The organism is Micromonospora sp. NPDC049051, from assembly GCF_043197575.1.
Taxonomy (GTDB): Bacteria; Actinomycetota; Actinomycetes; order Mycobacteriales; family Micromonosporaceae; genus Micromonospora.
In genome coordinates, this window is sequence record NZ_JBICTL010000008.1 from 115344 (window position 1) to 172154 (window position 56811).

Genomic DNA, 56811 nt, shown 5'->3' on the forward strand with positions numbered 1-56811 from the left:
GTTCGCCTCCTGGAAGTTCACCGTGCCGGGGAGAGCACCGTGCCGGAGGGCGAGGACGCCCTTGATCAGCGAGGCGATGCCCGCCGCATGGCCAAGGTGTCCGATGCTCGACTTGACCGAGCCGAGCGCCACCGTGGTCCCGGTGTCGTCGCCCACCGCCTGCAGCGCGCGATGCAGCGCCGCCACCTCGATCGGGTCCCCGAGCGGGGTGCCGGTGGCGTGGCACTCGACGAACGCCAGTTCACTCGCGGTCACCTCGGCCATGGCGAACGCCTCGGCCAGCATCGTCGCCTGGCCGATCACGGAGGGGGCGGTGAAACCGGCCTTCGCCGATCCGTCGTTGTTGAGTGCGGTGCCCCGTAGGACGGCGTGCACGGTGTCGCCGTCGGCGAGCGCGTCGCTGAGCCGCTTGAGCACCACGGCGCCGGCGCCGGTGGAGAAGAGCGTGCCGTCGGCCTTGCCGTCGAAGGGCCGCACGTGGCCGTCGCGGGAGAAGGGGCTGCCCTGCGTCCACAGGTAGCCGTGCCCGAACGGCATCTCCACCTCGGCGCCACCGGCGACAGCCAGGTCGCACTCCCCGTTGCGCAGCGCCTGGCTGGCCAGGTGCACGGCGACCAGGGAACTCGAACAGGCCGTGGAGACGGAGATCGCCGCCCCCCGCAGGTTCATCTTGTACGCGGCGGTGATCGCGACGTAGTCGGTGTTGTTCAGGGAGGTCAGCGCGAAGCTCGTGCTCGCCGCGGCGTCGCCGGTCAGGCCCAGGTTGTCGACGTACCGGTTGGTGCCGGCGGAGCCGTAGACCGCGATGGTCGCCTCTTCGCGGTACGGGTCGTAGCCGGAGTGCTCGAGCGCCGCGTGCGCGCTCTCCAGGAACATCCGGATCTGCGGGTCGGTGAAGTCGGCCTCCTTCGGCGTGTAGCCGAAGAGCGCCGAGTCGAAGTCCTGGACCCCCGGGGCCGTGGCCACGGCCTTGACGTAGTCCGGATGCCGCAGCATCTCCTCCGAGACCCCGTACGCGCGCAGTTCGTCGTCCGTGGGGAACTGGACGCTCTCCACCCCGTCCCGCAGGTTGGCCCAGTACTGGTCGAGATCCGCCGCTCCCGGGAATCGGGCAGCCATCCCGACGATCGCGATGTGGTGCCGGTCGCTCATGACATGTCCCTTCGCAATGTCTCGCGTATCCGCAGCCGGCGCGCGGAGTCCAGGGAGACTGGTCGCCTGACGGAGCGGACCTCGACCGCTGCCTCCTGCTCGCCCGCGACATAGGCGGCGAGCGATCGAACCGTCGGAAGTTCGAAGAGTTTGAGCACCGGCACGGGGCGTCCGAGGCGCTCCTCCAGTGCCTGCTGTACGCCGATCGCCAGCAGCGAGGTGCCACCGAGGTCGAAGAAGTTGACCTCGCGGCCGACCTGCGCGACGCCCAGCGCCTCCTGCCAGGTGCGGGCGATCGTCTCCTCGACGGCCGTGGCGTAGACCGGAGCGGGGGTGTCCTCCGAGGCTCCGTCGACGTCGGGCCGCCAGGCCGGCAGGCGGGTCCGGTCCGGCTTGCCGTTGGCGGTCAACGGCAGCTGGTCCAACCGGACCACCCCCGCCGGCAGCATGTGCGCCGGCAGCAGGGTGCGCAGGTCCGCTCGCAGCCGGGCGGTGGACACGGCCTGGCCGTCGACGGAGGTGAGATAGCTGACCAGGCGTGCCTCGTCACCCGAGCCGACCAGCACGGTGACGCAGTCGGTCACGTACGACAGGCTCCGAGCCGCCACGTCCACGTCCTGGAGTTCGACCCGGTATCCGGCGATCTTGACCTGGCCGTCGTCCCGGCCGAGCACCTCGATCATGCCGTCCGGCAGCGCCCGGCCCAGGTCGCCGGTGTGGTATTCCGGACCGCACCCCTCGGCGAGCGACTCGCCGCGTACCACGATGCGACCGCGCTCCCCCACCGCGGCCGGACGGCCGTGCCCGCCCAGCACGACGACGCCGCCGCCGTAGATGCCGGAATCGACCGGGATCCGGCGATCCGGTCGGCCCACCGGCTGCCCCGGCCGGATCACCGACCAGGCCGCGACCTGCGGAGTTTCGGTGGCCCCGTAGGCGTTGACCACCGTCACTCCCGGGGCCGACCGCCGGATTCCGGTGACGTCACCGGCGAAGAGCTGGTCGCCGGCGACGACGGCGAGCCGCAGGTGCGGCAGCGGCAGGTTCGCGACCAGGAGCAGCCGCAACAGCTGTGGCGTCAGGTGGACGACGGTGACGCGCTCCCGGACGAGCCAGGCGTGCAGCTCGTGCGGGGAACGGATCACCTCCTCGGGCGGTACGCAGAGCGTGGCACCGACGGTCAGCGGCGCGAAGACGTCCCGCAGCAACGGGTCGTGGCCGAGACCGGAGAGCAGGGCGAACCGGTCGGCCGGTCCGAGGCCGAACTCCGCGGTGTAGCGGGCCAGGAAGTGGGCCAGCGGTGCGTCGCCGGCCCGCACGACGCGCGGTCTGCCCGTCGTACCCGAGGTGAAGCCCACGTGACCGGCCGGGCCGGCCACCGGGGAGAACCGGTCACCGCCGCGGACCGGGCCGACCTGGATCACGGTCGGGGCGATCGCGGCGAGAGCGGACGGCAGATCACCCTCGACGAGGATGGCTCGGGCCTGCGCGATCTCGCGGAGTTGCGCCACCAGCCGGGCGGACGGATATCCAGGGTCCAGGACGCAGAACCGCGCGCCGACCGACGAGACGGCCAGCAACGCCGCGACCAGTGCGACGCCGCGCGGCGCGAACACCGCTACGAGGTCCCGACGGTGCACCTCGCCGAGCGACAGGTCCTGGGCGATGGCGCCGACCCAGTCGCCGAGCTCGCGATAGGTGAGCGTGCCGCCGGACGCGCTCAGGGCCGTCGCCTCCGGCACGCGCTGCGACTGCTCCGCGAAGCGCGTGCTGACCACGACCTTTCCGGCGTGGTCCGGCCCCGGGGTCAGGAGCGCGGCAGGTGCCGGCGCACCGCGACCGGCGCCCGGGACCTGCCCGTCGAGCGGCAGCTCGGGGTCGATCGACATCGCTGACAGAAGCTCGATGAACTGGTCGAGCAGTTCCGCGCCGAGGCGGGGCTCGATCGTCGCCCGGTCGTGCACGACGGTCACCGCGATCCGGTCACCGAGATCGGTGAGGTAGACGTTCAGGTCGAAGATCGCCCCCGCCGGGTCCTGGTCGATCACGCGGGTGGTGAGGCCGGGCAGCTCCGGGGCGATGTCCGGGCCGCCGAGGAAGTTGAACCAGGAGGTGAAGGACAGGTCCGTCCCGCGCCTGCGCAGATGGTGGTGCAGCACCTCGAAGGGCACGTCCGGGTTGGCGGCCGCGTGCGCCACCGCCGCTCGCGCCGCGCGGATCAGGTCCGCGTACGAGGGCGCCTCGGGCAGGGTCACCCGCAGCGCGGCGGTGCTGACGAAGAACCCCACGAGCGATTCGGTGCCCGGCACGGTACGGGCACCGAACGGCGCCCCGACCAGGATCTCGTCCTGCCCGCTCCACCGGCGCAGCAGGCCGGCGTAGGCGGCCAGCAGCGTCACGAACATGGTGCTCCGGTACTCGGTCGCCAGCTCCCTGAGCTCGGCCGTCCGGTCCACGTCGAGGTCACGGCGGTGGGTGACCGTCCCGGGCAGGTCGTCAGCCGGGGCCGGGAAGCGCTCCGCCGGGGCGCAGCCGTCCAGCCGATCGACGAGTTCGGCGAGCTGCCCGTCGTGGGCCCCGGCCGCGAGCCGGCGAGCCTGCCAGGCGCTGTAGTCGAGATAGGTCAACGAGCCCGGTGGATCGGCCGGCGGAGGGTCCCCGGCGACGGCGGCCCGGTAGTGCCGGCCCAGGTCGTCGAGAATGATCCGGACGCTCTGCCCGTCGGCGACGAGATGATGCAGGGTGAGCACCAGCCGGGATTCCGCGTCGGGCAGCCGGACCAGGGCGGCCCGCAGCATCGGCGGCCGGGCCAGGTCGAACGGACGCCGGATCTCGGCGGTGATCCACTCCTCGGCCTCCTGCGGGCCGGCCACCTCGACCTGACGCAACGGCGGTGCGACCGGGTCCTGCACCCGCTGCCGGGGCCGGCCGTCATGGACCTCGAACGCCGTGCGCAGCGCGCGGTGACGGCGAACCAGACCAGCGACGGCGGCAGTCAACGCGGGCACGTCCACCTGTCCGCGCAGGGCGAGGACGACCGGGATGTTGTACGCCGAGGAGGCCTTGTCCGTCTTGTCCAGCAGCCACAGTCGCTGCTGCTCGGGAGCGAGCGGACCGACCAGGGCGGCCGTGTCGACCGGAACCGGTTCGGCGGCGACGGCCCGGCTGACCAGTCCGGCAAGCTCGCCGAAGGTGGGCTGGGTGAAGAGCACACCGGGCGGCAGGTCCACGCCCAGCTCGGCGCGGACCCGGATCACCAGTTCCGCCGCGCGGAGCGAGTCCCCACCGCAGTCGAAGAAGTCGTCGGTGCCGCGTACCCGGTCGGCGGCGAGCAGTTGCGACCAGATCCGCCGCAGCGCCTCGCGAGGACCGTGCGCGGTCTCCTCGGCCGGCACCGCCTCGAACCCTACGGCGGCCACCTCGGACCGCAACGCGGTCAGGTCGACCTTGCCGCCGGAGGTCGTCGGCAGGACCGGCACGACCGCCATCACGGTCGGCACCATCGCCCGGGGCAGGCGAGCGGCGATCCACCGACGCACCTCGGCGACGTCCAGCTCGGCGGTCGGATCGGCCGCGACCAGGTAGGCCGCGAGCACCGTCCGCGCGTCGTGTTCGAGCAGGTCCACCCGGGCCGCGCCCACACCCGGGCAGTCGGCCAGGGCGGTCTGCACCTCCGCGAGACTGACCCGGACGCCGTTGACCTTGACGACGTCGTCGAGGCGCCCCTGGTGCACCAGAACGTCGTCGGCGTCGTAGCTGACGACGTCTCCGGTGCGGTAGAGGCGGGCTCCCGGCGGCCCGTCCGGAGCGGGCACGAAGCGGGCCGCGGTCGCGGCCGGATCGCCCAGGTACCCGCGCGCGACCTGATCGCCGCCGAGGTACAACTCGCCGTACCGCGCCGGCTGCAGGTCCTCGTCCAGCACCAGCACCTCGGTCGAGGCGAAGGGTGTGCCGATCGGCACGCTGCCCTGGGCGTAGCCGGCGTCGACGTCCGTCTCGTACCAGGTGTTGTCGACCGTGACCTCGGTCAGACCGCAGGTGTTGAAGATCCGGACACCCGGGCCGGTGACCGCACGGGCCGCACGGTACTCGGCCCCGGACCAGAGCTCGCCACCGACGACGAGGTGGGTCAGGCTGTCCAGCCGCTCCCCGGCGGCCGCCAGGTGCGCCACGAGCGGGCGGAGCACCGAGGGAGTGATCTCGACGTACTCGACGTCGGCGGCGCGGATGAGCCGGACCAGGTCCGGCGGGCTGAGCACCGTCTGCTCCGGGCACATCACCAGGCATCCGCCGGTGAGCAGGGTACGCGCGAAGTCGGCGGTGGCGACGTCGAAGCCGAAGCCGGCGAGCTGGAGGACCCTGGTCACCTTCTCCCCCACGCCGTACAGCCGGCGGTAGGAGTCGACCAGGGACAGCAGCGACCGGTGGCTGACGGCGACGGCCTTCGGCTGGCCGGTCGACCCGGAGGTGTGGATGACGTAGGCCAGGTTGTCGGGGTGCACCGGTGCCGCCGGCGACGCCGCCGCACGGTCGCGGACGCCGTCTGCGCCACCGTCGTCGTCCTGCGCGCACAGATCGTCGACGACCAGCGCGGGAGCGCCCAGCGCGTCCGCTCGTCGGCGCAGTCCCGAGTCGGTGAGGACGGCGGCCGGCCGCAGCCTGCCGCCGATCGACCGCAGCCTCCTACGCGGCGTGTGCGGGTCCAGGGCGATGTAGGCGGCACCTGACTGCCAGACACCGAGTACGCACGCCGGCAGCGCGGCCGAACGATCCACCATGATCGCGACGAGCGACTCCGGGCCGACCCCGTGACCGCGCAGCAGTCCCGCCACCGCCTCCGCGCGGCGGTCGAGTTCCGCGTAGGTCAGGATCCGCGGACCGTCGACCACCGCGGGTGCGTCCGGCCGGTCCGCGACGACCGTGCGGAACTGGCTGTGGCAACTCACCGGCTGTCGGTCCCGCCGACGCACCACTCCAGGACCGCCTTCGCGCTGTGGAACTTCTGCTCCGCCTGGCGGAAGGCGATGCTGCCCGGCCCGTCGAGGACCGCGCTGGTCACTTCCTCCCCACGGTGTGCCGGGAGGTCGTGCATGAACACCGCCTCCGGGTACCGGGCCATCAGTGCACCGTCGACCTGGAACGGCGCGAACGTGTCCCGCCAGTTCGGATCCGGCTTGGACGTCCCCGTCGTCTGCCAGCGCGTGGTGTAGACGACGTCGGCCTCGGACGGCCCGGCCGCCAGCTCGTGCGTCTCGGTGATGCTGCTGGCGTTGGCCTGCGCCGCGCGCTGGGCGCGGGCGAGCAGCGCCGGGTCCAGCCCGTATCCCCGGGGGGTGGCCAGGCAGAGACTGACGTCGCGGAACCGGGCCAGCGCCAGCGCGAGCGCGGCAGCGGTGTTGTTGCCCTCGCCCACGTACAGGATGCGGATGCCGTCGACCCGCCCGAACTGCAACTCGATCATGGACAGGTCCGCGATGGCCTGGGTCGGGTGTTCGTCGGCCGTCATCGCGTTCACCACGGCCATGCCGTCCTGCGCGGTGAGGGCGGCCAGTTCCGCCGGGTCTCCGGCGGTACGGACCACCAGCGCGTCCAGCATCGTGCCGAGCACCCGGGCCGTGTCCGCCATGGTCTCGCCGGTGTTGAGCTGGAGATCGTGCGGACCGTAGGCGATGTGGGCCGCACCGAGCCTCAGCGCCGCCGAAGCGAAGGCCGTCCGGGTCCGGGTCGAGGTCGCCCGGAAGTAGCTGCCGACGACCCGGCCGCGCAGCGGCTGCCCGACGGCCTCACCTTGCTCCGCGTACCAGGCGGATCGCCGGACGAGCCGGTACAACTCGTCATCGCTCAGATTGTCAACCGAGGTGAGGTGTCGCACGCCGTACAGCCTGGCCGAGCGATGACCGGGCATCAACGCTGCCGAAGAACGTTGGCGAGAACTCGTCACCACCTTGACCAGCGCAGACGGATCGCATCATCTCGACGCATGCCTGACGTGAAACCCGGTGTCGCTGGCCTGGCGGTCCAGTGGCGAAGGATGTGCCCCGTGCTCATGCCTCCACCGGCAGCGACCTCGGGCGACACCTGGCACACCCGGCAGGCGCCAGCGCTGGTGGCCGCCGGCTACCAGGCCGTCACCGCGAACCTCCGCGGATCACCGGCCGCACCGGTCTTAGGCTGTCGCGGCGCGCAGGCAGGCGGCTCCGCCCGACCACGGGTGCGGCCACACGAATCAAGGGAAGAACCATGGCGTTGAGCCGAGCAACCTACGATCACCGGGATGGCCGTATCGCCATCGCGGTCGACTCTTCACCCGGGTACGGCAGCCGCCCGGACATCTGGCCCTCGGTCGGCGAATATCCCATCTACGATCCGTACCTCTACTATGCGATGAGCAACGACACCGTCCGGAACGACGCCTTCCGGGCGGCCTTGCTGCCGGCCTGCCCGGATCGCCGGGTGCTCGACATCGGCACCGGGGAGAACGTCCACTGGGCGCTGGAGGCCGCCCGTCAGGGGGCCGAAAGTGTCGTCGCCCTGGAAGCCATGCCCCGCAGCCATGCCGTCGCGACGCAGCGGCTGGCCCGGGCACCGGAGCGGGAGAAGATCGAACTTCGCTACGGGGTGTCCTTCGACCACGACCTCGATCCCCGGGCGGACGTCTGCGTCGCCGAGCTCATCGGCTCGTTCGCCAGCTCGGAGGGGATGCTGGCGGCGATGGCGGACGCGCACGCACGGCTGCTGAACCCCGGCGCGGTGGTGGTCCCGGCCGCCTGCACCACGCTCGTCGCCCCGGTCTCCCTGCGCGATCTGTTCCCTGAGGGCCTCGCCTTCTCCAGCGACGCGCTGCCGTACGTCCGTCAGATCTTCGATTTCAACGGCGGCCCCTTCGACCTGCGTCTGACGGTCGTCAACCCTGATCCGAACTGCGTCCTGTCGAGCGGCGGGGTCGTGGAGCAGCTGCGGTTCGACCGTCCGGAACAACTCGACGCCACGATCGAGGTGGAGCTGCGGATCGAGCGGGCCGGAAGGGTCGACGGGCTGCTGTGCTGGATCCGGCTGGACGCCGGTCTCGGGGCCGACACGACGATCGACTCGCTCCTGGGCAAGACCAACTGGACGCCCGCCTATCTTCCGCTGTTCGACGAGAACCTCGACGTACGCGAGGGCGACGTCCTGACGGTGCGCTTCGAACGCCGGACGAGCTCCGACGGCGTCCATCCCGACTACCTGGTGGACGCCACGCTGACCGGATCCCTCGGCGTCGTCACGGGCAGCTTCGTGTCGCACTACCGGGGGCAGTCGTTCGGCACCGCTGCCGTCTACCGGGAGCTCTTCCCGTCCTGACCGCCTACCCGTCGTCAGGGGTGAGCGGGAAAGCCGTCGGCGCACAGGCCGACGGAGCCGGGCTGCTGGGGCGGTTTTCCGGACGGCCTCGCAACACCTGACGGCTCAGTTGGTCGTCGACAGATCACGCAGACGCTCGGCCGGGTTGTCCCCGCCGAGCGTCTGTCGTGGGCGGCCGAGCACCTGTCGCGCCGCCACCAGCCCGGCCCAAGCCCCGCCACCTGGCCTCTCGTCGCTGTCGGCCGCTGCTGCCGGTGACCGGACGTTGGTCGGGCGCGGCGCCGTCACGCCATCGCGGGAAGGATGACCCGTTCCAGCACCGTGAGCGGGGTCCGCCACTGGTCGGGGTCGTCGTAGTTGCCGGCGGTGATGGCCACGGTGAGGTCCAGGTCGGGCATGACGAACAGCCGTTGGCCGCCGTTGCCCATGCCGGCCACCAGCCGATGGCCCTCGATGGATTCGATGTACCACTGGTAGCCGTACCGCGCGCCCCAGCTGGTCTGCAGGCGTGGCTGGAGCATCGTGTGGATCCAGTCGGCGGGGACGATCCGCTGGCCGTCCCAGGTTCCCTCGGCCAGCACCAGCTCGCCGAGGCGGGCCAGGTCGCGGGGCGCGAGTCGCAGCCCTGACGCGGCGGAGGCCACCGCGTCCGCGCCGGTCATCCACTCGAAGCTGCCGATGCCCAGCGGCGCGAACAGCACGGCCTGCGCGTACTGCGGCAGCGACTGCCCGGTGCCGTCGGCGATCAGTCGGCCGAGCAGAGCCGTGGCACCGCCGCAGTAGGTCCATCGGGTGCCGGGCGGTTCGAGGATCGGCCGCTCCAGGATGTACCGGTACCGGTCCGGTGCCAGCTCCATCGCGATCTCGGCGTTGGTCGGGCTGTTGTACGGGAGATCTTCGCACCATTCCACGCCCAGCGACATTGTCAGTGCGTGCTCGACGGTGAGCCGGGCCCGCCAGGGGTCGGCCGCCAGGTCGGGGTACTGCGGGAACCGCTGCAGGAGCGGCTCCGCCGGCGACGGGACCAGCCCTTCGCCGAGCGCTATGCCGTACAACAGGACGGTCACGCTCTTGGTGACGGACCGGATGTCGTGCAGGACCCCGGGCCCGAACTCGACGACGCCCAGCGAGTCGCCCCAGGCGAAGTCCTCACCGGCCCCGTAGTACTCCAGCACGGTGTGACCATCGCGAACCGCCGCGACGGCGTGCAGACCGCCGACCTGGCCAGCCCGCAGTAGTTCGTCGAGACGGTCACGCACCTGCGTTGTCATGGGCACTCCGAGGGGGGCGATGCCGGCCAGCGGAACAACATGCTCGTTATACCGGAGTTTCCGTTTTTGTGGCGACCCGGTTGGGAGGCCCAGGCCCGGCCCGCCGCAGATGTCCGCCGCAGCCATGACGCAGTCTCGCCGCCGAGGATCGCCGCACCGGCCCCGTCACGGATCTGCCACGCGGTACCGGTCAGCAGGTAGTGCAGGCCGTGCCAGGACTTGTTCAGATCCAGCTCGGGATCGGGCATCCCGGCGTCATCGTCGTCGAGGTCGCCGAAGAGCAGCGGGTCAACCATCGTCGGATCGTCCAGCACCGTCCGCAGCTCATCAGCTGACAGACGGCGTCCGATCAACTCCATGCCCATGGGTAGCTCCTCTCGACTCCTACTCCAACGTCACTTGATCTTTCGGCTGGCGTAGTGACGAGCCGGCGCTGGTAGTGGGATGCCACCGCGCCGTTTGTTGGTCACCCAACGGCCGACGGGTCCGCAGGCACATATTGGCGTACGTACTCCCAGACCGGTTCGGAGAGATCCTCATCGGATCGCTTCTGTCCCACCACCTCGTACCAGGCAAGGTTCTCGATCCAGAACCGGGCAATGAACCGGTCGAAGTCGTCGGCCACCCGGACCAGGTCCTCATGCGCTTCCTCCCGGGGAACCACCCGTAGGTCGTACGCCTCACCACCGCACAGCACCTCGTGGCGCCCGTCTGGCAGCAGGTGCAGATACCAGAACAGACAACCCTGCTGGTCGTTGAGGAACCGCACCAGCTGTGCCCCATGGCGGACAGGGCTCGGCGCCCGCGAAAGATCGGAAGCCCAGTAACACGACGTACAGGTCGGTACCGAATCGCGCAGTACCGGATCAGCCATGAACGCGACGAACTGCTCCGGCAGGGCCGCCTGATTCTCGGACACGGGCGCGCCGTGGGTCAGTGTGTCCAGGCCGTACTGACCGGCAGCACGTTCACCGAGTGGCACCAACTCCCGCATCCAGCTGTGCAGACCACCTGGATGCCCGAGGGGAAGCGCCGGCAGCGCCGTGTGGGAGCTGCCGCTGTACGTGGCGAAATCGGCCTCGTGGCTGCGGAATCTCCCGAGATCGAACGAGATCCAACCGTCTCTGATCGTCATGGCCGCACCATAGAGCCGGCCACCGACAGTGCCCGCCGCGTGGGTACTCACGCCCCGCCGGGTCACCGATCCGGAAGCCGGTATGACGAGAAGGGCCAGCCGGCGCACCCGTGCGGGGTTGCGTCCTGCGAAGGGCCGGATCTCCACCCCGAGTGCCGCCTCGGTCAGATGCTCGGCGAGCTCGCGCGCCGCCAGCTGACGTGCACGGATCCGCCGAGATGTGCGCACCCGATCAGGCGGCAGCGCTGCCGACGACAGCGCGTGCGGGCCGTGGGCACCGGGTCGCCGGGCCCGCCCTCGTGGCACCATGTCGCCCTATGGATCATCAGGGGCAGCTTCGTCGTGCAGCGCTCGCCGTGGGCATCCCGGACGACGAGGTCAGCCGGTTCAGCCAGCACCTCCGTTTGTCGATCCGGTTGAGCGGAGGATCCAGCGGTGTTCCGGTCGGGCAGTTCGGTGGGTTGCCCCGGCTGCCGGTGGGCATGGACTGGCCGTCCGACGGGGTCAGTCCGTTGCCGTTCATCTTCTCGGTCGATTGTGCGGCGCTGCCAAGGGTCGACGGCTTCGCCCTGCCGGCAGACGGCTCGCTGCTGTTCTTCCTCGACCACGATCAGGCCGCTGCCAGCGGAGAGCGGAGGTACGGGCGAGTCGTGTATGTGCCGGCCGGCACCGATACCGAGGTGGCGGCAGGATCCACCGACTACGCGTTCGCCGGCGAGCAGTACGACGTCGGCGCCACGCTGCGCGCGGAGTTCCCCGATTGGTTCGGGTCGGACGAGGACGACGAGGACGAGGACGACCTGTCGCCCTTCCAGCAGCAGTTGGCCCGTGACCTCGAGCGTGACCTGCCGCACCTTGACGAACTCTGTGCTCTGGCCAACGATCTCTGGCCGCCTGACAGCGGGTACGCCAGCGCCTACATCGGCGGGTACGCCGACGAGGAGGTGATCAAGAGTATTGCGGAGCAGACCCTCGCGTGGCGCGAGAAGACCGGCGAGATCGTCATCCCGGCCGCGAAATGGTATTCCCATGTGGAGAAGGAGACGCACCGGCTGACGATCGAGTGGGTGTCGCTCGCCCGCTTTCCGGTCGATAACGAGTTCTATTACCGGAGCGACGGGAGTTTCGTGATCCGTCACGACGATCTGGCCGCTGGTCGGCTGGACGAGGCGCTTTCCGTGGCTGAGTTGATCCCGTAGAGCACCGGCGGTGCCGGATACGACCACGATCTACGTCGCCGGCAATGCCCACGCCAGGTGCTGGGCATCCGCTATTGTCGATGATCGTATGTCGTGCAGTCGGTGGCGGTGTTCGGACTGTGGGGCCACGACTGCCGTAGCGTTAGCGGTGTTATGGCTGTAGGGGCTCTCCTCGACCGGGTACGACAAGGTAACGAGTCCTGCCGAGGAGGTTAGCGCGACGATCCTCGGACTCTTGGGTGCGAAGGTCGTGGTTAGGTCGACGGCGGGCGCGTCCTGACGAATGCAGGGATGCTGAGCACCAGGACGACGATCCTGCAGCCGATGTGGGAGTCAGGCGCACGCTCATGCCGCAGACGGCGTCGTGAAGCGCAGCCGGCTGACGGGCGGCGACGCGCGAACGTGCCGAGAGAAGCAGGCCGTGCGGGATCAGACAATAGAGTGGGCCGCTGGCTACTCAGACTCACCGGACTTTTCCCACTTCCGGTTCACGGGATCAGGGGTGCGGTGCTCTACCTGCGGCCCTCGGGCCGCACAGCTCCGAGGAAGCGTTGCCGAGCGGATATGTCGTCGTCGGTATCAACGTCTTGATGTCAGCAGGCTCATGCGCCCAGAGCTTGAGCAGGGTGCTGACCGCCGCCTCGGCCACCCGGCCAGAGTCTTGGAGGACGGTCGACCGAAACCAGGTGCCGCCTGCGTCGATCGTCGCGATCGCCTCACGAGTGCCATCCACCCCGACGATCACCAGGTCCCCGACGTCTTCGCCGGCAGCCGCCCGTTTCTGGACCGCGTCCACAGCGCCCAGCGCCATCTCGTCGTTAGTGCAGAACACGACGTGGACGGTGCCACCCTTTCGGTGAGTCTCCTGCAGCGTCTGGCCGACTATCCCAGCGGCCCGGCCCCGATCGAACCGGCCCTGGTCGTTGATGGTTATTTCGACGGATGCGACCTCCGCTCGGAGCCGGGCTGCGAAGGAGTTCTGCCGGTCGGAATGCTCACTGCTGGCGACCACGAGAACGTTCGGGCAAAGGAATTCTCGATCCTTCAGGATCTTGGCCACGCATTCGGCTGACCGGGTGCCGATCTCGGCGTCGTCGCACCCCACGAATGCAACGTTCGCCGGGTATTCGCGCACGTGCTCGAAAGGTGACGAGTCGACGAACACGATCGGGATGCGTAAGCTACGGCAGAATCGTTCGAACTCGACATGGTTGACCGCGCAGTCGGCCGCCATGACGAAGCCACCGAGGAAGGACCGGGAGTTCTTCCTGAGCTCAGCGAGCTGTTGAAGCTGACCGTGCCCACCGTATTCGTGCGGCGGGATCTTGAGGACAAGGTCGACACCGTGCCGATCCAGTGCCCGGATCAGGTTCTCCAGCAGTTCGGCGACCCAGTGTTTCTGCACAAACGCCGAGACAAGGAGGAAGACCTGACGCCGGCCGGAATGCTGGCGGTACCGGGTGACGGCGAACGCCGTCCCGCCGGCCGCGACAATCGCCGAGAACACGAGCCAGACCGACGTAGCCCATGTGGTCGCCGCCCACGAGGCGTAGACCTTGCCGCCGATGGCGAGGATCAGTCCGCTGACCAGCGAAATCGACAACTCCCGGAGGAGCCTTTCCTGCCGCCCACCATCAACCACGCTGCCACCTCATCGAGACACCACCCAGGTCGGACGATCAGTTGCAACGCAACGCGCTGTCCACGATAGGCGGTCGGGCAAGTAGGTCGATACGATCACAGCCGTGGGGTCCGGGCGCAGGCGCCTCTGCCGCTACCAGGTCGAAGTACCGCCCCGGCCCGACGGATGCCGCACCCAGCCTCGCGACGGCGGGCCGCCTCTCGCGGCGGACCAACTCTGCACCGCTGACCAACCGGCCAACCTCGCCTGCTGGGCCATCTCCTACGCCGAAGCGTTGCTGCAGGGTACGCACGTGCAGCGTTCCGCAGTTCGAGTCGGTCACGGGCGACCGCTGCACTGGTTCAGGCTGCCAACGAGATGTCAGCCCTGGCGGACCAGCCGCCGTTGTCGATAGCTGTCGGCCAAGCCATGTGCATGCTTCTGCCGCCGACCGGGCGTTACGGTACGTGTGACATGTGGGCGGCTGCTTCCGGTGCGCGGTCGTGCCGATGAGAGGGCGTCGCGGTTGCCGTTGTACCGATGCGGATCGCCGAGAAGTGGCCGTGAGCCGGCCTGGCCGCACAGGTCTTGCATGGCGACCGTACTTCTCGGCGATGTGCGGGTCCGCTGGCAGACGCTGATTGTCGGCGGGCTACAGGTTGTTGATTCGGGCCAGTAGCTCTGCCTCGGTCAGGTTTTCCAGGACCGCGTCCTGCTTGCGGGCCAGGACCTCCAGCAGCTTCTCCTTCTCCAACTTCCTGGCCGCCGCCGCCTTCGCCGCCTGGTCCTCCGCGAGGCGGACGGCGATGACGTGCTTGACGACCTCCAGCTTGGTCTCCAAGGTTGCCTTGGCTGGATTGGCCTCGGTGGCCACGAACGACTCAGTGTCGACGGCCTTGAGCTCGGCGTTGACCGCCTTGGCCACATCGTCGAGGCTGAAGCCGGACTTGGCGGTCAGCGGAAGCTCCCACAGCTGTTCAGTGGTCAGCAGTCCCTTGACCGACGGATAGCGGAACTTCTCCCGCGTGGCCTTCTCGAAAATGGTCACGGCAGCCTCTCTGGAATATCTGGCTAGGGAATCAGAACTGGATGCTGATGAGGCGGCGCCGGCCGCCGGTCATGGTCACCTTGGCGACCACAGAGCTGCGGACCGTGGAGCTGAAGCCGAGGCCGGACAGCTGATCCGGAGACGGCTCGCACTTGGTGCGGTCGCCGAGAACCTCGAACACCTTGCGGTGCGGTTGCAGGTCGCCGCGGAGGAACTCGTTGTAGATCCCCCGCGTCGGCTGGTCGTTCACGCACCCCTTCAGGATGAAGAAGTAGTGCCGGTTGCCGACCTCGTTGTCGTCGAAGTAGTTCGGCGAGTACATGATGGTGGACACCGGTACGAACTGTTCGGTGGTGATGCCCCACAACTCCCTGCCCGCACTGCCCGGCTGCACGTCCTTACCCGGCCGGAAAGCGGTGATCACCCCGCCGGCAACCGTCATCCGGCCCACCTCGACGGTCTCCTTGTGGCCGACCGCGCGCTCGTGGCTGTAATGCTCGATCTTCCCGTTGCTCTCGGTCTCGATCACGAAGCCGACCTGGGTGCTGTCCCGCTTGCGGTACTGGTTTACCTCGATCCGGTACTCACCGTCGGGGACACGGTCGGTCCAGGTGACGTTCTCCACCGGCTCGCGGGAGAGCGGCCCGCTGGCGTTCATGTCGACGTCCAGCTTGTTGCGCTTCTCCTGGTACCAGATGTGATCGCCGTTGGGTTCGTACACGTGCAGGTCCAGGTCGTCGTGGTTGAACCAGGACAGGCTCACCCGCAGCTTGCCGGTGACGTTGCCGCCGGCCCGCTTGACCTTCTCCCTGATCGAGTCGGTGACGTTGCCGCCGTACGACCAGCCGAAATCGTTGTCCCACTTGAACAACCGCGGTGCGGCCGGGTGCCGGCCGGTCGTGAGACTGACGAGGTGCGGCTCGTAGGTGTTGGCGACCCACAGGTCGATGGTGGTGGCGCCGGGCAGGATGTCCTTGATGAAGGAGACCACGGGAATCTCCTCCGGCTTCGCGTCGCGAAGGCGCGCACCTGCCGACTTCATGGTGGCCGCCTGCATGAGCAGCCCTTCGATGCCGTCCTTCATCCGTGCCTGTGTGTCGTTGTCGACCCACAGCACGTTGGTGACCGACACGTCGGACAGTCGGGCGAACCGTCGCTGCAACGACTCCTCGATGCCCAGCTCGTCAATGGTCTTCATGGCGGCCTTGACCATGGCCGGGGTGATCAACGCCGTGGGGCGCTGGTAATTCTGCGGCGCCACCTTCGCCTCGAACGACCGGACCGCCTGCTCCAGGTCGACGCCCGCGGAGAGATCCTGGACGAGGGTGCCGATCACCGTGTTGCGGAACCGGGCCGCCGGGTTCATGGCGTTGGCGAAGACGAAGGCACGTCGGTCGGTCGCCTGGGTCCACCGGTTCTGCAGCGAGCGGAACTCGGTCACCGCCCGGCGATGCTCCGCACCGCGGTAGAGGCCGTTGTCGTCGACGAGGTCGACGACGGTGTCCAGAGCGTGCCGGGTCAGCTCGGCCAGGCCACGCTGGAAGACCTGCACCGCGGCGTCAAAGCTGCTCTGTGCCGCGCCGACGTCCTCGGTGCGATGCCGCTTCTCCACTCGGCCGTGCAGGTGGTGCCACACCTCGACCTGGCCGTCGCGCAGCGTTCGGGTGGTCTTCGTCCCGTACTGCGCCTGAGTGGACCGGAAGATGGTGGACAACGGCAGCGAAAGAACGAACTCGTCCAGAGCGGCCGCGACGACGGAGAAGACCGGGTCGGATGCCGACACCCCGGACCAGACGGTACGGACCCGCCCGTCATGGATCTCGACGACGTTGCCGAAGTGCTTGATGAAACCGCGGCAGGTCGAGCAGTCGTACTCGGATCGCTCACGAAACCGCAGATTGGTGCCGGCGGGGAAGGAATCGAGAAAGGTGAGCCACAGTGAGTCCCGGTCGAGACCGTCGCCGACGGCGTACAACTCACCCCTGGACATCGTGGACAGACGCGAAGTCACATCCGTCACGAACTGCTGGAAATCGCCCACCGTTCCACCCCCCTTGATCGCCGGAGATCCTACGCAGCGAACGCCAATCGGAGGAGCGCGTTTCCGGCTGTCCGCACGGTCACAGACGGGCGCCGGCGGCCGGCGGTCAGCCGACCGGAGCCCGTACGGCGGTGGGGTGCCGGGCCGGCGGTCAGCAGTTTCCGCAAGTTGGCCGGTGGCGCCGTTGAGTACATCCCGGCTCACGCTGTAGTTGCCTTCCCGGGCATCGACAGGCCCGGGTGGTCGAACAACTTCTCAGGCACGCCAGGCTCGCGCCGAGGGACCGTGCGGGCGCGCGCTCGATCAGGTATTCGCTCGAGCCGCGATACGCACGGTCGGCTGGCCTGTGTCGCTCTGGCGCTGGACCAACCGGTCAGCTCGCGATGGCGGTCCCGTCGAGATAGCCGACCTCCGTCGAGCCCGACGCGACGTGGACCTGGTAACCCCAATGTCGCAAAACCTGGACGATCTTCATGGCACCGGCTGGATTGGCGGAGTGGACGTAGACGATACCGATATCGAACCGGTGCTCCTCGAAGGCGGCCCGTTCCAGCACCTCCACGACCGGCCAGACCGTGTCGTCTCCGCCCAGGTCATGGTCCAGCCACAACTCGTCCAACCGTTGACCCCGATACCGGTCGAGGAGCTGAACCCCGGCCGCACTGCTACGGGCTACTTCCGCACTGCGGCCGTTCACGAAGGAACGCAGATCATCAACCAGGACGACCCTGGCCTCGCTTGCATCCACCTCGAGATGATGCCTGAATTCGCCGAGATCCGGCATCCGGATCTGCCGCGCACTGCGCGTCATGGAGCGCAGCCGGATGACGGGTGGCGCCGCGCGGACGTGCCGGTGACAGTGAACCCACCGGAGGAGGGGCTCTATCGCGACGACCAGTCGGTCAGAAGCTGTAGGAGGTGTAGCTAATGGGACGGCCTCGGTCGTAGACGGCACGCGACCGTGGTTGCCTGACCTCGGGCAGTCGGGGCAGCGCCTTGAGGAAGATCTGGCCGTCCGGCTCGAACCGGTGACCCGGGAGCAGCCAGCAGGCAGGCACCGAAGGCGCTACGCCCATGGTGGAATGTACCGACTCACGTACTTGCGAGCACGAGGAAGCGGGTCGAGCCAATACTGGTTCGGCATACGGGAGAGGTGCTCCTCGCAGAACTCAGCGAGACTATCCGTGATCTTGACCTGCTCCAGCGGGCGACCTTCGAACTCTGTGTTGACTGCCAGCAACTGCGACTCGGGATGCCAGCCGGAGTGGTCGAACGCCCAGCCATCCCAGAGCGCGTAGACGTGGAAGACCTGCCGCTCGCCAGCGAAGCGCACCGCCGCTATCTCGATCGGCCGGTCCGCGTACGACTCTCGGCAGACCCAGGCGAGGATATGACACGCCCCCGCAGCGAAGAAGGCCTGGTCCGTCCGCTCCCAGGCGATGCGCTGGTCCGATCGCTCGATCTGCGTCCGACGGAACGTTCCCGCTGCTTCTGCCGCCATGACACGGACGTTAGTCGCTGGCCCGACGCAGTCGCTCATGCTCCTACGCGTGCACGGCAAGGTTGGCAAGCTCGTTCTTGTTCAGCTGCCACCCGCAGTCGCCCGAGCCATTGACCGGGCTCTCGATGAGTGCCCCAGCGGGCCGCCCCTGCGCAACACCCACGGTCGGCGGACGGACCGGCACGCCGTCACTCACCGGCTCAAGCATCTCGCCCTCTCGGCGTGAATCCGGATGCCGAGGATGCTCCCCACACATGCTGCGGCACACGTTCGCGACGAGATGCTCGACGCCGGTGTCAGCCTCCGCGACGTACAGATCGCCGCCCGCCACGCCGACCCGAGAACCACCATGCGCTACGACCGAGTCCGCAAGAACCTCGACCGCCACCCCAACTACATCCTCGCCGTGTATATGGCCTCCGGGATACAGCCAGATGCTCACGGCTTTACCGATGGCAGAGTGGTGCTTGTGGGCAGTGCGACAGCGGTTGAGATTCGCTGGGTTGAGTCGGTTTGGCAGCGTCGGATCACCAGGGTGTGGCGCCTCACGGGTGGTTGGACGTCCACCATGCTGGGCCTGACACACACGGGCACGACGGTGAACAGGCTGTACTCCGGCTGATGACGAAGGAGCCATGGCGCCGACACGCTGCCGGACTGCTTTCCAGAGAGGCGGCTGTCCAGCAGCAACTGCAACGGTCATCGATCCCAGTGCCCAGAAGTATCGCCCTCGATCTGTCCGGGGAGGCCGTCGGGGCACCGGCACACCTCATGTCCTGGCTGCCCGGGCGCCTGTGCTTGACTTCTGCCACGGACAGCATCCTGGAGGCGATGGCGCAGGTTCTCGTAGACATTCATCAGTTCACACCAGGACTGGACAGGCCACGGCAGTATCAGTCCTGGGCGACGCCGGGCAAACGAGTCATGCCGCCGTGGGCGCAGCGACGACAGCTGTGGCATCGAGCGTTCGAGCTGCTGGAACAACCCGTGCCGGCCTATGCCGGTACGTTCCTGCACCGAGACTTCCATCTAGGTAATCTATTGTGGTCGCAAGGCCGTGTCAGCGGCGTAGTGGACTGGGTCGAGACATCGTGGGGACCGGCGGCCTTGGACGTCGCACACGCCGCGACCTATTTGGCCATGTTGCATGGCGTTGAGGCTGGGGCCAGATTCACGATCGCCTACCGTCGCCGGGCCGGTGCCCGCCACGACGAAGACGAGTTCCGGTACTGGAACGTCATGGACATCGTTGGCTACCTGCCGGACCCAGCGAAAGTCGCCCAGCCATGGCGCGACTCCGGGCTGGACATCAATGACGACCTCGCTCGTAGCCGACTCGAACAGCGGCTTGAGCACGTTCTACGAACTCACTGACGACCCGACCGAATCCTGCTCGGTGTTGAACTCGCCCGCCCCAGCAAGGCTGCCACGCTGACGCGACACCGACCGTACGGGTCCGAGGTGAGAGCGCGAGGGCTCCAGCGCCAGCCGGGACCACCAGTAGGTCAGTCTGGGCTCCATCGGCTCGCGGTGATCGACGTGAGAACCCGCGATGAATGCCGCTCAGGCATCGTCACCGGTTTTCGCCATCGCCGGTTCCGCTGTAGCCTCCGGTTCCGCTGCCGCCGGTCCGGGTCGGGTGGGTAGCAGCGCGGCGGCGAGCACCGCGCTGCCCGCCAACACGCCGATCACGAGCCAGACCGTGGTGGTGAGGGGCAGGTGTTGTCCGGCGACGCTGCCCGCCGACGCGCCGACGACGGTCGCGGCCATCTCGGCGGCCGAGAAGGCGGATCCGACCCGGCCGAGTTGGCGGTCCGGGGTCTGGCGTTGGACTTGGACTTGGACCAGCATCAGCAGCGCGCCACCGGGCAGACCGGCCAGGGCGATGAAGACCAGCGCGGCGACGAAGTGGTGGATGAGGAAGAGCCCGGCGAAGCAGAGGGTGATCGCTGCCAAACAACCGGTGAACGACAGTCGGAGAAGCCCGCTGCGGGACAGTATGTTGCCGACGTATGCGCTGGCCAGGAAGCCGCCGCCGAGTGCCGCCATCAGAACGCCTACGTCGCTGGCGTCGCCGCCGAGGACGTCGAGGACGTACGGCACCAGAAGCACGTTCAAAGCGGCGTTGGCCAACAGGAAGAGGCTGGAGACGAGGAGCGTCGCGCGGAGTACGGAGTGCCTGAAGAGGAAGGCCAGGCCCTCCCGGGCCTGCTCCCAGAAGGCGGCCAGCCAGGAGGACGTGTCCGGCTGGCGCCCATTGTCGGCCACCCGCAGCGGGCCCATTCCGAAGATCAGCGCGGCTGAGAGCAGGTACGTCGCGGAGTCGATCAGCACCAGGCCGTCGAAACCCACGAGAGCGTAGAGCGCGCCGCCCAGGGGCGCGCCAGCGAGGCGGACGATGCCGCTCGCAACCGTGTTCCAGGCGTTCGCCGCTTCCAGGTCACCGCCCCGACCGACGATGGCGGGCACCGCCGCTCGGGCCGCGGGCTGAAAGAAGTGCCCGATCGCGCTCTCGAAGAACATCGCCGTGTAGAGCAGCCACAGCATGCCCGGATCGTCGACCACGAGCAGCGCCAGCACGATGACCATGCGCAGCAGGTCCGCCCCGACCATGACCGCGCGCCGGTCCCAACGGTCGGCCACCACCCCGGCCAGGGGCGCAAAGACGATCGCGGGCAGGGTCTGCGCGACGAAGGCGAAACCACTGCTGAGCGTCGACCCGGTCATCGTGTAGACGTAGACCGGCACCGCGACGATCATCAGCCAGTTGCCCAGGTTGGACAGTAACGTGCTGGTCCAGAGCAGGCCGAAACGCCGGTTCCCCATGAAGATCACCGCCCACCTTACGTCTCCGTGACCCGCCGCTGCTGCCCCACGTCGTTCGCGACGTCGGATGACACGCCGTCTGGCATGCCAGGACGGTAGTGGGGTGGCGGTCAGGCTGTGGCGGTGGCGGAACTCGTTCGCGTTCGGCGGCTCCGTGACCAGGAGGGGCTGCTGCTGAGGATCACTCGTAGAGGTACCGGCTCTCCGATCCGACCGGCGGGCGATGGTCGCGCTCGCCTCGGCCGGCGGGAATACGGTGCCGGCAATCGCTCGTCTCGTTCAGGCCGACTAGGACACGATCGGGCAGGTCACCCACCGGTTCAACGAGATGGGGTTGGCCAGCCTGGACCCTCAGTGGGCGGGTGGCCGTCCCCGCCAGATCAATCCTGATGAGGAACAATTCATCGTCGAGACGGCCAACGCCCGCCCCGAAGCGCTGGGCAGCCGTTCACCCGGTGGAGCGTCCGCAAGCTCGCCGACCGCCTGAGCTCGCATGTCACCCGCAGGCTCGGGATCGGGCGGGAACGGCTGCGGCAGATCCTGCACCGACACCGGATCACCTTGCAGAGAACCAAGACGTGGAAAGGGTCCACCGACCCGCACCGGGACGCCAAACTCGCCCGGATCCAGGACGTCAGCAGCACTTTGCGCAGCGGGTTTCGCCTCCGACGAGTTCGGGCTCCTGGTGATCCGCCCCCAGGCCGGCACCGGCTGGGCGCCGGCTGGGCACCCACACCGGCGACCTGCGAACTACCACAAGCTGCACGGCGTCCGGCAGTTCCACGGCTGCTACTCCGGCGGCGACGACCGGCTCTGGGGCGTCATCAGGCGCCGTAAGAGCGCGGCGAACGTCCTCGCCGCGCTCAAGTCGATCCGCGCCGCGGTCCAGCGTCGGCATCCCGATCTGCTGAGAGCGGACGTCCGGCAGGATCTCGGTCACTTGACCATCTGGAAGAGCGGGTGCTGCAGCCAGGAGGCGAGGAGATCCGCATCGACGACATGGCGGACAGCGACCTCGTCCCACGCCGTCCGGTAGGGAATCTCGTGCCACCTTCCGGAAAGCGTGCCGATAGTTGCCCGGGAATGGTCCTTCCATCGTCGGCGACCAGGGCCGGACTGCGGAGTCGACAGAGCGGAGACCTCCGGCGGTGGAGGCACCGGAAGCAGGCCATCGAGATCGATGAGGCCGCCGTATCGGCGGGCTATCGCCACAGCGAGCTGGGCGAGAAACCGGTGGTCATTCTTGCTGTTGACTGCTGCGGCCAGGACGATCTCGGTGATCGGGAGGAAGCCGGCCGCGCGCGTCAAGCAGACCGCCTCATCAGCGTCGTCGCATCCGTAGGCATCAGGCTGGATGAGCATCGGCCCGGTCTTCGGCAACGGCTTCGCCATGTCGGGGTTCCGCGGTTCCCGAAGTGCCCACCAGTTGTCTCCGTCCGGGCTGAGCGACTCCGACAGCCACACGCGGAATGCCCTGACGTCGTCAGCGGTCCACTCAACGGGCAGCAGAACTGCGGCGGAGGGCCCCGACACGATGACAATCATGCACCACGGCCGAGGGCACCTGTTGTCCGCTCATGCCGCGTACGGCGCTGCGCGGAGCATGATGACCTGGGTGCCGCAGGGCAGCATCCGACGATCGGCAGGGTTCTCGGGAGGCGGGATGAAGCAGGGCCGTGGAGATGCACGGGGATGTCTCGCTCATCCACCGCGTCGTACGAAGCCTGCCACCGAGGCCGGCAGTTCGTCCTGCGGCACGTCCTCATAGCCAGGACGGGCGAAGTCAAACAACAGCACCACGCGGTCGCTGGAACCGTAGTTCCACGCCTCATGCGTGACGGTGTCGTCGAAGACGAAGGTCTCACCTTCGCGCCACTGGCGGGTCTCGTCGCCCACTCGCAGTGCGCAGTCCTCCGGCACGACCAGCGCGAGATGCGCGCGGTAAACGGTCGTGACCCACCCCTGATGTGGCTTGATGTGGGTGCCGGGCGCCATCCGGGAAAATCCAGCGGTCGTCAGGTGAGGAACCCTCGTCAACGCGGAGGCCGTGTTCGGGCATGCTTCGAGCGCCTCATCGATCCGTTCCCCGAAGGCGACAAGCCCGTACACGCTCCAGCCCTGGCCGTACATCTCGCGTTGCACCCACGGCTGATATGTCTCCCGCGACAGGGCGAGGCACTCATCCCGGATGGCCTCCCACCGTGCCCGCAGATCGGCCAGGAAGGGGAACTTTCGCTGATCCACGAACATGAGAAGCCATGATGCACCAACGACCGGTGACGCGGACCACGGCGCGGCCCCGTGACGGTTGAGGGTGCCGTCCGACGCGCACGCGGCGCAGCGCGGCGGGCGCCGGTCCAGAGCAGCGGCTGAAGAGGGTAAATGGCTTGCGCGGGCGACGCGGTGGGACTTTGACTGTTCGACATGCCCTCCCCCTCACCGATCTTCGTCGCGGGTACGGGTCGTTCGGGGACGTCACGGATCGCCGACATCATCGGCGAGCATCCGCTGATCCACCGGATTCCCATGGAGACCAGGTTTCTCGTCGACCCGGGCGGCCTGCGGGACCTGGCCGACGCACTCACCCATCGGTACGACCCCACCGTCGGTGAGGACGCCCTGCACCGGATGAGCGACTTCCTCACCGTACGAGTGCCCGGCCGGCGCGACGATCGCGGCAAGACCGTTCCCGAGCTGGTCGGCGAGCAGCGCTACCGGGACGCGGTGCAACAACTCTGGCCGCAGTTGATCGCGGACACGTATGACGAACCCGCACCCCCGGAAGGCTTCGGAAACGCCGACCGGCCCGCCGGACCGTTCGCGCCCATCAGCCGCCGGCGCATACTACCCAGGTACTTCAGCGACCGGGGCGAACTGCTCGGAATCCTGCGAGGCCTGATCGACACCATGTTCGGCGGAGCAGCCGCCGACGCGGGCAAGCCGACCTGGTGCGAGAAGACGCCGTTCAACCTGCTGTGCATGGACTTCCTCTGGGAACTGGTCCCCGAAGCGACCATCGTGCACATCAAGCGTCACCCGGTCTCAGTGCTCGCATCCCACCTGGCCCAGCCATGGGCACCGCCCACCGTCGAGGGCGCGCTCGCCTACCTCAAGCCGATCTACCACCGATGGCTGACCTGGAAGAACACGGCCGACCTGACCGGCAGACGATACATCGAGGTGAGAGCCGAAGATCTCGCGGCCGACTGGCCCGGGCAGCGCCGCGCCCTGTTCGCACGGCTCGACGTCGATGACTTCGCCACCTCTTCAACGTTTCAGTCACACAAGCTGACGAACCGCAACGGCCAGTTCGACGAGGAAACGCGCGCGTTCATCGAAGAAGCGCTCGGCGAGGTCATCCCGGCCATGGGATACGAGTGGTGACTGCGCCGGCCAGCACCGCGTGCACCGCCCCGGCAAGGGGTAACCTGGGCGCGGGACCCGTCCGAAGGCGATCAGGTCGACCCCCGTCAGGTTTCGCTGCCAGGTCCGGTCTGTCTTCCAGTGCCCGGCACCGGTCGGGCTCGACACCGCGGCTGAGGAGACCGGCATGGCGGTAGGAGTGTTTGCGGGCATCCCGGTGCGCGACTACGACAGCGCCCTGGAGTGGTACAAGCGGCTGCTCGGTGCCGAACCGGCCTTCTATCCGAACGAGATCGAGGCGGTCTGGCAGTTGGCCGAGGATCGGTACGTGTACATCGTCCAGGATCCCGATCGGGCCGGCGGAGCTGTCAGCATGATCTGGGTCGACGACCCAGCTGCCGAGGTCGCGAGGATCTCCGAACGGGGCCTGGAGCCGGTCGACGTCGAGAAGCACGACTCGGTCTGGAAGTACGTCTTCCACGACAGCGACGGCAACGAAACCGGCATCGGCGGAGAGGTCTCGCCGACGACCGGATGACCAGAGGCCCCACCCCCGGCACGCCCGACCGCCCGCGCCCGCGACGTCGCCGCCCATCCACCCGATGCCGCCGCTTGATTGCCGTTCACGCGGTGTCGACGATCCGGTTCTCCCAGGCCCAGACGGCGATCTCGGTACGGTTGCGGAGGCCGAGCTTCGTCTGGATGGTCGAGACGTGACTCTTGACCGTACTCAGGGAGATGAACAGTTCGGCCCCGATCTCCAGGTTGGTGCGGCCGCGCGCGATCTCCCGTACCACCTCGATCTCGCGGTCCGACAACGACGGCAACGACTTGCCGGAGGCTGGCGCCGGCGCGGTCAGGTGGCGTAGCAGCCGTACGGTGATCGACGGGGAGACGAGCGCGTCGCCGTTGTGGGCTGCGCGTACGGCCTCGACGAGCAGGGCCGGGCCGGCGTCCTTCAGGATGAATCCGGCCGCGCCGCCGCGCAGTGCCCCGTACACGTACTCGTCGAGGTCGAACGTGGTGACGACGATGACCCGCAGCGGGTTGGGCACACCCGGCCCGGCCAGCGCCCGGGTCACCTCGAGACCGTCGAGCCGGGGCATCCGGATGTCCACCAGGCAGACGTCCGGGCGTAGCTGGCGGGCCCGGGCGATCGCGTCGACGCCGTCCGACGCTTCTGCGATGACGCTGATGTCCGGCTGGTCTTCGAGGATGAGCCGCAGGCCGCCACGGATCATGGCCTGGTCGTCGGCGATCAGGACGCGGATCGTCATCTGGATCGTCCATCCCGGAGGGGCAGGGTGGCCAGGACCGACCAGCCGGCATCGGGGCGGGGGCCAGCGTGCAGCGTACCGCCGAGGGTTTCGACGCGTTCACGCATTCCGATGAGTCCGTAGCCGCTGCGGTGCGCGGCGCGCGCGGGGCCCCGTGGCGCGTCGTCGGTCACCTCGACCGTGACGCCGGAGGGGTTCTGGTCGACGGTGACGGTGACGCCGTGGGCTCGCGGCGCGTGGCGGGCGACGTTCGTCAGCGCCTCCCGGACGATCCGGTACACGGTGCTGGTCACCTCCGACGGCCAGGCCGCGCTCTCGTCGGGTGCCGACAGTCGCACGGGCGGGCCCTGCCGGCTGAAGCGCTCGACCATTACGTCGAGCTGTTCCGGCCCGGCCGACGCCGGCGGCGCGTCCTCGGCGTCGCGGAGCAGCCCGACCACGCGGCGCATCGCGCGTAGCGCCTCGGTGCCGGCGGCTTCGATCCCGGTCAGCGGCTCGACCACCTGCGCCGGGTTCTTGCGCGCGACGATGCGGGCGGCCTGCGCCTGGATCAGCATGCCGGTGATGTGGTGGGTCACCACGTCGTGCAGTTCCCGGGCCAGCTCCAGCCGCTCGTCCCGGCGTACCTTCTCGGCGGTGGCCGCCGCCCGGTCGTCCAGCAGGCGCAGCGCCAGCCCGACCGTGACCGCGCCGAGCCAGGCCGCGGCGTTCTGCGCCACGACCCCGGAGGAGCCCCCGGACTCCGGCCGGGCGGCCAGATAGGCGCCGCAGACCACGGCAAGCCCGCCGGCGGCGAGCGCACCGGCCGGAACGGGTGGCAGCGCGCGCACCGCCGACCCGACGAGCACGGCGAGCGCCAACGCCATCGCCGGTCCTGGTTCGGCCGGCAGGTGGAACACCCGGGCCGCCACGACGGCCAGTCCAGCGATCCCGAGGCCGGCGACAGCCGCCCACGCCCGGTGCCGCCGCCGCACCAGCGCCAGCGCACACACCGCGACGGCGGCCGTACCGCCGGCGAGCCAGTACCGAACGCCCCAGGTCTGGGCGATCGCCACGGCTTCGATGCCGATCCCGGCGAGAAAGACCACGGCGAGCCCCACGGTGGCCGCGACCGCGAGCCGGTCCCAGATACGCACCCGCATCACGTTACGAGGAGCGCCGCGCGCAGGGTGATCCCGAGCGCCACCGCGAGCAGCCAGCGGCCAGGTTCAGGGTGGTCACCGCCGTGAGCCCGAGCCCGGTGACGAAGACCAGCCCGAGGATGGCGTTGATCGTCGTTCGGTGTGTCGTGTCCATGCCGAGGACGCTAGGCAGTCGCCGGCCCCCGCGAACCGGCCGAAAGTAGGGTCGTCCGCGTGCCCGCCCCTGCTTCGGACCGATGCCCGGGCCCGCCCGCCGTTCGCAGGATGAGCCCATGCGAACACCACTCGTCCTGCACGCCGAGCGGCTGACCAAACGGTACGGCCGCCGCCCGGCATTGACCGACTGTGACCTGAGGATCCCGCGCGGGCATGTCGTCGGGTTGGTCGGCCCGAACGGTGCCGGCAAGTCGACGCTGCTGCAACTGGCCTGCGGCCTGATCGGACCGACCTCGGGTACGTTGTCCGTCCTCGGGTCCAGGCCGGCGGCCAACGCGGCGCACCTGGCCCGGGTCGGCTTCGTCGCCCAGGACACCCCGGTGTACGCCTCGTTCAGCATCGCCGACCACCTGAAGATGGGTGCGTGGCTGAACCCGTCCTGGGACCCGGCGCTGGCCAAGCGGCGGATCGCGGAGGTCGGCCTGGACCCTGCGCAGAAGGCGGGCCGGCTGTCCGGCGGCCAACGCGCGCAGCTCGCGCTGGCCATCGCCGCTGCGAAACGACCCGAGCTGCTCATCTTCGACGAGCCCGCCGCCGCGCTGGATCCGCTGGCACGGATGGGCTTCATGCGCAGCCTCGTGGAGTTCGTAGGCGAACTCGGCGCCAGTGCCGTGCTCTCCTCACACCTGTTGAGCGACGTCGCGCAGGTCTGTGACTACCTCGTCGTGCTCTGCGCCTCGCGCATCCAGATCGCCGGTCCGGTCCGGGATCTGCTCGCCACGCACCGCCGGATCGCCGTCGATCCGGCGAAGGTGCCGGCCATGTCGCCCACCGGGGACGAGATCATCTGGGCCGAGCACGGCCGCGCCCTGGTTCGGGGCGACGCGGCGGTACGGGCCGGGGACGCTGAGACGGTCACGCTGGAGGAACTGGTCCTCGCCTACATGTCGCGGGCCGCCGGATCGGCTGCGGCGGCCAACGCGGGTACGGCGGTGTCGCGATGATCAGGATGAGCTTGCGGCAGTTCCGCGTCCAGGCGCTCGTCGGAGCGATCCTGCTGGTCCTGGCCGCCGGCTACCTGTTGCGCCTGGGCGGGGACATCCGTGCCGTCCGCGACACGTCCCAGCTCCCGAGCCAGTACACGCAGACGATGCTGTTCCTCGCCGCAGGCCTCGGCCTGGTGCCCGCGCTCATCGGCGCGTTCTGGGGAGCGCCGCTCATCGCCCGGGAGCTGGAGACCGGCACCCATCGGCTGGTGTGGAACCAGAGTGTGCCCCGCCGCCGCTGGCTGGCGGTCAAGCTGACTGTGCTCGGCCTTGCCAGCATGGCAGTCGCCGGCGCGCTCAGCGCGCTGATGACGTGGGCGGCGGGCCCGGTCGACCAGGTGACCGGCGATCGGTTCAGCGGCCTCCTGTTCGGGGCACGCGGCATCGCGCCCATCGGGTACGCCGTCTTCGGCGTCACGCTCGGCGCCGTCACCGGGCTGCTGGCACGCCGCACCCTGCCGGCGATGGCGGTGGTGTTCCTCACCGTGATCGCTGTGCAGGTCGCCGTACCGAACCTGCTGCGACCGCACTACCTGCCCGCCGAGCGGGTCACCGTGGCGATGAGTGCCGACGCCATCAACCAGGCCCGGTCGCTGGGCAGCATCACCGGCGGGCCGGTCATCGGAGGGCTGGAGGTACGGGACGCCTGGGTCACGGACACCAGCAAGCTCCTGACATCCGACGGCCGGCAACTGTCCGACGCCGCCTTCAACGGGTGTCTCGACAACGCCCCGAAGACCGGCGCCACCGGGACGTTCGGTGACACCGCGGTATGTCTCGGCAAGCTCGACCTGCACGTGGACCTGCTTGCTCAACCCAACCAGCGATTCTGGCCCTTCCAATGGATCGAACTGGCGCTGTACCTCGGTATCAGCGCGCTGCTCGCGGCGGTCGGCCTGTGGCGCGTCCAGCGCCGAGCCAGCTAGCCCGCGCAGAGCCACTGGAGCCCGCTGGGGCGGCAGATCCGGGGACCCCACCGGTGGCCTGACTTGGTCTGCCGGCGGACCGGTCGTCAGTGACGACGGCAGCAGCCGGCTTGACCAGGTGTGCGACCAGGCCGTCCGCGATTCTCGGGCAGGTGCCTCACTGCCCGGTCGGCAGGGTCGGGTGGTCGGTGGGATAGATGCCGATCGCGAACCCGTACGTGGTTTCGCCGGACCTCGGCATCCGGTCGAACTCATCGACCAGTTGCGCCATCTGCTCCCAGAACTGAGCGGCCTGATCCTCCGAGATGCGCGCATGCCGGATGAAGCCCCAGAGCTTTCCCTGCTCGAACGCCGTCGCGGACTCGTGTGCGGCCACCTCGAAGTCGTTGAAGTCGCCCGGCAGCTGTCCCCCAGCGGGTGAGGGCTCCGCCGCCACGTAGAACATGCGCGCGGTGCGGCCGTAGAAGCGCTCCTCGACCGCCCGCACCTTCCGCGTACGCACCACCCGGAGCAGGCCGTTCCGGGTAAGCACGTCCACGTGGTGCGCGACCGTGCTCTTGGGGCGCTCGACGGCCTCCGCCAACTCGGTCACGGTCGCGGCCCGCTCGTGGAGGAGTTGGAGGATCACCGTACGGAGCGGGTGGCCGATGGCCTTCACCTGGTCCGGTCTGGTCAGCGCCATCCGATCGGCTAGCTCGTAGTCCGGAGGGTTGTCGGCCATGGCGCAACAGACTAGCATCGCGGAACGTTCCAAAAATTTCGATCGTTCGCTTGGAGTGCGATGCCGTGACCGACGTGCTGCTTTACCACCACATCCAAGGCCTGACCGACGGCGTCCGGAGCTTCGCCGACAGCCTGCGGCAGGCCGGGCACACCGTGCACACGCCGGACCTGTTCGACGGCCGGACGTTCAGCAGCATCGAGGAGGGGTTCGGATTCGCTCGAGAGCGGGGGCTCGACACGCTCCGGGAACGCGGCATCGCCGCGGCCGACGAACTCGGCCCCCGGCTCGTCTACGCCGGATTCTCCTTCGGCGTGACGATCGCCCAGCGACTCGCGCAGACCCGGCCCGGCGCCCGCGGGGCACTCCTCATGGAGTCCTGCCTCCCGGTCACGGAGTTCGGGGTGGCGTGGCCCGAGGGCGTGCCGGTGCAGATCCACGGCAAGGAGGGCGACGAGTTCTTCGACGAGGACCTGCCGGCCGCACGCGAACTCGCCGGCTCCACGGCGAACGCCGAACTGTTCGTCTATCCGGGGAACCAGCACCTCTTCGCCGACTCCTCGCTCGACGCCTACGACCCGGAGGCGTCCGCGCTGCTCATGGAGCGGGTGCGGGCGTTCCTCGCCTCCGTCTGACCGGCGTGGCCCGCAGGTGGACAACTGCCTCCGGTCACCCACGGGCTCGCTGGTTCGGGCTGCGATGGCGCACAAACGGCGTGGAACCACTACCGACAGCAGTGGTTCCACGCCGTTGTCAATGTGCCGCACGTCCCGGCGGCCGCTTACCCCCGGTCACACGATGGAGATGGACCGCACCTGGGTGTTGCCCTTGGTGTCGACGTACACCTTGTAATCGCCGACGGTGTAGGTGCCGGCAGCGTTGTTGTCGATGGTGTACGTGGCCACCACCGGCGACTCGCTGCCATCGATGCGGGTCTGCTTCACCGTGATGGTCAACTCGTTCGTGTTGCCCTTCAGCTTCTTCACCACCGCCGACGGCTTCGCATCGACGACCGCGTTGGCGACCGTCACGTAGACCGCGTCGGGTGAGGAGAACTCCGCGTTCTTCTGCCCGTCACCGAACAGGAAGAAGCCCCGCTGTTCGATGGCCCCGCGCTCGGGGAACGGATCCGGGTTCGAGGCCAGGTACGTCGGATTGACCGTGTACAGGTCCGTCTTGGAATCCGCGAGGACGGCCTGCACCCCGGTGTACGGCGCATCGGTGATCGCGAGGTTGACCGACAGGTAGATGGCGTTGGGGTTGTTGGCCGAGATGCGCGAGGAGAAGTACTTGGCCGCACTCTGGCCCGTAGGAACGGCCAGCGGCACAACCTTGTCACCGACGAGCACGTTGAACTGGAAGTCGCCGTAGCCGCCGGCCACGAACTTCGCCCAGGCCGCGTCCGACATGTGGTCGGGGCGCTCCACCTTGAACTCCAGGCGCATCGGCGCCACGTACGTGGAGTTGAGGTACTCGGTGTCGGTCAGGGGCAGGTAGACCCCTCCGGGGGCGTGCCCCAGTGCGAAGGCCGCCGCGGTCGGGGTCGAGTTGCCGCGCCCGTTCCACATCGGGATGTTGAACGAGGTGGCGCCGAGCAGGGCCTGGTTGCCCAACTGGCTCGTGCCGACCGCGCCCGACGCGTCCTTGTAGGTACCGATCGTGACGTCGAGCAGGTCGAGGTCAGCCCGGTCGGCGTTCAGCCCCGGGATGTCTGCCCACATGAACTTGGCACCGGCGGGCCCGGAGTACCGGGCCATCTCCAGCATGCCATCGGCCATGATCTTGGTCATCTGCACCGCCGAGTCGACCTTCATCCGCTCGTTGGCCGTGTGCCACCAGCGCTCGTTACCCGGGATGACGGCGCCGAAGGCGGTCATCTTGTTGCGGAAATTGCTGGCCAGGGTGCCACCGGTCGTGCCCTGCGGGTAGACCACGTCCCTGAGGGAATACGGATCCGCGAACTCCTCCGGGCTGCGGTCGATCGAGGCCTGGTAACTGCCGAACTGAAGAGCCGTCAGCGGGTTGTCGTGGGTGACGTACAACCCGGCGCCGATCGGCGAGCCGAGGTTGCCGAGGGTGAACCCCTGCGCCTGGAAGGCGGCCGTGACCGCCGCCGTTGCCTGGCCGGAGTCAGCCGCGTTGACATGCATGCTGCGCACGTACATCGGCATGCTGAGGATGCCGGAGGCGTCCGTGTAGAACCTCGTCGGGGTCTCCGAATTGATGCCACCCATGAGGGCGAAGGTCAGGTTCGGCGTGCCATTACTCGGGTTGCGCAACAGATTCGCCGAGATGCCCATGTACTTGCCGATATAGGCTTCGCCTTCGACACCGTCGCGGAAGAACAGATCGGCGATGCCGTCGGCGGCCTTCTTCAACTGCATGTCGGCGGCCGTGATTCCCACCTCGCCGAGCCCCTTGGAGAGGAGGAACATTCCCCACACGACGGCATTCTTGCCGTACTGCGGGGTCGGCATCTCCATCGCGACATCGGTGTTGATCTCCAGCGTGAGCGAGTCACCGGTGATCGTGGTCTGCACCTTGGGCGTGGTGCGGGGAGCGGCCGGGAGCCAACCCTTCGTGGTCGCGGCGGCGGTGATCGCCGACACGAACCGGTCGCGCTCGGCGGAGCCGGCTCCCGCCACGTCGAGGGTGAAAATGGCCCGCGAGGCGATCTGCGTGGTGCTGCCGTAGGCGATGTCCTTGAGCGTCGGGTCGCCTTCGCGCAGCGTGACGCCGGCTGTGGCATCCGTCAGCCGGAAGGCCTTGGTGCTGTCCGCGGACAGGCTCATCGACACCGGCGGGGTCACCGATCCGGAGTTGCCGACGATGACCGGGAACCGCGAGTCGGAGGTGTAGGCCGCGATCGGGATCTCCTCCCGATTCAGGTTCTTGTAGGCCCAGTTGTCGTAGAAGCTCGGGTTCGAGTTGTACGGGATCGACTGGAAGTTTGCGGTGTTCGTCGTCGAGGGCGTGCCGGGACCGCCGTCTTCGTAGATCCCCATGACGATGCGGATGCGTCGGTCAAGGGGCAACCCCGCCTTGAGCAGCGCCTTGGCCGCGAGCAGCGTCGCCAGCGTCGGGCCGCTGTCGTCCTGGAGGCCCGCCCCGTAGACCCAGCCGTCCTGGACATAGGGCGAGTGGTACGCACCAGGAGTGCCGAGGTTGCCGTCGGCGTCCCGCCACCGCGCCAGCTGGGCGGGCGAAACGGAAGCCGTCGGCGAGTCGAGGTGGCTCAACGCCATGACCATCTCCGGGGCGTCCGGGTCACCGATCTCCGCGTAGACGTACTTGTCGGGCTGGCGTTGGACGACCACCGGGAAACCCAGGTCGGTGGCCAGCTTGACCACCCAGGCGAGCTTGGCGACCTTGCGGTCGTACTCGTTCTGGTTGGCTGCGGTGTTGCTGACCGGGAAGGGGTACGCCGTCGCGGCCGTGCCGCCGCGGGAGATGGAGTCGTAGCTCGACCCGTCCAGCATCGCACCGATCAGACTGAGCGGGTCGTACGTGCCGTCCCCCGCCCGCGCCTTGTTGACGCGTCCCGCCAACGCCTCGACTTCCGCGTGGATCGCGTCCCGCTCGGCGTCGGTGACCGACAGATCGTAGGTGACACTTGGCTGGAAGCGCTCCTCGCCCAAGCTGGCCGCGGACGCGTTGGGCGCGGGCGCAACCGTCGCCGCGAGGGTGGCGGCGGTCAGGACGGAGAAGATGGCCGTCCGTCTGTCTCTCATAGAAGCTCCAGAACAGGGGGAATGACACCGTGGCGACAGCACACGCTAGCCCTGCCGCCAGCGGCCGACGGGACGGGATTTCTTGAGCATGATCTGAGAAACGGCTGGGTGCCGTCAGCTCGGCCGCAGCCGGTGGCCCACCCCGCGTACCGTCTCCACCAGGCCGGCGTCGGCATACCATACGGGGCATGGATGGGCATTCCACCCAAGGTGCAACGCCCTCGCGGCTCGCCCTCACCGCTGGACCGTAGATGGCGCAGACACATCAGCTTGAGCGGTACCGGATCCACCAGAAGCCGAAGGCGGCCAGCAACAGGGTGACCCCGAGGTACGCCGAGAGCTCGATCCACTGGAACGGCCAGTAGCGGTCGGCCGGCTGGTAGGTGTAGCTGAAGTGCAGGTTCTGGCCGGCGATACAGGTGATGTTCTCGGCCGGCAGACCTTTCTGGCACGCCACTGCCTGCTGGTGGGTGTACGGGGTGCCGTCGGCGTTGACCACCTTGGCCTCGTCTGTCAGGGACCATGCGCCCGCCATGGTGTAGCCCACGATCGTGGCGCCACGGTCGTTCATGCCGAAGCCGTTCGCACGGCTCATCGCGTCCTCGTCGAACGCCACGGTGCTCGTCACCGGCGTCATGAGATGCTCGCGGACCACATTGGGCACGAAGAGCTGGACAACGGCGAACACCGCCAGGGTCATCGCCATGGCCAGCAGCGTGCGGCGCACGATGAGCCCGATGACGGCACCGAGGACGAACGCGAAGGCGGCGTAGCCGAGGGGGACAACGTTGCGGGAGGCGAAGTTCAGCGCACTGAAGCGGTCTCCGATGAACTGGTCGTAGCGGCTCGCGCTCCAGGTGAGCAGAAGGCTGAACAGGCCGGTGACCGCGACGCTGACGAGCGTGAGAAACACCAGCTTGGTCGCCAGCCAGCGGGTGCGGGTGACGCTCTGGTTCCACACCAGGCGGTCGGTCTTCTCCTCCAGCTCCCGCGTGATCAGGGGCGCGCCCCAGAAGACACCGATGAGGGCGGGAGCGGCGATGAGTAGCAGGCCGAGGACCGACAGCTGGCCGGTGTACGTGTCCTCGAACGTGTGCCGTGCGGTGATGCAGTCGCTGGGCTGGCAGCCCAGGACGTCGACGTAGTCGTCACGGATACGGAAGGCCAGGTACACGAGGTAGATCGCGACCGCGACCAGCGCGGCGGCGGCGACCAGGGCCTGGGTGCGGAACTGCCGCCAGGTCAGCCAGATCATGCGGCACCCCCGATCGACCCGACGGCGGCGCGGGTCATGTATGCCATGCCCAGGTCCTCGATGTCGACCGGCTGCGCGCCCGGCACCGCGACGTCGCAGCGCACGACGTCCTCGTGAATGCGCTCGGCGCTGGGCGGCAGGGCACCGGTCACCCGGTGGTGCACGGCCAGCAGGTCGGCGACGTCGCCGGCCAACTGGACCCGGCCCGCGGCCAGCACGATGAGGTGGTCGCAGACCTGTTCCAGGTCACCGAGCAGATGCGAGGACAGCACGACACTGACCCTGAGGTCGGCGACGAAGTCGAGCAGGTCGCGCAGGAACGCGCGGCGGGCCAACGGGTCCAGCGACGCGACCGGCTCGTCGAGGATGAGCAGCTCGGCGCGCTTGGCTGCGGCGATGGTCAGGGCAAGCTGGGCGCGCTGCCCGCCGGAGAGCCGGCCGGCCTTCTGCGCGGGGTCGAGGCCGAGCCGCTTGACCCGTCGCTCGGCGAGCGGCCGGTCCCAGCGGGGGTTGAGCCGGGCGCCGAGCCGCAGGTGGTCGGCGACAGACAGACCGTGGTAGACCGGTGCGTCCTGCGCGACGAACCCGACCCTGGACAACTGTGCCGCGCCAGCCCCCGGTCGGTCACCGAGTACTTCGATGCTGCCCGCCGTGGGGGCGACGATCCCGCAGGTCAGTCCAAGCAGCGTGGACTTCCCTGCGCCGTTGGGGCCGACCAGGCCGACGACCCGTCCGGCCGGCACGCGCAGGGTGCAGTCGGCCAGGGCGGTCGTGCGACCGTACCGTTTACCGAGCCCTCTGGCCTCGATGGCCGGTGTCGTTGCTGTCGCCACGGTGCGATCCCCTGTCTCGAGTAGATGTGGGGCCAGTTCTAGCCAGCCGGCGGTCACAGCACGGTCAGCGTGGCTGTGACCGCGCTGTGACGCCGGTGCGGATAACCTCGGCCGATGAGGGTGCTCGTGGTCGAGGATCAGGCGGCGCTCGCCGACTCGGTGGCGCGGGTGCTGCGTCGCGAGGGGATGGCGGTCGACGTCGCCTATGACGGTGCCGCCGCGTTGCAGCGCACCGCCGTGCTCGACTACGACGTCGTCGTGCTCGACCGCGACCTGCCCGGCGTGCACGGCGACCAGGTGTGCAGCGCGTTGGTGGCCCGGGAGTCGCTCAGCCGGGTGCTGATGCTGACCGCCTCGGGCACCGTCGCCGAGCGGGTCGAAGGGCTCGGGCTGGGCGCCGACGACTACCTGCCCAAACCGTTCGCCTACGCCGAACTCGTGGCCCGAATCCGCGCGCTCGGCCGGCGCTCCCACCCGGCCGCACCGCCGGTCCTCGTGCACGGCGACCTGCGGCTCGACCCGGCGCGGCGGATCGCCACCCGGGCCGGAGCGCGGCTGGCGCTGAGCCCGAAGGAGTTCGCCGCGCTCGAGCACCTGCTCACCGCCCAGGGCCGGGTGGTCTCCGCGGAGGAGCTTCTCGACCGGGTGTGGGACGAGGCCGCCGACCCGTTCACCACGACCGTCAAGGCGACCATCAACCGGCTACGGGCGAAGCTCGGCGACCCACCGCTGATCGTGACGGTCGCCCGCGCCGGTTACCGGATCTGACATGCGGGTCAACCGGCTCCGGTGGCGCCTCACGCTGCTGTACTGCGCGGCTTCGGTCGCATCCGGCGTCGTGCTACTGCTCATCATCATGGCGCTGTCCCGCAGCCTGCCACCAGCCGACGCACCCAGAGCGAGGTGCTGTCCCTGGTCGGGTACGCCGCAGGGCATCCCTGCCGAGCCGGGCCACCTGCCCGCCTCCGCGCGGGTCGAGCTCAGCGACTACCGGTCGGAAATCCTGGTCCTGCCAGGCATCGCGCTGGCCATCATGGCCGTGCTCTCGCTGGCGGCGGGCTGGGTGATCGCCGGCCGGATGCTGCGCCCTGTGCGTACGATGGCCGAGCGCCTGCAGCAGATCTCCGACCGCAACGTGCACGAGCGGCTCGCGGTGGCGGGCCCGCGCGACGAGTTCAAGGACCTCGCGGACACCGTCGACGGGCTGCTCGACCGGCTGGAGACCGCGCTCGACGGGCACAGGAGGTTCGTCGCCAACGCCGCACACGAGCTGCGCACGCCGCTGACCGTCGAGCACGCTCTGCTCGAGGAGCCGCTCATCGACCCGGACGCCACCGTCGAGGCGTACCGGGCCAGCTTCGAGCGCCTGATCGCGGCCAGCCGGGAACGAGGCCAGCTGCTGGAGTCGCTGCTGACACTGGCCGGCAGCGAGCACGGCCGAGGCCGGACGGAGCCGGTGGACCTCGCCGGGCTGGCCGAGCAGGCGGTACGCGACCGGGCGCTTGGCCTCGACCGACACGGGCTGCGGGTGAGAAAGATGATCCGGCCGGCCAGAATGCTCGGCGATCCGACGCTGATCAGGCGCCTGGTGGCGAACCTGTGCGACAACGCGGTGCACTACAACGTTCCCGGCGGAATGGTCGAGGTGGCCACCCGCCTCACCGCCGGTCAGGCGCTCCTGACCGTCACGAACACGGGTCCGGTGGTGCCACCCGAGGAGGTGGACCGGCTGTTCGAGCCCTTCCAGCGTTTGCGACGGGTGGCTGACGACGCCCACCACGGGCTGGGCCTGTCGATCGTACGGGCGATCGCCGTCGCCCACGGCGCCGTGCTCACGGCCCACGCACGTCCCGGCGGTGGGCTCACTGTCGAGATCAGCTTCCCGGCCATGTCGTGACCTGTGGCGACGAACCGCCGCTGGAGAAGCTGATCAAGGTCACGGCGGCGGAGGCGATCGTTGCGAGGCCCACCACCAGGGCGCGGATGGACCAGGTGCGGTCGACTTCGTGGATGATCCGTGGTTCGAGCCGACCTTGCTGAGCGGCGAGGATGCGACCAGCGCGGTGGTCGACGTGAACGGCGGTGCAGCGCCATCGCCGTGCCGCCTCAACCATTGCGGCGACGGGAGGCGTCTTACTTGGCGAGGGGGTGGGCATGACCGAGACGTTCCACGAGTTCGTGGCGCACCGCTCACCAGCGCTGTCCCGGACGGCCTATCTGCTCACCGGTGATCACCAGCTCGCCGAGGATCTGCTGCAGAGCGCGCTGGCCAGGACGTACCAGCACTGGCGGCGCATTCGCGACGGCGACCCGGATGCGTACGTGCGGCGGGTGATGTACCACCAGCAGGTTTCCTGGTGGCGGCGCCGCCGCCTCGCCGAACGGCTGGACCCGGAGCCCATCGACCGGCCCGGCGACGACCACTCCGATGCGACCGCCCTGCGGCTGACCGTGGCGGCCGCGCTGCGCCAGCTCACTCCGCGCCAACGCGCCGTGGTCGTGCTGCGGTTCTACGAGGACCTGACCGAGACGCAGGTCGCCGAGGTGCTGGGCTGCTCCGTCGGCACGGTGAAGCGGCACGGCCACGACGCGGTACGCCGGTTGCGCGTCATCGCCCCCGACCTGGTCGACCGTGCGGCGGAGAGGAGCACGCGATGACCGCCCGACTACGCGAGTCGCTGCACACTGCGGCGGCCGACGTTCCCGCGTACCCGGTCTACGAACGGGCGCTCGCCACCGCCCGCCGGTCCCGCCGCCGTACGGCGCTGGCGGCCATGGTGGCGCTGATGCTGGTCGCGCTGGCCGGGGCGGTGCTGCCGCTGGCGAGTATCCCCGCCGTCGACCCGGCAGCCGGCGTTGAGGCCGCGCTGCCCGACCGGGTCGGCGAGCCACCCCTTGGCAGCCTGTACGCCGACGATCGACCGCGTCTCGGTCCCGCCTCGGTGATCTTCACCGGTCAGGCCCCGCGTCTGACGTACGGCGACGAGGGCAGCATCATCGCGATCGTCGGTGCGGACGCCGACCGCTACCGGATCATCAAAGGCGAAATCGAGGCGCAGGCCGGCGAGGACACGGTCCTGTCTCCCGATGGTCGCCGCGTCGCCTTCCGCGCAGTCGGCCACCCACGTCCCCGAGTGGAAATCGTCGACCTGGTGACCGGGCGCAGCCGTACCGTGACCAGCGGCGTTGCCGGCACCGTCATGATCGAACCGGCGGGCTGGTCGCCGGACGGGCGTGCGCTGGTCGTCCGAGACACTGTGCCGGCCAACCCGGAGCGCAGCGCCTACCGGCAGGTGCTGAGCATCGTCTGGCTGGACGACGACCGCCGAACCCGGCTGGCCGACGATTACGAGGTACACGGTTCCTTGGTCGCATTCGCCCCGGACGGCGCACGGCTCGCCTTCCAAACCGGGCGGACGGTCACCGTCGCCGACCTCGACGGCCGGCGGCTCTCCTCGTTCGCTCTCGCGCCCGAAACGGAGTTGGCCGGCAAGGGCGCCTGGAGCACGGACGGCCGGTCGCTGACGGTCACCCGACGGGACGGCGCCAGCTGGAGCCTGCGGCGGATCGACCCGGCCACGGGCAGGGACCTCGGCGCGATCGACACGCCGGCCGTCTCCGGTGTGACCGCCATCCGGCTGCTGGGCTGGACGGCGGATGAGACTGGGTGGGTCGTCGCCTACCAGCCCGCACCCCACGCTCCGGCCGCGTTCGACGGGCCCCTCGAGATGGATCAGCGACTGGCGTACGGCAACGTCGGCACCGTACGGGTGCTCGCCCTCGATCGTGGCGCGGACGCTCCCACCACCCTGCTCACCGCCCCAATGGAGGTCGTCGCGATCGACGTTTCCGACGACGTGATCCGCAGCGGTCGCACCCGTGACGCAAGTCCGCCCCACGGCGTCGGCCCCCGATTCTGGTTCTGGACCGTCCTCATCCCCGTCCTGGTGACTGGCATCGCGGCATATCGCTGTCGCAAGGGGCTGGCGCTCTGGCTCGACAACCGGCGTGTCAGGCGGACGCGCGGGCAGGGTGAGGGATCGTCGTGATCGCAGAGGCCGGAGATCGAACGGCGCCCGGTACACCGGCCGCTCCGCTGATCGGCTTTCTCACCGCGTTCAAAAAGGAGAGGGTGTCGTCTCGTTGCAGGAGACGCCCGATCCGTCCGAGCCGGGCAGCCGGCGGCGTACTCCTGCACCCACACACGCCCCGCACCCAGGGTGGGCGGGGCCCGGGACGATGACCGTCCCGGGCCCCGCCACTCCGCCGCGTCAGCGCACGCCGTACGCCCGGATGATGGTCTGTTCGACGCCGTTGCCGTGCGCGTCGGTCAGGTCCACCTTCAGCGACACGTCGCGTCCGGCTGCCGCCGACTGGTCCACCGTGCCGACGAAGCCTGGCCCGGATGCCGCCACCGGGGCCTGCGTCCAGGTGGTGCCGTCGTCGAAGGACACCCACAGCTTCGCGTCGACGATGTCGCCCGCGTCGTAGTCGCGCTGGCCCACCCCGTCGAAGTGCACCGCGAACGCGGCGTCGGCGGGCGCGAGGTTGCGGTTGTCGAGCGCGATGTCGTACGTCGGCACGACGATCGGCAGCGCGTACAGCGCGTCGTCGGCCGGCCGCTCGGAGCGGAACCGGAACGTGGTGTCGGTGCGGTGGAACAGGTTCCAGTTCGGGTGGTAGGGCGGGCGCGGGTTGAACCGCATGGTCAGCACCCGCAGCTGGTAGTCGGCGTCCCCGTCCGGCACCGTGAACACGCCCGACGGCCAGGCCAACGCTTCGATCTGCTCGCCGTTCCGGGTCAGGATCGCCGCGCCCGTGTCACCGAACCCGCCGCCCGGGCTGTAGTGGTCCGGTTCGGTGTCACCGAACGGGATCATGGCGACGCCGATCAGGTTGCCCTGGCGCTCGGAGATGCGCTCGCGCGAGCCGTCGGCCCGACGCGTGGCCACGGAGCGGACTGGCCCGCCGTACCACCGCTCGGTCCGCTGCGAACCCGCGGCGTAGGTGCGCGGGTTGTCGAACATGACCTCGTCGAACACCGCCGCGCCGCCGACCATGTGCTGCCACTGCTGGTCTGCGGTGTAGTACGCGGTGCGCTGGAGGGGCGCGGTGAACGCCTCCGACAGCATGGTGGACACGGTCGGGAAGTCCGGCCGGAACGCCCGCAGGTAGTCGTTGATCGCCCGGTCGGTCCGCAGCGAGTTGATCTGCTCGTCGACCCGGCCGAGGTCCCGGTCACGCACGTGCAGCGGCACCTGCGGCTGGGTCTTGCCCTCGGCGACGAACGCCAGGTGGTAGACGTACGGGCTGGCCGCGACGGCGTCCCAGGACAGCGTCACCGGGCCGGCTGCCAGGTCGGCACGCAGCGCCGCGGTCTCGGCCCCGCTCAGCGTCAGGCCGGGAATGGTGGCCGTCGACACGGCGAGCCACCGGCCCGGGGTGTCCTGGCCGAACAGCACCGCCTTGGCGCCGGCGGCTGCCGCTGCGGTCAGCGTCGTCGCCGAGTTGACCGCGTCGTGCACCAGCACGACCTTGCCGGCGACCCCGGCGGCTTCGATCTCGGCCGTGGTGCCGGCTCCGGCCGCGACCAGCGGCGCCGAGCCGGAGCCGTCGAGCTTCACCGAGGCCGTGCCCTGGATGAAGTTGCCGACCATGTACTCGGGTGCCAGCGCGGTCCCGGTGGAGCTGCGCAGGCTCAGTTCGGGGGCGTACATGCGGTAGAAGGTGTCCAGCTCGAACTTGCCGGAGTGCACCGGTGCGGTCTGCCCGACGTACACCTCGTCGACGGACTTGCCGCCGCTGTACGACGCGGCCAGGTAGGCGGCGTCCCACCAGCGGGCGTACTGCAGAGTGGTGCTCTGCGCCTCCAACGGGCGCTCACCCTTGACCTGCTGGCGTACCGCGGTGCGCGCGTCGTAGGTGATCGTCATGTCGGTGGCGCTGTTGTTGATGACCAGGTCCGGGTCGCCCATGAAGGCGATCGACTTGACCAGGCCCTGTTCGCCGGTGGTGCCCTCGTCGAGGCTGGCGATCAGAGCGGCGATCGAGTAGCGGCCCTCCCGCAGGCGCAGCTGAGGGGCGGTGTCGAAGGTGCTGAACCGTTGGGCGGTGAGCCGGTCGATGTCGACGACGTCCACGAAGGAACCGGCGGTCGGTGCCTGGCCGCGTCGGTCGATCAGGTCCAGCGTGACGGTCACGGTGTGCGGCTCCAGCCAGGCGCCGACGGCGGTGGTGACGGTGGTGCCGTCGGCGGCGCGGGCGACCAGGCGGCCACCGATGGTGCCGTAGCCGGCGTCGCTCTGGCGCACGGCGGGGTCGAGCACGACCGGGACGTCGGCGGTGCCGTGGGCGGGCACGGTGACCTGGTCCACGCCGACGTTCAGCGTGCGCTTGGCCAGCGGTTGGCCGTCCTCGCCCGTGGCGCCCTCGATCGACAGCGCGAAGGTGACCGCGCTGTCGCCGGTGTTGGTCAGGGTGACCGTGGTGGTGGTCGGCTGCTGGTGCTGGTGCGGCCAGGCGTACGAGCCGGCGTCGACGGTGCCGGGGCCGTACACGGTGGCGTTGATCGCGCGGTACGCGTCCACCACGCCGGCACCCTGGGCGTACACGCTGCCCTGCCCACCCGGCTGGACGGACGACACCAGGACGTCCTTGCGCTGCTGCGCGCTCCACTTCGGGTGCCGCTGGCTCAGCAGCGCCGCGACACCGGCCACGTGCGGGGCGGCCATCGAGGTGCCGGACATCCGGACGTACGGGTTGCCGCCGGGGCTGCCCATGGCGGCGGCGAGCACGTCGACGCCGGGCGCCGCGATCTCGGGCTTGACCTTGTGCGAGCCGGTGACCGGGCCGCGGCTGGAGAACCCGGCGGTGGCACCGGCGGCGTCGACGGCGGCCACGGTCAGCGCGCCGTCCGCGCAGGCGGGCGAGCCGAGCGTGCGGGCGGCCGAACCGGAGTTGCCGGCGGAGATCACGAACAGGGTGTGCGACTGCCGGGTCAGCTGCTGGGCGGTGACACCGAGCGGGTCGGTGCAGTCGGTGCCGATGCTGCCGCCGAGGCTCATGTTCACCACGTCGGCGCCGCTGTCGACGGCCCACTGCATGCCGGCGATGATCCAGGACTCCTGGCCCCTGCCCTCGCGGTTGAGGACCTTGCCGATGAGCAGGTCGGCGCCGGGAGCGACGCCCTTCTCGGCACCGCCGGACGCGGCACCGGTGCCGGCCACGGTGGAGGCGACGTGGGTGCCGTGCCCGTTACGGTCCACGGCGCCGCCGGTCTCGTCGGTGAAGTTCTTCTCGCCGACGACCTGCCCGGCGAGATCCGGGTGGTTGGCGTCGTAGCCGCTGTCGAGGACCGCGACGGTGGTGCCCGCGCCGTCCAGGCCGGCCTTCCACGCCTGCGGCGCGTTGATCTGCGCCGTGGTCTCGGCCATGGCGGCGGTCACCCGGCCGTCGAGCCAGAGCTTGCCGATGGCCGGGCCCTTCCCGTCGGTCAGGTCTCGCCACAGCTCGGCGGCCTTCTCCTTGGTGACGTCGAGCGCGACCGCGTCGGCGACCGGCAGGGACGCGGCGACGGTGGCGCCGTCGGGCGCCGCGGGCGCCTGGCGGGTGCGGCGCAGGCTGCCGCCGTACGTCGCGAGGACCGGCAGGATGGCGGTGGACCGGTCGTCGTAGCCCTGGCGGACCAGCCCGGTGACGTTGAACAGTTCCTCGTCGACCCGGCCGGCGGCGATGAGCGGCATGGCGACGGCCGGGATGACGTAGAGGTCGTCGCGGAACGCCCGGGTGGTGTATCCATGGGCGTCGCCGCCGGGCCGGGGCAGCAGGGTGGCCCCCGGCTTGCCGTTCGGATCGGTGGTCAACACCGCGCGGTCACCCGTGATCAACGTGACCAAGGTGCCGTTCGCGGTGGGCTCGGTGCCGAGCAGCGACCGGCTCGGTGCGGCGCCGGACGAACCGGGCGCGGCGGCGGACGAACCGGGCGCGGCGAGCGTCGTCAAAGCGAGCGCGGCGGCGGCCGACAGAACGACGGCGCGCCGTCGTCGCGACAGAACAGGCATGGCGGGGATGGATCCTTCCACTGGTACGAAAGGCGTCGCGACGCATCGTCGCAGCGTGCGCCCCAGCTGAGCGGCTTCCGAGCTGGCGGAGTTGCGCCACGGCGGTAACTCGACAGCGACCGCCCGCCCACAACGGCGACACCGAGTTTCGATCCGATGGCTGTCGGCAATGGGCGGTGGGGCGGCCGGTCCGTGGACAGGGAACGACACCGCTTCGTTGAGTGGCGACGCCGACACGATCGCGTGACCGGCGGAGTGCGACACCCCGAACAGCGGGCCGATCAGCCGCATGGCCAGGTTCGTGTGCCAGTACGCGGCCACCAGGAACACCCGGTCGGCGAGGTCGAGGAACCAGTGCCGACCCCGCCGACGGCCGGCGATGGCGTCACCGCCACGCTCGGCGACCAGCCTGACGAGGCGGCGGAACCGGGCGGACCGCGACCCGGGCGCACGGGAAGATCCACTCCGGGCGGGCCGTCAGGATCACCTGCACTCCGACGTTATCCCCAGTGGACGGACCACCGAGTGCCGAGCCAAGTACGCCGACGCGGTCACCTGGCTCGACGCAACCCCGCTGATATGGGAACGGGCCCGCCTTGGGTGCCGTACCCGCGAGGACGTGCGGACCTCGGCAGCGAGACGACTACTCCACCCGCCGGCGGGTAAGCCGCCCGACCGGCCGGGAAGGAGGCGACGTGGGGCGAGAGTTCGTGAACTGGTCCGGCAGCCTGTCGTTCACCCCCGCCGAGTACGCCGAGCCCGCCGACGAGGACGAGGTGCGGGCGCTGGTGTGCCGCGCCCGCGAGAGCGGCGCCACCCTGCGCCCGGTGGGCTCCGGGCACTCGTCGAGCCCGTTGGTGCGCACCGACGGGATCCTCGCCAGCCTCGACCGCCTCGCCGGGGTGATCGCCGACGACGGGCGGCTCGCCACGGTCCACGCCGGCACGAAGCTCAGGACCCTCGGCGAGGGTCTGTACGACGCCGGCCTGGCGATGGACAACCTCGGGGACGTCGACTATCAGTCGATCGCCGGCGCGACCGCCACCGGCACCCACGGCACGGGTCTCGGCTTCGGCAACCTCTCCACCCAGGTCGCCGGCGTCCGGCTGGTCACCGGCACCGGTGAGACGCTGGACGTCGACGCCGAGCACAACCCGGAACTCCTGCCGGCCGCCCGGCTCTCACTGGGCGCCCTCGGTGTGCTCACCCGGATCACGCTGGCCGTGCAGCCCCGCTACCAGCTGCACCGCCGGTCCTGGTGCGCGCCCGTCGACTGGACCCTGGACCACCTGGCCGAGTTGCAGCACACCAACCGGAACATGGACTTCTACTGGTATCCCCGCAGCGACCTGACCCAGGTGCGGGTCATGAACCGGGTCGACCAGGCGCCGGACGAGCGGGTGTGGCACGCGCCCCGGGTACCGGGCTCGGTGACCGTGGACGAACTCCGGGAGCTCCACGTGGCCCCCACCCACCGGGCCATCCCCCGCCACCGGGACCTGCGGTTCGAGGAGATCGAGTACATGCTGCCGGTGGAGGCGTTCCCGGCATGCTTCGCGGAGGTGCGGCGCCGGATCCGGCAACGGCACCGCCGGGTCGCCGGCTGGCGGGTGCTGGTGCGCAGCATCGCCGCCGACGACATCTGGCTCAGCAACGCCTACGGCCGCCCGACGGCGACCATCGCCTGCCTGCAGAACACCTCCCTGCCCTACGAGGAGTACTTCCGGGACATGGAGGCGGTCTTCCGGCAGTACGGCGGCCGGCCGCACTGGGGCAAGAAACACTGGCTGACCGCCCGCGAGCTGCGTCCGCTCTATCCCCGCTGGGACGACTTCCAGGCGGTGCGGCGCCGACTCGACCCCGACGGGGTGTTCCTCACCCCGGACCTGGCCCGGCTGCTGGAGGAGGCGTGATGGCGCAGATCGGTGCCCGGACGTGGGTCGTGCCGGGCGGGCACGTGCCGTTCCCCGGCCACGGCCCCGAACCGGCGTTCACCAGCTTCGACCAGCTCTGCGTGCTGAACGCCACCGCCGAGGAGACCGAGGTGAGCCTGGAGGTCTACTACGAGGACGCCGAGCCCGTCGGGCCGTACCGGATCCTGGTCGGCGCGCGCCGGATCCGCCACGTACGGGTCAACGACCTGATCGACCCGGAGGCCGTACGCCTGGACCGCCCCTACGGCTGCCTCCTGCGCTCGCCGGTGCCGGTGGTGGTGCAGTTCCTGCGCCAGGACACCCGGCTGCCCGGCGTCGTCGCGCTGACCGGCGTCATGGCCCATCCCGCCTGACGTTCGGCACCCCCGCGAACCGGGTACCCGCGCCCATGGCGCTCTCACAGTGCAAGCCGGCAGCGACCAAGGCGGACTCCCGGCTGCGCCAGCAATGCCAGGAGGTCTACCGACGGTTGCAGACGTATCTCATTCTGGCGGTGCAGGCCGGTCTGGCCGCCGCGCTGGCGTGGCTGGCGGCCAGGATGTTGCTGGGCAGCCACGACCCGACCTTCGCCCCCGCCGCCGCGGTCGGTGTGATCGCCGCCGCCATCGGCAACCACGCCCGCCGCGCCGTCGAACTCGTCGCCGGCGTGGGGCTTGGGATCGTCGTGGGAGACGTACTGATCAACCTGCTGGGGACCGGAGCATGGCAGACCGGCGCCATCGTCTTCGTGGCGATCGCCGTGGCGGCGGCGGTGCGCGGCACCGGCGCCCTGATGGCCCAGGCCGGCGGTACGGGCGTGCTGGTCGCCACCGTCACCCCGACCAACCCCGACCTGGAACTGCCCCGGACGCTCAACGCGCTGATCGGGGGAGCGGTCGGGCTGCTGGTCGTGCTCGTCATCGTGCCCCTCAACCCGTTGCGTACGCTACGGCGCGTCGCCGACCCCGCACTCGACACCTTCGCCAAACAGATGACCGCCTCCGCGCGAGCGCTGGCCGACGGCGAGGCCCACGCCGCCGAAGAACTACTCGACGAGATGCGCGACGCGGAGCCGGAGCTCGACCGGCTCGACGAGGTCGTCGTCGCCGCCGACGAGGTTGCCCGGCACTCACCGCTGCGCTGGCACCGCCGCCGTGTGCTGGCGGCCTACAAAGACGGCGTCGAGCACATGGAACGGGCGTTTCGCAACAGTCGGGCCCTGGTGCGTCGGATCGGCACCGCCCTGCGCGACGACGAACCGGTGCCGCCCGACCTGCCCGCCGCCATCGAACTGTACGGCGAGGCGGTCCGGATGCTGCACCGCGAATACCTGGCCGTGGAGGAGCCGGCGGGTGCCCGGGAGCGGGTACTGGCGGCGGTGCGGGAAGCCGGCAAGGCGTGTCGCCAGGACATCGGGTTCTCCGGCACCATCGTCGTGTCCCAGCTGCGGACCATCGCCAACGATCTGCTTCGCGCCACCGGTGTCCCACGCGACGAGGCGCGTCGAATGGTCCGCCGGGCCGCCGCCGGCTACGGGTGACCCCGCCGCCCCAACTGTGACTTGGCCTTCGTCATGGTCAATGCCCTTTGGACAGGTACCCGGGCAGCCAAGGGCGACGGCGGTCAGCGACCGGCGTCCAGCAGTCGGTCGAGGTTGACGGCGGTGCTGATCAGCGAGAGGTGGCTGAATGCCTGCGGGAAGTTGCCGACCTGCTCGCCGCTCGGCGCGATCTCCTCGGAGTAGAGGCCGAGCGGGCTGGCGTAGGTGAACATCTTCTCCAGCGTCAGCCGGGCGTCTTCAAGGCGGTCGGTCCGCGCGAGGGCGTCCACGTACCAGAAGGTGCACATGGTGAAGGTGCTTTCGATTCCGGGCAGACCGTCCGGGGATGCCTCCGGGTTGTACCGGTAGACGAGGCTGTCGGAGACGAGTTCGTCGTCGATGGCATGCAGGGTTGACCGCCACATCGGGTCGCGCGGCGACACGAAGCCGACGGAAGGCATGGCGAGCAGCGCCGCGTCCAGTACGTCATTGCCGTAGTGCTGGACGAAGGCCCGACGTCCCGGGTGGTAGCCCTGCGTCATGATCTGGTCGTAGATTCGGTCGCGTACTGCCGTCCAGCGGCCGATCTTCGCGGGCCGTCCCCGCGCGTTCGCGATGCGGACGGCGCGGTCGAGGGCGACCCATGACATCAGCCGTCCGTAGGTGTAGTTCCGCCCTCCGCCGCGGGTCTCCCAGATCCCCTCCTCCGGCTGGTCCCAGTTGTCGCAGAGCCAGTCCATCGCCCGTAGGGTGTGCCGCCACCCCTCGTGGGTGATGTGCAGCCCCTGACTGTCGGCGACGTGGAAGGCGTTGAGTGCGGCGCCGTAGATGTCGAGCTGCAGTTGCGTCGCCGCGCCGTTGCCGATTCGGACCGGAGCCGAGCCCTTGTAGCCTTCCAGGTGGTCGAGCACCTCCTCGGGGATGTCGGGTGAGCCGTCGACCCGGTACATGACCTGCAGCGGGGCGCCAGCCTCGTCGGCGTCGCGGACCCGGTCGCCGAGCCAGCGCATGTAGCGGCCCGCCTCGTCGGTGAAGCCCAGGTCCAGCAGCGCGTGCACCGAGAACGATGCGTCGCGGATCCAGGTGTAGCGGTAATCCCAGTTGCGTTCCCCGCCGATGTGCTCGGGTAGGCCCGCAGTGGGCGCGGCGACCAGCGCACCAGTCGGCGCGTACGTCATGAGCTTGAGGGTTATGGCGGACCGCTCGACCATCTCGCGCCAGCGGCCGGCGTAGTGGGAGCGGCCGAGCCAGTCCCGCCACCAGTCGCGCGTGGACGCCAGCAGGTTGTCGACCTCGTCCGGGCTGTACCGACGCGGCGGGTCGGGATCGATGCCGGTCTCCAGGACCACACCCCCGACCTCGCCCTCGTGCAGGGTGGCGACGAGGCAGATTCCCTCGTCGGTCCGGCGGACGTCGTGCTGCTCGGTCAGCTGGTTGGCGTACCGCACCCGGCTCAGGCTGAAGGCGGACGTCGCGCTCCGGATCAGGCTTCCCTCCGGGTGGACCTCGAGTTCCTGGGAGTCGCGGCCGTAGTTGAACCGGGGTTGACAGTCGAGGCGGAACCGCATGGTGCCGCGGACCATGCGGAGGACCCGGACCAGTCGGTGCCGGTCGGTGGCCTGGTCGCCGGCGACCGGCATGAAGTCCACGAGTTCGCCGACGCCGTCCGCACTCATGAAGCGGGTGATCAGGATCGGGGTGCCGGGCAGGTACAGCTGCTTGCACACGTGGTCGACGCCGTCCGGCGCTATCTGGAAGTGGCCGCCGCGGCGCCGGTCCAGCAAGCCGCCGAAGATGCTGGGTGAGTCGAACCGCGGGGCGCAGAACCAGTCGATCGTGCCGTCCACCGCCACCAGGGCGGCGGTCTGCAGGTCACCAATCAACCCGTGCGATTCCACGGCAGGGTACGAATCCACCAGACCTCCCCAAGATCCCTCCCGACATCCTGACCGGCCGCACGACTACCCCCGGTCCCCCGGCGCACACCTCCCACCTGGCCATCAACACCGCCGCGCGCTCATCAGGGCTGGTACGGGTGCCAGCGGCGCAGTGGACGAGGTCGCGGAGGACTTTGGTGAGGATGGCTATGGCGATGCCGACTTCCACGGTGATGGCTTTCGGCGCGGTGGGGGCAGATGAGCACCAGCACGGCATTCGCACTGTGCAACCTTGGCCCAATATCGGCGCTTTTCCCGCTTTCTGGTGTGATCATCCTCGGTACCAGACGGCGATGGGAATGTGTTGGCGGGTCGTGATGGCGGTGTGGCAGGGTGATCGTCATGAGTGAGCCCCAAAGGGTCGATGGCGCGTAAGTCGCCTGGTGCGCTGCGTGCGCAGTCGAGGTTGGCCGGCCGGAGTGGCGGCAAGACCTCTCCCATCGATGGCCTGTCGAGCCGCGCGAACGCGGCGATCGTCAGACTTCAGCTCCGGCATCCGAAGATCGGCTCCGTAGCGACCGCATTGACCAGCTACCGTCGTGCCATCTGGCGGTCCGGCCGATGGCTGGAACTTCTGGGCGACTGTCCGTGTCCGTCCTGCGATCCCGTAGGTCAGCGGGGCATCCTCGAAGGCGCAATGCGCCGGTTGCCGCCGGCCGCCCGCCGTGAGCTGCGGCGTGTCGTCGATGCGTTGGACGAGGAGTTCCTCCGCAAGACGCTGCCTGATCCCCGGGCTGCCGAGCTGAATGCCTGGGATGCCCAGGCCTGGTGGCGGCACCGGCTGAGGGGGCGGTGAACATTGCAGGTGCCGAAGACACCGCTGTTGCGGACTGGAAACGTCGGCTTCAATGGCCTGATGATCATGATGCAGGCGGTCATCGAGGTGCCGATGCTCGACGGTGAGCCGGCACCGCCGTGGCCGGTGGAGCCGTTGCCGCCCGGCTCGTGGCTGGTGCTCCACGCCGGTTGCACCGATGAGCAGACCGGGTTGTTCGTGGCGGCCCTCGCGAATCGGATCGACGTCATGCCACCCGGCGGCCGGGATGAGGTCGTGGACGCGCTGTTGGCCGAGGAGTTGCTCATCGCTACCGGTGGCCTGCGGGTTAGTGACGCCAGGGTCGGGACGAGCGTGATGCCGGGTTGTTGCAGTGGGCTGGAGGACTGGCGAGATTGGGCGCAGCCTCTCACTGGCGGTTCGCCGTGGTTGGGTCATGACCCAGGCCCGGAGGTAGAGGCAATCGGTGATGCTCTGCGGGTCTGGCAGGACGGCGGTCCGAATCGTCACCGGGGACGCTGGGCCGGACACTATGTCGACCTGCCACGTCGTACGCTGCCGCAGCTGCTGACAGGTGTGCAGCGGGACCTGGTGGGCTTCCTGGACAGCCTCGCCGGATGGGCAACACGCTGCGGACTGGGTCAGCGAGGCCGCGCCCTGGTGAGGACGGTCGACCAGAATTTCGCCATCACGGCACCCCTGGATCTGTCTGCCGACTAGTGCTCAAGCAGGAGATCACTGGGTGGTCTGGTGCAGGCGCCGTGGTCTCGCGGGTTCAAGCGGGATTGGTGCGGTCGCCGGGGTTGATCGGGTAGTGGCCAGAGGACGTGTACGCGTCTTCGGTGCCTGGAGCGCATCGTCGCCGATTCCTTCTCGGAGTGGCAGAGCACGATCGTCGCGTCGATGTCCAGGACCAGGCCGTCGACCGGCAGGTCGGCCGTGTAGGCCCTGCGGCAGGTCACCGCGCGGGTAACCTGGGCGAGACCGTCAACAAGCTGTGGAGTGGGGTTCGGTGAGCCGGCTCCGGCGCGCACGATGCGTCCATCCATACAGGTCCGGCAACCGGCCGTACTGGATGCCCAATAGCCGCTCGCGCAGCGCTGTCGTCACCGGCCCAGGGACGGAAGTGGCAATTTCACCGGTGGCCCAGCGCACCGTACCGATCGATGCCACCGTCGCCGCAGTACCGCAGGCGAACACCTCCCGCAGACGACCCGATCTCGCGTCGGCCTGCCATTCGGCGAGTGAAATCGGGCGCTCGACCACGTCGATCCCCATGTCCTGGGCCAGCGTGACGATCGAGTCACGGGTGACGCCCGGCAGGATCGTGCCGGCCAGCGGTGGTGTCACGAGCAGTCCTTCGTAGACAAAGAAGAGGTTCATACCACCCATCTCTTCGACGAACTGCCGTTGGCCCGCGTCGAGGAATACGACCTGGTCGCAACCGGCCTCCGCGGCTTCCCGCTGAGCGACGTGTGCGGCAGCGTAGTTGCCGCCGCACTTGGCTGTGCCGGTCCCGCCGAGACCCGCACGGCTGTACCTCTCCGAGATCCACACCGTCATGGGTGCCGAACTGTCGGAGATCCCGGCCACCGGGCAGGCGATTACTCCGAACAAGTACTCTCTGGCCGGCCGCATTCCCAGGAAGGGTTCGGTGGCAATAAGGTAAGGACGGACGTAGAGGCTGGTGTCCGGTAACTCCGGCAGCCACTCACAATCGACCTCGAGCAACTCCGTTATCGCTTGTAAGAACAGCTCCGCCGGCACGGGCGGCATCGCGAGCCGGCGCGCCGAAGCCTGAAAGCGTCGGGCGTTGGCGTCCGGGCGAAACAGCAGACACTCGCCGTTCTCGCTCCGGTATGCCTTCAGCCCTTCGAAGATCTCCTGGCCGTAGTGCAGGACCGCGGAGGCGGGTGACAAGGGAAGTGGGCCGAAGGGCTGGACCTGCGCGTCGTGCCAGCCCCGGGATTCGACGTACCGCACGGTGACCATGTGGTCCGTGAACACCGTACCGAACGGGGGCGGCGGGGCGGACGACGCTGGCGCCGACGAGGCCCGCACGAACTGTCGCTGGAAACTGATCCTGCTGCCATCAACTGCCATGATCACCTCCGAATGGGCGGGGCTTTCACACTACTGTCATCGCGGAAGCCGACCAGGATCGCGGACGATTCTTCCACATCAGGATGACCCGCCGGAGCTATGTTCTCATTGCGAAACGAGACAAGGTCCCGAAACATTATTCCCCTGGGGTGCACATGCGTGTAGGCGTCATGATCCTTCCGGAGCGCCGTTGGCGAGAATCAGTCCTTCGCTGGCGCGCCGCTGAACGTCTCGGGTTCGACTCCGCCTGGACCTACGACCATTTGTGGTGGCGCAGCCTGCGGGACGAGCCATGGTTTTCGGCGATCCCTCTGCTCGCCGCCGTGGCCGCCAGCACCGAGCGGATCCGGTTCGGAACCATGGTGACCTCGCCGAACTTCCGGCACCCGGTGGTGCTGGCCAAGGACGCGATCACTCTCGACGACATCTCCGGCGGACGGTTCGCCCTGGGTGTCGGCGCTGGATCCACCGGCGCCGGCGATGCCACTGTCCTCGGCGGCGAAATACTTTCGGCGCCCGATCGGGCGGCGCGCTTCAGCGAATTCGTAGCCCTCCTGGACACCCTGCTCGAACAGGACGTCACCAGCTACCAAGGGCGACACTTCTCAGCGGTGGAAGCTCGCATGATACCTGGTTGCGTGCAGTCCCCCCGCCTCCCACTTGCCATCGCCGCCACAGGTCCACGGGGGTTCGACCTGGCTGCACGTCACGGCGACGCGTGGGTCACAAGCGGTCCGGCCGACTTTTCCCGTTCCTACACTCCGGACCAGTTCCACGCCGCTGTGCTCGCGCAGGTCGACGGCCTGCAACGTGCCTGCGCCCGCGCCGGGCGTGACCCGGCCTCGATCGAACGCATCCTCGTGACCACCGACATGACCGGCGACGTGCTGCGCTCCGCTGAGCATTTCGTCACGGTGGCGGAGCGCTATGCCAAATGCGGAATCACCCACCTGGTCGTGCACTGGCCTCGTGAGAACGGCGTCTTCGCGGGCGATCCAAACGTACTCGAGGACATTTCCCGGGAGGCTCTTCTCCATGTTCACTCGCTGTGATCGCTGTCCCGCCGGCGAGACGAAACAAATGTCGCGCCGGGCTATCGAGCACTTCTCGCATCCTGTTCACCCTTACTATGGGGCGTGTCGAAGATCAATGAGGAGGGCTTTACCTCGCCCGACGTCCTGGCGCGACCGCCCGGCGCGTTTGGGACGTTCGTCGCGTCAGCGCGACGCACGGGCTCACTCATCGTTCAGCCGCGGATGGGATTCGGCAGTATCGGGCAGATGAGACGTGGTCTCCTCGCGACCCGTCGGACTCCGGCGGCCACTGTCGGGACGATCACGTTGGACAGCTACACCCGGACCGGCGACCTTGCGGCCGCCTGGGCAGCGGTGCACGAGGGCAGGGCGCTGAACGGCTATCCGCTACTGACCCACGACCTCCGCGCGACGCGGGACATGCTCGACGGGATACGCAGCGACGACTTCCCCATCCAGGTTCGACACGGCTCGGCTCGTCCGCAGGAGATCGTCGCCGCGCTGATCGGCGCGGGACTCGACGCCACCGAGGGAGGCCCCGTTTCCTACTGCTTGCCGTACAGCCGCTTGGCGCTTCGCGACTCTGTCGAGAACTGGGCGGTCGCCTGTGAGCTGCTCGCAGCTTCCCGCACCGGACAGGTGGAGCCGCACCTGGAGACGTTCGGTGGCTGCCTCATGGGTCAACTGTGCCCGCCCGGCCTCCTGGTGGCGGTGAGCGTGCTGGAAGCGATGTTCTTCGTGCAGCACGGGCTACGCAGCATCTCGTTGAGCTACGCCCAGCAGACCGATTTCGAGCAGGATCTTGCGGCGTTGTCGGCGTTGCACCGGCTCGCCGGACGCTGGCTGCCTGGGACGGACTGGCATGTGGTGGTCTACACCTACATGGGGCTCTTCCCACGCACGAGTGGCGGCGCACGTCGACTCATCGAACAGTCCGCAAGACTGGCGGTACGGTCAGGAGCGGCACGGCTCATCGTGAAGACCGCAGCAGAGGCGTCCCGAATACCCGCCATAGAGGACAACGTGGCGGCGCTCATGTTCGCCGCCGAGGCCGCTCGGGGAGAGACCGCGGCGGGATGGTCCGGATCGGCCGCCGACGACTCGATCGAAGCAGAGGCGTCGACGCTGATCGAGGCAGTCGTCGGGCTCGATGCCGACGTGGGCCGGTCAATCGTACGGGCCTTCGCCCTGGGCTATCTCGACGTTCCGCACTGCCTGCACCCGGACAACGCCAATCGCGCCAGAAGCTACATAGATGAATCGGGCCGCCTCAGGTGGTCCTCGGTGGGCGCGATGCCGATCGCACAGGGGCACGGTGACGGCAGACGATCCCGTCGGCCCTCGTCCGCCGAGTTGCTCTGGTCGTTGTCCCACGTCGCCCGCAGCTTCGACCACGAAACCGCCGCTGTGGAGTCGGCGAGTCGTTCCTCCCGTCCGACAGCGCCCGCGTTCCGACGAAGTGGGAGACCAGACATGGTAGAAAACCGGTCCGCTCCGATGCCTGACGGCCCGCTCGACCCGCGGGAGCACTTGACCTCCCCTACGACCAGGACAGTTCTCCGCATCCAGGCCGCCCTCCTCGCCGCCGCCCGTCGATACCTGACGGAGGCTGGTTTCGTCGAGCTGTTGCCACCGATCATCGGACCGGTCACCGACCCGGGTATCCGTGGATCGAAGCAGATAGACGTCGACTTCTACGGCCACCGCTACAAGCTGATGACCAGCGCGATCTTGTACAAACAGACCTCGCTGTTGGCATTCGACAAGATCTTCTATATCGCTCCGAATGTTCGGTTGGAGCCGCCGGACGCCTTCTCCACACAGCGTCATCTGGTCGAGTTTCATCAGATCGACGTGGAGGTGGCGGAAGCAGGCCGCGCGGACGTCATGCGGCTGCTGGAAGGCCTGCTCCGCCATCAGATCGCCGCCGTCGAGTCCGAGCACGGCGATGAGTTGGCCGCGCTGGGCCGGTCGACTGGCGCCTTCAAGCAGCTGCAGGAACAGCCCTTCGACCAGATGACGCACGCCGCCGCCGTGACTGCTCTACAGGAGTTGGGACACGAGCAGTCGCCGCAGGCAGAGATCGATTGGCGTGGAGAGGAAGTCCTCTCCACGGCCGCGGGGGTCCCCTTCTTCGTCACCGACTACCCCAAGGGTTCCCGCGGTTTCTACGACCGGGAGAGCCGTTCGGAGCCGGGCCTGCTCCGCAACTTCGACCTCATCGCGCCGGAGGGGTTCGGCGAGCTCTGCAGCGGCAGCGAGCGGGAGTTCGAACACCGCCGACTCGTTTCCCGTATACGAGAGACGGGCGAGAACCCGGCCAAGTATGGCTGGTACCTGGAGGCGGCCAGGCACGGCATCCCGAGCAGTGCGGGCTTCGGGATCGGTGTGGAACGACTCACCCGGTACGTCGCCGGACTGGACGGCGTGTGGCAGGCGAGCGCCTACCCGAAGTTTCCCGGCATGGTGTCGGCGTGATCGAGGCGGACCACTTTCCGGGGGATGCGGTGCGGCTCAGGGCCCGGCTCGGCCTGGCGGCGGCATTTCCCCCGCAGGAGGGCTTCGGCCGCGCCGTCTACGGCGGCCGACCCGGCGCTCGGACCGGCGACCCACTGGACGACGTCCGTCTCGTTCCCCCCATCTTCTCCACTGACCGTTTGGAGATGTTGATCGAGCTCGGTCGTGAGCCGACGTACTCCGACGTCCGGCTGGAGTCGACGATCGGCGGTTTCACCGCCCCCCTACCGATCTTCGTGTGCGCGTTCGGCTCCACGGAACTGGTCAGCTCGGGGATGTCCGACACATTGGCCAGGCAAGCCGGGGCGTTGGGGCTGCCCATGGTGATCGGCGAGAACGTCGTTCCGATGCACGATTTCCGTAACCCAGGACCGGAGACGCTGTCTGCGGCGCTGAACCGACGAATCGCCGCCTATGCAGAGGGTGTCACCGACCATCGCGGCGGGGTGGTGGTGCAGCAGAGCACCGAGGACGCCGACGCCGAGGTGTGGAACGCCGTGTACAGCGACCCCGCCGCGCAGCCGCTGCTCGACGCTGGGCAGCTTGGCTTCGAACTCAAGGTGGGCCAAGGGGCGAAGCCAGGCCTCGGTGGAATGACTCTGGTCGACGGGGCGGTGGCTCGGCGCTTGGCCGACCGCTACACCATGCAGCGCATCGGCACCCGCGCTGGCGCGCCGGTGCTGCGTAGCGGCTCACCGGGCACGTTCACCGCCGAGATCTTCCGACATCAGATCCGTCAGATGCACAACAACTTCCCGCGGGCCAAGCTGTGGGTGAAGCTGCACCCGGGCCGTGACGTGGCGGAGGCGGCGAAGATCGCCTGGGACGCCGGGGCGGACGCGGTGGTGATCGACGGAGCCGAGGGTGGCACGGGCTGGGCACCGTCGGTCTCGCTCGACCACGTCGGCCTACCGCTCGGCGAGTGCCTCCGCCGCGTCGACGGCAGGCAGGGGTGCTTACTGGTCTCAGGGCGCGTGTGGGAGGGTGCGCGGGCCGCAAAGTGTCTTGCCTTGGGCGCCGCCGCCGTGGGCCTCGGACGAGCGGCCCTGCTCGCTGTGGACGAAGACCCCGACAAGGGCTTGAGCCGCTTCGTGGAGTGCCTGGACTTCGAACTCCGGCTTCTGATCAGCGCGGTCGGCAAATACCGGGCGGACGCGCTGGGTCCCGAGGACCTCTGGAGCGGCTGCGCCGCGTCCGGATAGGCACGTCAATCCAACAAAGGCGAATTTCCACCCGGCGGGACGGATTGCCACACGGGAGCCAGCATGTGTCACACCCCGCCAGCGCCTCCCACCATGAGCGGCCCAGCGTCAGATATAGGCAAGGATGAGGAGGTAGGCTAATCGT

At 69.2% G+C, this 56811-nt stretch carries 49 protein-coding genes and 2 pseudogenes (1 of these 51 cut by a window edge); 23 read left to right on the forward strand and 28 right to left on the reverse strand.

All coding sequences use genetic code 11. The features are described 5' to 3' along the window. The 3 genes in view from ACGFIR_RS27820 to ACGFIR_RS27830 are tightly spaced (each overlapping or abutting the next) and all read right to left on the reverse strand, a layout consistent with a single transcriptional unit that may run on beyond the window. On the reverse strand, positions 1-1152 hold the beginning of the coding sequence (locus tag ACGFIR_RS27820) for an SDR family NAD(P)-dependent oxidoreductase (protein WP_393148112.1). The gene continues 4125 nt to the left of window position 1, outside the view; the window shows 1152 of its 5277 coding nt (coding positions 1-1152); it begins with the start codon at positions 1150-1152; its stop codon lies beyond the left edge, outside the window. Further along, on the reverse strand, positions 1149-6098 hold the full coding sequence (locus ACGFIR_RS27825; RefSeq protein WP_393148114.1) for an amino acid adenylation domain-containing protein: 4950 nt from the start codon (positions 6096-6098) through the stop codon (positions 1149-1151). Before ACGFIR_RS27825 ends, ACGFIR_RS27820 begins: the two co-directional genes overlap by 4 nt. Then, positions 6095-7024, reverse strand: coding sequence for an ornithine carbamoyltransferase (locus ACGFIR_RS27830; RefSeq protein ID WP_393148116.1), 930 nt, complete (start codon positions 7022-7024; stop codon positions 6095-6097). Before ACGFIR_RS27830 ends, ACGFIR_RS27825 begins: the two co-directional genes overlap by 4 nt. A 512-nt stretch (positions 7025-7536) precedes the next feature. On the opposite strand from ACGFIR_RS27830, the gene ACGFIR_RS27835 reads away from it, so the two are divergent. Next, positions 7537-8493, forward strand: coding sequence for a hypothetical protein (locus ACGFIR_RS27835; RefSeq protein ID WP_393008361.1), 957 nt, complete (start codon positions 7537-7539; stop codon positions 8491-8493). A 284-nt stretch (positions 8494-8777) separates the two neighbouring features. Here ACGFIR_RS27835 and ACGFIR_RS27840 read toward each other — a convergent pair whose 3' ends face one another. From ACGFIR_RS27840 to ACGFIR_RS27850, 3 genes are all read right to left on the reverse strand, one after another. Next, positions 8778-9764: a serine hydrolase domain-containing protein gene (locus ACGFIR_RS27840; protein ID WP_393008363.1), complete on the reverse strand. Its 987-nt coding sequence runs from the start codon at positions 9762-9764 to the stop codon at positions 8778-8780. Next, positions 9761-10129 (reverse strand): DUF1877 family protein, encoded by a 369-nt coding sequence (locus tag ACGFIR_RS27845; RefSeq protein ID WP_393008365.1) that lies wholly within the window; start codon positions 10127-10129, stop codon positions 9761-9763. The genes ACGFIR_RS27840 and ACGFIR_RS27845 overlap by 4 nt, the downstream gene beginning before the upstream one ends. Before the next feature lie 101 nt (positions 10130-10230). After that, positions 10231-11127: a hypothetical protein gene (locus tag ACGFIR_RS27850; protein ID WP_393008367.1), complete on the reverse strand. Its 897-nt coding sequence runs from the start codon at positions 11125-11127 to the stop codon at positions 10231-10233. 89 nt (positions 11128-11216) lie between these two features. On the opposite strand from ACGFIR_RS27850, the gene ACGFIR_RS27855 reads away from it, so the two are divergent. Continuing rightward, positions 11217-12098, forward strand: coding sequence for a DUF1963 domain-containing protein (locus tag ACGFIR_RS27855; RefSeq protein ID WP_393008369.1), 882 nt, complete (start codon positions 11217-11219; stop codon positions 12096-12098). A 496-nt stretch (positions 12099-12594) separates the two neighbouring features. Here the strand turns inward: ACGFIR_RS27855 and ACGFIR_RS27860 are convergent, their stop codons facing one another. From ACGFIR_RS27860 to ACGFIR_RS27890, 7 genes are all read right to left on the reverse strand, one after another. Further along, on the reverse strand, positions 12595-13740 hold the full coding sequence (locus ACGFIR_RS27860) for a substrate-binding domain-containing protein (protein WP_393008371.1): 1146 nt from the start codon (positions 13738-13740) through the stop codon (positions 12595-12597). 631 nt (positions 13741-14371) lie between these two features. Next, entirely contained in the window at positions 14372-14767 is a 396-nt protein-coding gene (locus tag ACGFIR_RS27865; RefSeq protein WP_393008373.1) for a hypothetical protein, read from the reverse strand. A 31-nt stretch (positions 14768-14798) separates the two neighbouring features. Further along, positions 14799-16808: a hypothetical protein gene (locus tag ACGFIR_RS27870; RefSeq protein ID WP_393008375.1), complete on the reverse strand. Its 2010-nt coding sequence runs from the start codon at positions 16806-16808 to the stop codon at positions 14799-14801. A gap of 373 nt (positions 16809-17181) precedes the next feature. Next, on the reverse strand, positions 17182-17592 hold the full coding sequence (locus ACGFIR_RS27875) for a cyclic-phosphate processing receiver domain-containing protein (protein ID WP_393148176.1): 411 nt from the start codon (positions 17590-17592) through the stop codon (positions 17182-17184). Positions 17593-17710: 118 nt separating this feature from the next. Further along, positions 17711-17884, reverse strand: a complete 174-nt coding sequence (locus ACGFIR_RS27880) for a hypothetical protein (RefSeq protein WP_393148118.1) — start codon at positions 17882-17884, stop codon at positions 17711-17713. After that, positions 17875-18309 (reverse strand): hypothetical protein, encoded by a 435-nt coding sequence (locus ACGFIR_RS27885; protein ID WP_393148120.1) that lies wholly within the window; start codon positions 18307-18309, stop codon positions 17875-17877. Before ACGFIR_RS27885 ends, ACGFIR_RS27880 begins: the two co-directional genes overlap by 10 nt. A gap of 43 nt (positions 18310-18352) precedes the next feature. Beyond that, positions 18353-18751, reverse strand: coding sequence for a hypothetical protein (locus ACGFIR_RS27890; protein ID WP_393148122.1), 399 nt, complete (start codon positions 18749-18751; stop codon positions 18353-18355). A 95-nt stretch (positions 18752-18846) separates the two neighbouring features. Between ACGFIR_RS27890 and ACGFIR_RS27895 the strand changes: the two genes are divergently transcribed. Next, positions 18847-19683, forward strand: coding sequence for a phosphotransferase family protein (locus tag ACGFIR_RS27895; protein WP_393148178.1), 837 nt, complete (start codon positions 18847-18849; stop codon positions 19681-19683). 189 nt (positions 19684-19872) lie between these two features. Here ACGFIR_RS27895 and ACGFIR_RS27900 read toward each other — a convergent pair whose 3' ends face one another. After that, on the reverse strand, positions 19873-21135 hold the full coding sequence (locus tag ACGFIR_RS27900; protein WP_393148180.1) for an MFS transporter: 1263 nt from the start codon (positions 21133-21135) through the stop codon (positions 19873-19875). Positions 21136-21463: 328 nt separating this feature from the next. Here ACGFIR_RS27900 and ACGFIR_RS27905 point away from each other — a divergent pair, with 328 nt between their 5' ends. Then, positions 21464-21622, forward strand: a complete 159-nt coding sequence (locus ACGFIR_RS27905) for a helix-turn-helix domain-containing protein (protein ID WP_393148124.1) — start codon at positions 21464-21466, stop codon at positions 21620-21622. Between the two features lie 449 nt (positions 21623-22071). Here ACGFIR_RS27905 and ACGFIR_RS27910 read toward each other — a convergent pair whose 3' ends face one another. Beyond that, on the reverse strand, positions 22072-22680 hold the full coding sequence (locus ACGFIR_RS27910) for a DUF6368 family protein (RefSeq protein ID WP_393148126.1): 609 nt from the start codon (positions 22678-22680) through the stop codon (positions 22072-22074). A gap of 156 nt (positions 22681-22836) precedes the next feature. Continuing rightward, complete coding sequence (locus tag ACGFIR_RS27915) at positions 22837-23385, reverse strand: aspartyl/asparaginyl beta-hydroxylase domain-containing protein (protein ID WP_393148128.1); 549 nt, start codon at positions 23383-23385, stop codon at positions 22837-22839. A gap of 378 nt (positions 23386-23763) precedes the next feature. Here ACGFIR_RS27915 and ACGFIR_RS27920 point away from each other — a divergent pair, with 378 nt between their 5' ends. Both ACGFIR_RS27920 and ACGFIR_RS27925 read left to right on the forward strand, forming a co-directional pair. Continuing rightward, complete coding sequence (locus ACGFIR_RS27920; RefSeq protein ID WP_393148130.1) at positions 23764-24519, forward strand: sulfotransferase family protein; 756 nt, start codon at positions 23764-23766, stop codon at positions 24517-24519. A 166-nt stretch (positions 24520-24685) separates the two neighbouring features. Further along, the gene (locus ACGFIR_RS27925) at positions 24686-25036 is read left to right on the forward strand and encodes a VOC family protein (RefSeq protein WP_393008383.1); all 351 of its coding nucleotides are present in this window, start codon (positions 24686-24688) and stop codon (positions 25034-25036) included. An 85-nt stretch (positions 25037-25121) separates the two neighbouring features. On the opposite strand, the gene ACGFIR_RS27930 is transcribed toward ACGFIR_RS27925, so the two are convergent. The 3 genes from ACGFIR_RS27930 to ACGFIR_RS27940 are packed head-to-tail and all read right to left on the reverse strand — an operon-like array spanning position 25122 to position 27071. Beyond that, positions 25122-25775: a response regulator gene (locus ACGFIR_RS27930; protein WP_393148132.1), complete on the reverse strand. Its 654-nt coding sequence runs from the start codon at positions 25773-25775 to the stop codon at positions 25122-25124. After that, entirely contained in the window at positions 25772-26917 is a 1146-nt protein-coding gene (locus tag ACGFIR_RS27935) for a sensor histidine kinase (protein WP_393148134.1), read from the reverse strand. The genes ACGFIR_RS27930 and ACGFIR_RS27935 overlap by 4 nt, the downstream gene beginning before the upstream one ends. A gap of 4 nt (positions 26918-26921) precedes the next feature. Then, a complete protein-coding gene (locus tag ACGFIR_RS27940; RefSeq protein WP_393008389.1) occupies positions 26922-27071 on the reverse strand; it encodes a hypothetical protein in 150 nt (49 codons plus the stop codon). Positions 27072-27189: 118 nt separating this feature from the next. Here ACGFIR_RS27940 and ACGFIR_RS27945 point away from each other — a divergent pair, with 118 nt between their 5' ends. Together ACGFIR_RS27945 and ACGFIR_RS27950 are read left to right on the forward strand one after the other, a co-directional pair. After that, positions 27190-28077, forward strand: a complete 888-nt coding sequence (locus tag ACGFIR_RS27945; protein WP_393148136.1) for an ABC transporter ATP-binding protein — start codon at positions 27190-27192, stop codon at positions 28075-28077. Beyond that, on the forward strand, positions 28074-29045 hold the full coding sequence (locus ACGFIR_RS27950; protein ID WP_393148138.1) for a transmembrane transport protein: 972 nt from the start codon (positions 28074-28076) through the stop codon (positions 29043-29045). Before ACGFIR_RS27945 ends, ACGFIR_RS27950 begins: the two co-directional genes overlap by 4 nt. 157 nt (positions 29046-29202) lie before the next feature. On the opposite strand, the gene ACGFIR_RS27955 is transcribed toward ACGFIR_RS27950, so the two are convergent. Next, positions 29203-29766 carry an ArsR/SmtB family transcription factor gene (locus tag ACGFIR_RS27955; protein ID WP_393008395.1) on the reverse strand — a complete coding sequence of 188 codons (564 nt, stop codon included), beginning with the start codon at positions 29764-29766 and terminating at the stop codon, positions 29203-29205. Positions 29767-29831: 65 nt separating this feature from the next. On the opposite strand from ACGFIR_RS27955, the gene ACGFIR_RS27960 reads away from it, so the two are divergent. Then, entirely contained in the window at positions 29832-30401 is a 570-nt protein-coding gene (locus ACGFIR_RS27960; RefSeq protein WP_393008397.1) for a dienelactone hydrolase family protein, read from the forward strand. A gap of 156 nt (positions 30402-30557) precedes the next feature. On the opposite strand, the gene ACGFIR_RS27965 is transcribed toward ACGFIR_RS27960, so the two are convergent. The 3 genes from ACGFIR_RS27965 to ACGFIR_RS27975 all read right to left on the reverse strand — a co-directional run bounded on the left by ACGFIR_RS27965 (position 30558) and on the right by ACGFIR_RS27975 (position 35585). Further along, entirely contained in the window at positions 30558-33404 is a 2847-nt protein-coding gene (locus ACGFIR_RS27965) for a M20/M25/M40 family metallo-hydrolase (RefSeq protein ID WP_393148140.1), read from the reverse strand. A 358-nt stretch (positions 33405-33762) separates the two neighbouring features. Then, a complete protein-coding gene (locus tag ACGFIR_RS27970; RefSeq protein WP_393008401.1) occupies positions 33763-34752 on the reverse strand; it encodes an ABC transporter permease subunit in 990 nt (329 codons plus the stop codon). Beyond that, positions 34749-35585: an ABC transporter ATP-binding protein gene (locus tag ACGFIR_RS27975; RefSeq protein WP_393148142.1), complete on the reverse strand. Its 837-nt coding sequence runs from the start codon at positions 35583-35585 to the stop codon at positions 34749-34751. Before ACGFIR_RS27975 ends, ACGFIR_RS27970 begins: the two co-directional genes overlap by 4 nt. Positions 35586-35699: 114 nt before the next feature. On the opposite strand from ACGFIR_RS27975, the gene ACGFIR_RS27980 reads away from it, so the two are divergent. Next, positions 35700-36353, forward strand: a complete 654-nt coding sequence (locus tag ACGFIR_RS27980; protein WP_393008405.1) for a response regulator transcription factor — start codon at positions 35700-35702, stop codon at positions 36351-36353. Positions 36354-36423: 70 nt separating this feature from the next. Next, complete coding sequence (locus tag ACGFIR_RS27985; protein ID WP_393148144.1) at positions 36424-37482, forward strand: sensor histidine kinase; 1059 nt, start codon at positions 36424-36426, stop codon at positions 37480-37482. Here the strand turns inward: ACGFIR_RS27985 and ACGFIR_RS27990 are convergent. Continuing rightward, positions 37460-37699, reverse strand: a complete 240-nt coding sequence (locus ACGFIR_RS27990; RefSeq protein ID WP_393148146.1) for a hypothetical protein — start codon at positions 37697-37699, stop codon at positions 37460-37462. The two genes, ACGFIR_RS27985 and ACGFIR_RS27990, sit on opposite strands and share 23 nt — an antisense overlap. Positions 37700-37739: 40 nt before the next feature. On the opposite strand from ACGFIR_RS27990, the gene ACGFIR_RS27995 reads away from it, so the two are divergent. Then, the gene (locus ACGFIR_RS27995; protein WP_393148148.1) at positions 37740-38243 is read left to right on the forward strand and encodes a SigE family RNA polymerase sigma factor; all 504 of its coding nucleotides are present in this window, start codon (positions 37740-37742) and stop codon (positions 38241-38243) included. A gap of 152 nt (positions 38244-38395) precedes the next feature. After that, positions 38396-39634, forward strand: coding sequence for a TolB family protein (locus ACGFIR_RS28000; protein ID WP_393148150.1), 1239 nt, complete (start codon positions 38396-38398; stop codon positions 39632-39634). A gap of 222 nt (positions 39635-39856) precedes the next feature. On the opposite strand, the gene ACGFIR_RS28005 is transcribed toward ACGFIR_RS28000, so the two are convergent. Beyond that, positions 39857-43471, reverse strand: coding sequence for a S8 family serine peptidase (locus tag ACGFIR_RS28005; RefSeq protein ID WP_393148182.1), 3615 nt, complete (start codon positions 43469-43471; stop codon positions 39857-39859). On the opposite strand from ACGFIR_RS28005, the gene ACGFIR_RS28010 reads away from it, so the two are divergent. Next, entirely contained in the window at positions 43464-43715 is a 252-nt protein-coding gene (locus ACGFIR_RS28010) for a hypothetical protein (protein ID WP_393148190.1), read from the forward strand. The genes ACGFIR_RS28005 and ACGFIR_RS28010 overlap by 8 nt on opposite strands. A gap of 149 nt (positions 43716-43864) precedes the next feature. On the opposite strand, the pseudogene ACGFIR_RS28015 reads toward ACGFIR_RS28010, so the two are convergent. After that, a pseudogene (locus ACGFIR_RS28015) lies at positions 43865-44138 on the reverse strand (transposase family protein); the annotation flags it as partial. A 202-nt stretch (positions 44139-44340) separates the two neighbouring features. Here ACGFIR_RS28015 and ACGFIR_RS28020 point away from each other — a divergent pair. The 3 genes from ACGFIR_RS28020 to ACGFIR_RS28030 are packed head-to-tail and all read left to right on the forward strand — an operon-like array spanning position 44341 to position 47098. Then, positions 44341-45558 (forward strand): D-arabinono-1,4-lactone oxidase, encoded by a 1218-nt coding sequence (locus ACGFIR_RS28020; protein ID WP_393148152.1) that lies wholly within the window; start codon positions 44341-44343, stop codon positions 45556-45558. Next, on the forward strand, positions 45558-45932 hold the full coding sequence (locus tag ACGFIR_RS28025) for a sensory rhodopsin transducer (RefSeq protein WP_393148155.1): 375 nt from the start codon (positions 45558-45560) through the stop codon (positions 45930-45932). The genes ACGFIR_RS28020 and ACGFIR_RS28025 overlap by 1 nt, the downstream gene beginning before the upstream one ends. Positions 45933-45967: 35 nt before the next feature. Then, positions 45968-47098: an FUSC family protein gene (locus ACGFIR_RS28030; RefSeq protein WP_393148157.1), complete on the forward strand. Its 1131-nt coding sequence runs from the start codon at positions 45968-45970 to the stop codon at positions 47096-47098. An 83-nt stretch (positions 47099-47181) separates the two neighbouring features. On the opposite strand, the gene ACGFIR_RS28035 is transcribed toward ACGFIR_RS28030, so the two are convergent. After that, on the reverse strand, positions 47182-49014 hold the full coding sequence (locus ACGFIR_RS28035; RefSeq protein ID WP_393148159.1) for a glycoside hydrolase family 15 protein: 1833 nt from the start codon (positions 49012-49014) through the stop codon (positions 47182-47184). Between the two features lie 385 nt (positions 49015-49399). Here ACGFIR_RS28035 and ACGFIR_RS28040 point away from each other — a divergent pair, with 385 nt between their 5' ends. Together ACGFIR_RS28040 and ACGFIR_RS28045 are read left to right on the forward strand one after the other, a co-directional pair. Next, positions 49400-49831 (forward strand): hypothetical protein, encoded by a 432-nt coding sequence (locus ACGFIR_RS28040; protein ID WP_393148161.1) that lies wholly within the window; start codon positions 49400-49402, stop codon positions 49829-49831. Positions 49832-49891: 60 nt separating this feature from the next. After that, entirely contained in the window at positions 49892-50530 is a 639-nt protein-coding gene (locus tag ACGFIR_RS28045) for a hypothetical protein (RefSeq protein ID WP_393148163.1), read from the forward strand. A gap of 267 nt (positions 50531-50797) precedes the next feature. On the opposite strand, the gene ACGFIR_RS28050 is transcribed toward ACGFIR_RS28045, so the two are convergent. Next, a complete protein-coding gene (locus ACGFIR_RS28050; protein ID WP_393148165.1) occupies positions 50798-51913 on the reverse strand; it encodes a branched-chain amino acid aminotransferase in 1116 nt (371 codons plus the stop codon). A gap of 155 nt (positions 51914-52068) precedes the next feature. Between ACGFIR_RS28050 and ACGFIR_RS28055 the strand changes: the two genes are divergently transcribed. From ACGFIR_RS28055 to ACGFIR_RS28070, 4 genes and pseudogenes are all read left to right on the forward strand, one after another. Then, positions 52069-52965: an LLM class flavin-dependent oxidoreductase gene (locus tag ACGFIR_RS28055; RefSeq protein ID WP_393148184.1), complete on the forward strand. Its 897-nt coding sequence runs from the start codon at positions 52069-52071 to the stop codon at positions 52963-52965. 126 nt (positions 52966-53091) lie between these two features. Beyond that, positions 53092-54351 (forward strand): annotated as a pseudogene (locus tag ACGFIR_RS28060) (methylaspartate mutase); the annotation flags it as partial. Between the two features lie 93 nt (positions 54352-54444). Beyond that, positions 54445-55425, forward strand: a complete 981-nt coding sequence (locus ACGFIR_RS28065; protein ID WP_393148186.1) for an asparagine synthetase A — start codon at positions 54445-54447, stop codon at positions 55423-55425. Next, the gene (locus tag ACGFIR_RS28070) at positions 55422-56666 is read left to right on the forward strand and encodes a glutamate synthase-related protein (RefSeq protein ID WP_393148167.1); all 1245 of its coding nucleotides are present in this window, start codon (positions 55422-55424) and stop codon (positions 56664-56666) included. The genes ACGFIR_RS28065 and ACGFIR_RS28070 overlap by 4 nt, the downstream gene beginning before the upstream one ends. Positions 56667-56811: the final 145 nt, after the last annotated feature.

Excerpts from the sequence above, each read along its gene's own strand:
- ACGFIR_RS27935 (WP_393148134.1), bottom strand. The coding sequence starts at position 26,917 with ATGCGGGTGCGTATCTGGGACCGGCTCGCGGTCGCGGCCACCGTGGGG.
- ACGFIR_RS27980 (WP_393008405.1), top strand. The coding sequence starts at position 35,700 with ATGAGGGTGCTCGTGGTCGAGGATCAGGCGGCGCTCGCCGACTCGGTG.
- ACGFIR_RS28055 (WP_393148184.1), top strand. The coding sequence starts at position 52,069 with ATGCGTGTAGGCGTCATGATCCTTCCGGAGCGCCGTTGGCGAGAATCA.
- ACGFIR_RS27995 (WP_393148148.1), top strand. The coding sequence starts at position 37,740 with ATGACCGAGACGTTCCACGAGTTCGTGGCGCACCGCTCACCAGCGCTG.
- ACGFIR_RS27925 (WP_393008383.1), top strand. The coding sequence starts at position 24,686 with ATGGCGGTAGGAGTGTTTGCGGGCATCCCGGTGCGCGACTACGACAGC.
- ACGFIR_RS27905 (WP_393148124.1), top strand. The coding sequence starts at position 21,464 with ATGGGGTTGGCCAGCCTGGACCCTCAGTGGGCGGGTGGCCGTCCCCGC.
- ACGFIR_RS27885 (WP_393148120.1), bottom strand. The coding sequence starts at position 18,309 with ATGGCGGCAGAAGCAGCGGGAACGTTCCGTCGGACGCAGATCGAGCGA.
- ACGFIR_RS28065 (WP_393148186.1), top strand. The coding sequence starts at position 54,445 with ATGCCTGACGGCCCGCTCGACCCGCGGGAGCACTTGACCTCCCCTACG.
- ACGFIR_RS27875 (WP_393148176.1), bottom strand. The coding sequence starts at position 17,592 with ATGCCGGATCTCGGCGAATTCAGGCATCATCTCGAGGTGGATGCAAGC.
- ACGFIR_RS27955 (WP_393008395.1), bottom strand. The coding sequence starts at position 29,766 with ATGGCCGACAACCCTCCGGACTACGAGCTAGCCGATCGGATGGCGCTG.
- ACGFIR_RS27990 (WP_393148146.1), bottom strand. The coding sequence starts at position 37,699 with ATGGTTGAGGCGGCACGGCGATGGCGCTGCACCGCCGTTCACGTCGAC.
- ACGFIR_RS28040 (WP_393148161.1), top strand. The coding sequence starts at position 49,400 with ATGGCGCGTAAGTCGCCTGGTGCGCTGCGTGCGCAGTCGAGGTTGGCC.
- ACGFIR_RS28050 (WP_393148165.1), bottom strand. The coding sequence starts at position 51,913 with ATGGCAGTTGATGGCAGCAGGATCAGTTTCCAGCGACAGTTCGTGCGG.
- ACGFIR_RS27900 (WP_393148180.1), bottom strand. The coding sequence starts at position 21,135 with ATGGGGAACCGGCGTTTCGGCCTGCTCTGGACCAGCACGTTACTGTCC.
- ACGFIR_RS27880 (WP_393148118.1), bottom strand. The coding sequence starts at position 17,884 with ATGGGCGTAGCGCCTTCGGTGCCTGCCTGCTGGCTGCTCCCGGGTCAC.
- ACGFIR_RS27840 (WP_393008363.1), bottom strand. The coding sequence starts at position 9,764 with ATGACAACGCAGGTGCGTGACCGTCTCGACGAACTACTGCGGGCTGGC.
- ACGFIR_RS27835 (WP_393008361.1), top strand. The coding sequence starts at position 7,537 with ATGAGCAACGACACCGTCCGGAACGACGCCTTCCGGGCGGCCTTGCTG.
- ACGFIR_RS27940 (WP_393008389.1), bottom strand. The coding sequence starts at position 27,071 with ATGGACACGACACACCGAACGACGATCAACGCCATCCTCGGGCTGGTC.
- ACGFIR_RS27915 (WP_393148128.1), bottom strand. The coding sequence starts at position 23,385 with ATGTTCGTGGATCAGCGAAAGTTCCCCTTCCTGGCCGATCTGCGGGCA.
- ACGFIR_RS27855 (WP_393008369.1), top strand. The coding sequence starts at position 11,217 with ATGGATCATCAGGGGCAGCTTCGTCGTGCAGCGCTCGCCGTGGGCATC.
- ACGFIR_RS27950 (WP_393148138.1), top strand. The coding sequence starts at position 28,074 with ATGATCAGGATGAGCTTGCGGCAGTTCCGCGTCCAGGCGCTCGTCGGA.
- ACGFIR_RS27920 (WP_393148130.1), top strand. The coding sequence starts at position 23,764 with ATGAGCGACTTCCTCACCGTACGAGTGCCCGGCCGGCGCGACGATCGC.
- ACGFIR_RS27930 (WP_393148132.1), bottom strand. The coding sequence starts at position 25,775 with ATGACGATCCGCGTCCTGATCGCCGACGACCAGGCCATGATCCGTGGC.
- ACGFIR_RS27910 (WP_393148126.1), bottom strand. The coding sequence starts at position 22,680 with ATGATTGTCATCGTGTCGGGGCCCTCCGCCGCAGTTCTGCTGCCCGTT.
- ACGFIR_RS28025 (WP_393148155.1), top strand. The coding sequence starts at position 45,558 with ATGGCGCAGATCGGTGCCCGGACGTGGGTCGTGCCGGGCGGGCACGTG.
- ACGFIR_RS27845 (WP_393008365.1), bottom strand. The coding sequence starts at position 10,129 with ATGGGCATGGAGTTGATCGGACGCCGTCTGTCAGCTGATGAGCTGCGG.
- ACGFIR_RS27970 (WP_393008401.1), bottom strand. The coding sequence starts at position 34,752 with ATGATCTGGCTGACCTGGCGGCAGTTCCGCACCCAGGCCCTGGTCGCC.
- ACGFIR_RS27945 (WP_393148136.1), top strand. The coding sequence starts at position 27,190 with ATGCGAACACCACTCGTCCTGCACGCCGAGCGGCTGACCAAACGGTAC.
- ACGFIR_RS28045 (WP_393148163.1), top strand. The coding sequence starts at position 49,892 with ATGATCATGATGCAGGCGGTCATCGAGGTGCCGATGCTCGACGGTGAG.
- ACGFIR_RS28030 (WP_393148157.1), top strand. The coding sequence starts at position 45,968 with ATGGCGCTCTCACAGTGCAAGCCGGCAGCGACCAAGGCGGACTCCCGG.